Source organism: Uliginosibacterium sp. H1 (assembly GCF_036017065.1).
Lineage (GTDB): Bacteria > Pseudomonadota > Gammaproteobacteria > Burkholderiales > Rhodocyclaceae > Uliginosibacterium.
On record NZ_JAYXHR010000001.1, the window covers coordinates 1,196,565 to 1,254,235 of the forward strand.

General features: G+C 65.3%; 46 protein-coding genes (2 of these 46 cut by a window edge). 31 read left to right on the plus strand and 15 right to left on the minus strand.

What is annotated here, in order from left to right; genetic code table 11:
- The 10 genes from VVD47_RS05495 to VVD47_RS05540 all read left to right on the plus strand — a co-directional run.
- Window positions 1-672, plus strand: the 3' portion of a protein-coding gene (locus tag VVD47_RS05495; RefSeq protein ID WP_327602389.1) for a cytochrome C assembly family protein. Its footprint begins 66 nt before the window's first position; the window shows 672 of its 738 coding nt (coding positions 67-738); the start codon falls outside the window, past its left edge; it ends in the stop codon at window positions 670-672.
- Between the two features lie 215 nt (window positions 673-887).
- A complete protein-coding gene (gene pilB / locus VVD47_RS05500) occupies window positions 888-2,606 on the plus strand; it encodes a type IV-A pilus assembly ATPase PilB (RefSeq protein ID WP_327602390.1) in 1,719 nt (572 codons plus the stop codon).
- 17 nt (window positions 2,607-2,623) lie between these two features.
- The gene (locus VVD47_RS05505) at window positions 2,624-3,874 is read left to right on the plus strand and encodes a type II secretion system F family protein (RefSeq protein WP_327602391.1); all 1,251 of its coding nucleotides are present in this window, start codon (window positions 2,624-2,626) and stop codon (window positions 3,872-3,874) included.
- A gap of 6 nt (window positions 3,875-3,880) precedes the next feature.
- A complete protein-coding gene (locus VVD47_RS05510) occupies window positions 3,881-4,729 on the plus strand; it encodes a prepilin peptidase (RefSeq protein WP_327602392.1) in 849 nt (282 codons plus the stop codon).
- 137 nt (window positions 4,730-4,866) lie between these two features.
- Window positions 4,867-5,163 (plus strand): FmdB family zinc ribbon protein, encoded by a 297-nt coding sequence (locus VVD47_RS05515; protein WP_327602393.1) that lies wholly within the window; start codon window positions 4,867-4,869, stop codon window positions 5,161-5,163.
- Between the two features lie 8 nt (window positions 5,164-5,171).
- The gene (locus VVD47_RS05520; RefSeq protein ID WP_327602394.1) at window positions 5,172-5,783 is read left to right on the plus strand and encodes a DUF502 domain-containing protein; all 612 of its coding nucleotides are present in this window, start codon (window positions 5,172-5,174) and stop codon (window positions 5,781-5,783) included.
- A gap of 27 nt (window positions 5,784-5,810) precedes the next feature.
- Window positions 5,811-7,595 (plus strand): aspartate--tRNA ligase, encoded by a 1,785-nt coding sequence (gene aspS / locus VVD47_RS05525; protein WP_327602395.1) that lies wholly within the window; start codon window positions 5,811-5,813, stop codon window positions 7,593-7,595.
- 156 nt (window positions 7,596-7,751) lie between these two features.
- Window positions 7,752-8,636, plus strand: coding sequence for a pirin family protein (locus tag VVD47_RS05530; protein ID WP_327602396.1), 885 nt, complete (start codon window positions 7,752-7,754; stop codon window positions 8,634-8,636).
- Between the two features lie 79 nt (window positions 8,637-8,715).
- A complete protein-coding gene (locus tag VVD47_RS05535) occupies window positions 8,716-10,803 on the plus strand; it encodes a S9 family peptidase (RefSeq protein ID WP_327602397.1) in 2,088 nt (695 codons plus the stop codon).
- 345 nt (window positions 10,804-11,148) lie between these two features.
- Window positions 11,149-12,777 (plus strand): tetratricopeptide repeat protein, encoded by a 1,629-nt coding sequence (locus tag VVD47_RS05540; protein WP_327602398.1) that lies wholly within the window; start codon window positions 11,149-11,151, stop codon window positions 12,775-12,777.
- Window positions 12,778-12,792: 15 nt separating this feature from the next.
- On the opposite strand, the gene VVD47_RS05545 is transcribed toward VVD47_RS05540, so the two are convergent.
- A complete protein-coding gene (locus VVD47_RS05545; protein WP_327602399.1) occupies window positions 12,793-13,266 on the minus strand; it encodes a Fur family transcriptional regulator in 474 nt (157 codons plus the stop codon).
- 350 nt (window positions 13,267-13,616) lie between these two features.
- Between VVD47_RS05545 and VVD47_RS05550 the strand changes: the two genes are divergently transcribed.
- Window positions 13,617-14,192: a response regulator gene (locus tag VVD47_RS05550; RefSeq protein ID WP_327602400.1), complete on the plus strand. Its 576-nt coding sequence runs from the start codon at window positions 13,617-13,619 to the stop codon at window positions 14,190-14,192.
- Between the two features lie 126 nt (window positions 14,193-14,318).
- Here VVD47_RS05550 and VVD47_RS05555 read toward each other — a convergent pair whose 3' ends face one another.
- The gene (locus tag VVD47_RS05555) at window positions 14,319-16,313 is read right to left on the minus strand and encodes an ATP-dependent DNA helicase (protein ID WP_327602401.1); all 1,995 of its coding nucleotides are present in this window, start codon (window positions 16,311-16,313) and stop codon (window positions 14,319-14,321) included.
- 312 nt (window positions 16,314-16,625) lie between these two features.
- On the opposite strand from VVD47_RS05555, the gene VVD47_RS05560 reads away from it, so the two are divergent.
- From VVD47_RS05560 to VVD47_RS05580, 5 genes are all read left to right on the plus strand, one after another.
- Window positions 16,626-18,047, plus strand: a complete 1,422-nt coding sequence (locus VVD47_RS05560) for a pectate lyase family protein (protein ID WP_327602402.1) — start codon at window positions 16,626-16,628, stop codon at window positions 18,045-18,047.
- 218 nt (window positions 18,048-18,265) lie between these two features.
- Window positions 18,266-19,924, plus strand: a complete 1,659-nt coding sequence (locus VVD47_RS05565; protein WP_327602403.1) for a pectate lyase family protein — start codon at window positions 18,266-18,268, stop codon at window positions 19,922-19,924.
- A gap of 103 nt (window positions 19,925-20,027) precedes the next feature.
- A complete protein-coding gene (locus VVD47_RS05570) occupies window positions 20,028-21,446 on the plus strand; it encodes a pectate lyase family protein (protein ID WP_327602404.1) in 1,419 nt (472 codons plus the stop codon).
- 115 nt (window positions 21,447-21,561) lie between these two features.
- Window positions 21,562-22,989: a pectate lyase family protein gene (locus VVD47_RS05575; RefSeq protein ID WP_327602405.1), complete on the plus strand. Its 1,428-nt coding sequence runs from the start codon at window positions 21,562-21,564 to the stop codon at window positions 22,987-22,989.
- 171 nt (window positions 22,990-23,160) lie between these two features.
- Window positions 23,161-23,742 (plus strand): hypothetical protein, encoded by a 582-nt coding sequence (locus VVD47_RS05580; RefSeq protein WP_327602406.1) that lies wholly within the window; start codon window positions 23,161-23,163, stop codon window positions 23,740-23,742.
- A gap of 519 nt (window positions 23,743-24,261) precedes the next feature.
- Here the strand turns inward: VVD47_RS05580 and VVD47_RS05585 are convergent.
- The 3 genes from VVD47_RS05585 to VVD47_RS05595 all read right to left on the minus strand — a co-directional run bounded on the left by VVD47_RS05585 (window position 24,262) and on the right by VVD47_RS05595 (window position 26,001).
- Window positions 24,262-25,200, minus strand: a complete 939-nt coding sequence (locus VVD47_RS05585) for a YihY/virulence factor BrkB family protein (protein WP_327602407.1) — start codon at window positions 25,198-25,200, stop codon at window positions 24,262-24,264.
- Between the two features lie 22 nt (window positions 25,201-25,222).
- Window positions 25,223-25,393 carry a hypothetical protein gene (locus tag VVD47_RS05590; protein WP_327602408.1) on the minus strand — a complete coding sequence of 57 codons (171 nt, stop codon included), beginning with the start codon at window positions 25,391-25,393 and terminating at the stop codon, window positions 25,223-25,225.
- 101 nt (window positions 25,394-25,494) lie between these two features.
- Window positions 25,495-26,001, minus strand: coding sequence for a pyridoxamine 5'-phosphate oxidase family protein (locus VVD47_RS05595; RefSeq protein WP_327602409.1), 507 nt, complete (start codon window positions 25,999-26,001; stop codon window positions 25,495-25,497).
- Window positions 26,002-26,324: 323 nt separating this feature from the next.
- Here VVD47_RS05595 and VVD47_RS05600 point away from each other — a divergent pair, with 323 nt between their 5' ends.
- From VVD47_RS05600 to VVD47_RS05610, 3 genes are read left to right on the plus strand one after another with little or no spacing between them, the layout of a single operon-like run.
- Window positions 26,325-26,771, plus strand: a complete 447-nt coding sequence (locus tag VVD47_RS05600; RefSeq protein WP_327602410.1) for a host attachment protein — start codon at window positions 26,325-26,327, stop codon at window positions 26,769-26,771.
- A 9-nt stretch (window positions 26,772-26,780) separates the two neighbouring features.
- Complete coding sequence (locus VVD47_RS05605) at window positions 26,781-27,479, plus strand: hypothetical protein (protein ID WP_327602411.1); 699 nt, start codon at window positions 26,781-26,783, stop codon at window positions 27,477-27,479.
- A 33-nt stretch (window positions 27,480-27,512) separates the two neighbouring features.
- Window positions 27,513-28,226, plus strand: a complete 714-nt coding sequence (locus VVD47_RS05610) for an HAD family hydrolase (protein ID WP_327602412.1) — start codon at window positions 27,513-27,515, stop codon at window positions 28,224-28,226.
- Window positions 28,227-28,232: 6 nt separating this feature from the next.
- On the opposite strand, the gene VVD47_RS05615 is transcribed toward VVD47_RS05610, so the two are convergent.
- The 6 genes from VVD47_RS05615 to katG form a co-directional block, all read right to left on the minus strand.
- The gene (locus VVD47_RS05615; protein ID WP_443080941.1) at window positions 28,233-28,430 is read right to left on the minus strand and encodes a hypothetical protein; all 198 of its coding nucleotides are present in this window, start codon (window positions 28,428-28,430) and stop codon (window positions 28,233-28,235) included.
- Window positions 28,393-29,238 (minus strand): DUF72 domain-containing protein, encoded by an 846-nt coding sequence (locus tag VVD47_RS05620; protein ID WP_327602414.1) that lies wholly within the window; start codon window positions 29,236-29,238, stop codon window positions 28,393-28,395. Before VVD47_RS05620 ends, VVD47_RS05615 begins: the two co-directional genes overlap by 38 nt.
- A 106-nt stretch (window positions 29,239-29,344) precedes the next feature.
- A complete protein-coding gene (locus VVD47_RS05625) occupies window positions 29,345-30,898 on the minus strand; it encodes a DHA2 family efflux MFS transporter permease subunit (protein ID WP_327602415.1) in 1,554 nt (517 codons plus the stop codon).
- Window positions 30,899-30,906: 8 nt separating this feature from the next.
- Window positions 30,907-31,980: an HlyD family secretion protein gene (locus VVD47_RS05630; RefSeq protein ID WP_327602416.1), complete on the minus strand. Its 1,074-nt coding sequence runs from the start codon at window positions 31,978-31,980 to the stop codon at window positions 30,907-30,909.
- A gap of 42 nt (window positions 31,981-32,022) precedes the next feature.
- Entirely contained in the window at window positions 32,023-32,460 is a 438-nt protein-coding gene (locus tag VVD47_RS05635) for a MarR family winged helix-turn-helix transcriptional regulator (RefSeq protein ID WP_327602417.1), read from the minus strand.
- A 198-nt stretch (window positions 32,461-32,658) separates the two neighbouring features.
- A complete protein-coding gene (gene katG / locus VVD47_RS05640) occupies window positions 32,659-34,911 on the minus strand; it encodes a catalase/peroxidase HPI (RefSeq protein WP_327602418.1) in 2,253 nt (750 codons plus the stop codon).
- Window positions 34,912-35,213: 302 nt separating this feature from the next.
- Between katG and VVD47_RS05645 the strand changes: the two genes are divergently transcribed.
- Complete coding sequence (locus VVD47_RS05645) at window positions 35,214-35,630, plus strand: GNAT family N-acetyltransferase (RefSeq protein ID WP_327602419.1); 417 nt, start codon at window positions 35,214-35,216, stop codon at window positions 35,628-35,630.
- 116 nt (window positions 35,631-35,746) lie between these two features.
- Here the strand turns inward: VVD47_RS05645 and VVD47_RS05650 are convergent, their stop codons facing one another.
- Window positions 35,747-36,853, minus strand: coding sequence for a sigma 54-interacting transcriptional regulator (locus VVD47_RS05650; RefSeq protein ID WP_327602420.1), 1,107 nt, complete (start codon window positions 36,851-36,853; stop codon window positions 35,747-35,749).
- Window positions 36,854-37,383: 530 nt separating this feature from the next.
- On the opposite strand from VVD47_RS05650, the gene VVD47_RS05655 reads away from it, so the two are divergent.
- The 5 genes from VVD47_RS05655 (at window position 37,384) to VVD47_RS05675 (ending at window position 43,092) form a co-directional block, all read left to right on the plus strand.
- Window positions 37,384-38,220 (plus strand): ABC transporter ATP-binding protein, encoded by an 837-nt coding sequence (locus tag VVD47_RS05655; protein WP_327602421.1) that lies wholly within the window; start codon window positions 37,384-37,386, stop codon window positions 38,218-38,220.
- Between the two features lie 203 nt (window positions 38,221-38,423).
- Window positions 38,424-39,293 (plus strand): ABC transporter permease, encoded by an 870-nt coding sequence (locus VVD47_RS05660; RefSeq protein ID WP_327602422.1) that lies wholly within the window; start codon window positions 38,424-38,426, stop codon window positions 39,291-39,293.
- 204 nt (window positions 39,294-39,497) lie between these two features.
- Complete coding sequence (locus VVD47_RS05665) at window positions 39,498-40,511, plus strand: aliphatic sulfonate ABC transporter substrate-binding protein (RefSeq protein WP_327602423.1); 1,014 nt, start codon at window positions 39,498-39,500, stop codon at window positions 40,509-40,511.
- A 197-nt stretch (window positions 40,512-40,708) separates the two neighbouring features.
- Window positions 40,709-41,626, plus strand: coding sequence for a sulfurtransferase (locus tag VVD47_RS05670; protein WP_327602424.1), 918 nt, complete (start codon window positions 40,709-40,711; stop codon window positions 41,624-41,626).
- Between the two features lie 293 nt (window positions 41,627-41,919).
- Entirely contained in the window at window positions 41,920-43,092 is a 1,173-nt protein-coding gene (locus VVD47_RS05675; protein WP_327602425.1) for a YeeE/YedE family protein, read from the plus strand.
- A gap of 52 nt (window positions 43,093-43,144) precedes the next feature.
- Here the strand turns inward: VVD47_RS05675 and VVD47_RS05680 are convergent, their stop codons facing one another.
- The gene (locus VVD47_RS05680; protein WP_327602426.1) at window positions 43,145-44,875 is read right to left on the minus strand and encodes a sensor histidine kinase; all 1,731 of its coding nucleotides are present in this window, start codon (window positions 44,873-44,875) and stop codon (window positions 43,145-43,147) included.
- 251 nt (window positions 44,876-45,126) lie between these two features.
- The gene (locus VVD47_RS05685) at window positions 45,127-45,729 is read right to left on the minus strand and encodes a thioredoxin family protein (protein WP_327602427.1); all 603 of its coding nucleotides are present in this window, start codon (window positions 45,727-45,729) and stop codon (window positions 45,127-45,129) included.
- Between the two features lie 434 nt (window positions 45,730-46,163).
- Here VVD47_RS05685 and VVD47_RS05690 point away from each other — a divergent pair, with 434 nt between their 5' ends.
- The 6 genes from VVD47_RS05690 to VVD47_RS05715 all read left to right on the plus strand — a co-directional run bounded on the left by VVD47_RS05690 (window position 46,164) and on the right by VVD47_RS05715 (window position 57,220).
- Window positions 46,164-47,498, plus strand: a complete 1,335-nt coding sequence (locus tag VVD47_RS05690) for an MFS transporter (RefSeq protein WP_327602428.1) — start codon at window positions 46,164-46,166, stop codon at window positions 47,496-47,498.
- Window positions 47,499-48,171: 673 nt separating this feature from the next.
- The gene (locus VVD47_RS05695) at window positions 48,172-48,810 is read left to right on the plus strand and encodes a nitroreductase family protein (RefSeq protein WP_327602429.1); all 639 of its coding nucleotides are present in this window, start codon (window positions 48,172-48,174) and stop codon (window positions 48,808-48,810) included.
- A 50-nt stretch (window positions 48,811-48,860) separates the two neighbouring features.
- Complete coding sequence (locus VVD47_RS05700) at window positions 48,861-50,540, plus strand: FAD-binding protein (RefSeq protein WP_327602430.1); 1,680 nt, start codon at window positions 48,861-48,863, stop codon at window positions 50,538-50,540.
- Window positions 50,537-50,914, plus strand: coding sequence for a ferredoxin family protein (locus VVD47_RS05705; RefSeq protein WP_327602431.1), 378 nt, complete (start codon window positions 50,537-50,539; stop codon window positions 50,912-50,914). The genes VVD47_RS05700 and VVD47_RS05705 overlap by 4 nt, the downstream gene beginning before the upstream one ends.
- Window positions 50,915-51,709: 795 nt before the next feature.
- Window positions 51,710-53,179 (plus strand): DHA2 family efflux MFS transporter permease subunit, encoded by a 1,470-nt coding sequence (locus VVD47_RS05710; RefSeq protein ID WP_327602432.1) that lies wholly within the window; start codon window positions 51,710-51,712, stop codon window positions 53,177-53,179.
- Window positions 53,180-53,353: 174 nt separating this feature from the next.
- The gene (locus tag VVD47_RS05715) at window positions 53,354-57,220 is read left to right on the plus strand and encodes a hypothetical protein (protein ID WP_327602433.1); all 3,867 of its coding nucleotides are present in this window, start codon (window positions 53,354-53,356) and stop codon (window positions 57,218-57,220) included.
- A 12-nt stretch (window positions 57,221-57,232) separates the two neighbouring features.
- Here VVD47_RS05715 and VVD47_RS05720 read toward each other — a convergent pair whose 3' ends face one another.
- Window positions 57,233-57,671: the end of a succinylglutamate desuccinylase/aspartoacylase domain-containing protein gene (locus VVD47_RS05720; protein WP_327602434.1), read on the minus strand. It continues 587 nt past the right edge of the window; 439 of the gene's 1,026 nt are visible here — the last part of the coding sequence; its start codon lies off the right edge, out of view; the stop codon is at window positions 57,233-57,235.

The following is a 57,671-nucleotide window of genomic DNA, read 5'->3' on the forward strand; positions in this document are numbered from 1 at the left end:
CATGGCGCGAGCCTGAGCAGCGCGCTGTTCGACGGCGGCGGCCTGCGATTCGGTTTCGGCGCAGCCTTGTCGCTGACGCTGTGGCTGGCGATGCTGTTCTACTTTCTTGAGAGCTTCATCGCCCGGCTCGACGGCCTGCCCGCCATTGCCGCACCCATCGCTGCATTGTGCTGCCTGCTTCCCTGGCTGCTTCCCGGTCACTCGCTGCCGGACGGTGACACCCGCAACTGGGCGTTTCGTGCCCATGTCGTCGTCGCCATGCTGGCTTACAGCCTTTTTACGCTGGCGGCCCTGCATGCTTTGCTGATGGCACTGGCAGAGCGGCAGCTGCATCACGCCCGGCTGTCGCGCGGTCTGGCCGGCCTGCCACCACTGCTGGTTCTTGAGAACCTGCTGTTCCGCCTGATCGGCGTCGCCTTCCTGCTGCTGACACTGACAGTGTTGTCTGGCGTGTTCTTCTCCGAGCAGTTGTTCGGCAAGTCGCTGGTCTGGAGCCACAAGACGATTTTCACGATCGCAGCCTGGTTGCTCTTCGGCGCCCTGCTGGCAGGCCGCCGTGCGTGGGGCTGGCGCGGCCGCACCGCGCAGCGCTATACGCTGGCCGGCTTCGTCTGCCTGCTGCTGGCCTACGCCGGCACCCGCTTTGTTCTGGAGGTGATTCTCGGGCGCTGATGGCGGGAGCACCGAAGCTCTTGCCACGTAACAGATCAGCCTCAACTTGGCGCAGCCCGCGCCGACAATGTCGTCAGGAGCAGGAGCGCTTAGCGCCCGGCCGTTGAGCAATACCCCACGACTGTCGCCGCGCAGCTTTACAAACTGTGAAATTACGGTGCAACATCAAAATATTGCGCTAAGCATATGATTAGCAGGAAAGATTAGCCCTCGACATGGCTGCAAACCCACAATCTGCCTTGAGCGGACTGGCCCGGACGCTGGTTCAGCAGGGACGCATCAAGGAAACCGATGCGCTGACCTGCTCGCAACCCACGGCCAATCCCGGCGGGTTTGTTGGAGAAGTGGTCGCACGCGGCATCATGAACGCGGTGTCTATTGCGCAGTTCAGTGCCGATGCTTTTGGCTTCCCCCTTCTTGATCTGGCAGCGCTGGACGACGCGCAACTGCCGCGGGACATCGTCGACAGCAAGCTGATGAGCAAGCATCAGGTTGTCGGCCTCACCAAGAAGAACAACCGCATCTGCGTCGCACTGGCAGATCCGACCAATCTGCGCGCGCTGGACGAAATCCGCTTCCAGACCGGCATGGCGGTCGACCCGGTGGTCGTCGAGATCGACAAACTGACGCCACTGATCGCCAAGCTGACCGAGTCGACCAATACAGCGCTACGCAATTTGTCCGCCTCTGACGAGTTCGATCTGGATTCGCTCGGGGACATGAATACGGATTCCGAGGAACAGGCCGACACCAACACGGCAGATGTCGACGATGCGCCGGTAGTTCGATTCATCCAGAAAATGCTGGTAGACGCCATCAACGAAGGCGCCTCCGACATTCACTTCGAGCCCTACGAGAAGTTCTATCGCATCCGCTTCCGCACTGACGGCGTCCTGCGAGAGATCGCCCAGCCGCCGCTGATGCTGCGCGAGAAGATCGCGGCCCGCATCAAGGTCATCTCCCGGCTCGACATCGCGGAAAAGCGGGTTCCTCAGGACGGCCGTACCAAGCTCGTGCTGTCCAAGACCAAGGCCATCGATTTCCGCGTCTCGACCTTGCCCACCATGCACGGCGAGAAGATCGTGATGCGGATTCTCGACCCGTCCAGCGCCATGCTGGGTGTCGACGCGCTGGGCTATGAACCGGATCAAAAGGAAGCTCTGCTGGAGGCTGTGCAGCGCCCTTACGGAATGGTGCTCGTGACCGGCCCGACCGGTAGCGGCAAGACAGTGTCGCTGTACACGTGCCTGAACATCCTCAATAAGCCAGGCGTCAATATCTCGACGGCTGAAGACCCTGCGGAAATCAACCTTCCCGGCATCAACCAAGTGTCGATGAACGACAAGTCAGGGCTGACCTTTGCAGTTTCTCTGAAAGCCTTCCTTCGCCAGGACCCTGACGTGATCATGGTCGGCGAAATCCGCGACCTGGAAACTGCGGAAATATCCATCAAGGCCGCCCAGACCGGCCATATGGTGCTGTCCACGCTGCACACGAATGACGCCCCAACGACCCTGGAGCGGCTGCGCAACATGGGCGTGGCACCGTTCAACATCGCCTCTTCGGTCATCATGATCACCGCGCAGCGGTTGGCGCGGCGTCTCTGCACCTGCAAGAAACCAATCGACATACCCCTTGAGGCACTCATGCAGGCGGGCTTCACGGACGCGGATCTCGATGGGTCCTGGCAACCCTATGGCCCGGTCGGCTGCGACCGCTGCAAGGGCAGCGGTTACAAGGGCCGCGTCGGCATCTATCAGGTGATGCCGATCAGTGAAGAAATCCAGCAAATCATCATGACGGGCGGCAATTCCATGGATATTGCCGCCCAGGCACAGGTCGAGGGCATTCGCGACCTGCGACAATCCGGCCTGCTCAAGGTCAAGCAAGGCATGACTTCCCTGACCGAAGTCTTGGCCACCACCAACGATTAGCCTGACGGATTCACGACATGGCCACTGCTGCTCGTACAGCCCCGAATCGACGTGCCACCTCCAAGGACCCCAAGGAAATCCTGTGGACCTGGGAGGGCAAGGACAAAACGGGGAAGATCATTCGCGGCGAAATGCGGGCACACAGCAAGACTGTCGTGCAGGCGTCCTTGCGGCGCCAGGGCATTTCGACCGCAGAGAACAAGATCAAGAAGCGGCAGCTTGGACGCGCATCCAAGGTCAAGGACAAGGACTTGGCACTATTCACCCGCCAGCTTGCAACAATGATGCGCGCGGGGGTGCCGCTGCTGCAGGCCTTCGATATCGCCATTAAGGGCTCGTCCAATCCTGGCGTCGCCCGCCTTTTGAACGAAATCCGCAACGACATCGAAACCGGTACCAGCCTGTCCAATGCGCTGCGGAAGTTTCCGCTCTATTTCAACGCACTGTACTGCAACCTGGTTGATGCTGGCGAACAATCTGGCGCGCTTGAAAACTTGCTGGATAGACTTGCTATCTATCAGGAGAAGATCCTCGCTATCAAAAGCAAAATTAAGGCTGCTTTGTTCTACCCTATCTCGGTAATGGTTGTCGCGGCCGCGGTGGTATCAGTAATGATGCTGTTCGTCATTCCTGAATTCAAGAAAGTATTCACAAGTTTTGGCGCTGATTTGCCAGCCCCAACACTGCTGGTTATTGCGATTTCCGATTTTATGACCGAATACTGGTGGATCGTGTTTGGCGCCTTTATTGGCGCCGTTATCTTGATTGCCGCCGCCTATAAGCGATCACCCGCTGCTCAGGCAGCCGTTGACCGCTGGGTTCTCCAAATACCGGTCATTGGGGAGATTATCCGCAAAGCAACGATCGCGCGTTGGACGCGGACGTTGTCAACCATGTTCGCCGCTGGCGTCCCGCTGGTGGAAGCGCTTGACTCTGTAGCAGGGGCCTCAGGGAACAAGGTTTATGCAGATGCCACCAAGAAAATCCAGGCAGAAGTTGCCACCGGCACAGCGCTGACGAACGCCATGCAAGGAACGAATGTGTTTCCCGCCATGGTCGTACAGATGATTTCCATCGGCGAGGAATCCGGTCAACTCGACGGCATGTGCGCCAAAGTGGCCGACTTCTTCGAGCGCGAGGTCGACGACATGGTGGCCGGCCTATCGCAGCTGATCGAACCGCTGATCATTGTCTTCCTGGGGACGATCATCGGTGGCCTGGTCGTTGCGATGTATCTCCCGATCTTCAAGCTCGGCCAGGTGGTCTGACCCGCGATGCTGGAATTGCTGCAGCAGCCTACCGGGCTGGTAATCGCCTGCGCGTTGCTCGGACTGTGCGTGGGCAGCTTTCTCAACGTGGTGATCCACCGCGTGCCGAAGATGCTCGAACAGCGTTGGCTGGCAGAGGCTGCCTATGTCCGTGGCGAGCCCGAGCCGGAAGCGCCTGCCTTCAATCTGGTCAAGCCGCGCTCGCGGTGCCCGCATTGTGGTCACCTCATCGGGGCGATCGAGAACATTCCGGTCGTCAGCTACCTGTTTCTGCGGGGGCGTTGCAAGGCTTGCAAGGCAAGGATCAGCCCACGCTACCCCTTGGTCGAGATACTTACGGCCTTGCTGTCCGTTGCGGTCGCCTGGCAGTTCGGCGCCACGCTGGCGACGGCGGCTGCACTGGCCTTCGTCTGGGCCCTGGTCGCGCTGACCTTCATCGATCTGGATACCCAGCTATTGCCGGACGACATCACCTTGCCGCTTTTGTGGCTGGGTTTGCTGGTAAATATCTGGACGACCTTCACCCCCCTGGAGAGCGCCGTCGTTGGTGCCGTTGCGGGCTATCTGGTGCTGTGGTCAGTCTATTGGCTGTTCAAGCTCACGACCGGCAAGGAAGGCATGGGCTACGGCGACTTCAAGCTGCTGGCCGCCATCGGCGCCTGGCTGGGCTGGCAAGTCCTGCCAATAGTGGTGCTGTTGTCGTCGGTCGTCGGCGCCGTGGTCGGCATCTGCCTGATCCTGTTCGCACGACACGGCCGGGAAACGCCGATTCCTTTTGGCCCTTACCTGGCTGCGGCTGGACTGATTGCACTGTTTTTCGGTGCCGATCTGTCGCGCCAGTTCTTCATGCTCTGACGCGGGCGTTGGCTCCGGCGGTTGGTCCGAGCCCGTCTCGACGCTGCTCCGTGCAGTAAGCAAGCACCTCTACTTGCCGCCGTTTCCCGCGCTGACACAATGAGTTAGACTCATGGGCTTGCCCGGCGGAGAAGCATATGCCCATCTACGAATACCGTTGTGGTGACTGTGGTCACCACAAGGAACACCTCCAGAAGTTCAGCGACGCGCCCATCGCTGCGTGTCCTGCCTGCGGCGGTAGCGCCTACCAGAAGCTGCTGTCTGCGGCCGGCTTCCAGCTGAAGGGCAGCGGCTGGTATGCCACCGACTTCAAAGGCGCGAGCAGTGGTGGCAAGACCACGCCCGCATCGACAGAGGCGCCCAAGAGCGAAGCAGCGAAGAGCGACGCGAGTGGCGGTAGCACTCCTTGCGGAGGCGGCTGCGCCTGCCACTGATCCGCTGCATGAAAAAGTACCTCATTACCGGCCTGCTGGTCTGGGTGCCCCTAGTCATCACCCTGTGGGTGTTGCACCTCGTCGTGACGACCCTGGACCAGTCGCTGTTCCTCTTGCCGGAATCCTGGCGCCCCCAGCTTTTCGGCTATTCCTGGGGATTTGGCGCCGTCCTCACCTTGCTGGTGTTGCTGGTCACCGGCGTCATCGTGTCGAACCTGTTCGGCGCGCGACTGCTGACGGTGTGGGAGAGCCTGCTCAACCGCATTCCGGTGGTGAAGTCGATCTACTCCAGCGTCAAACAGGTATCCGATACGCTGCTGGGGCCGAACGGCCAGGCTTTTCGCAAAGCCCTGTTGGTACAGTACCCGCGCCCCGGGAGCTGGACGGTCGCCTTCCAGACCGGCACGCCGGGCGGTGAATTGCTCGATCACCTGCCGGGCGCGCGCAGCAACGAATTCGTCAGCGTATACGTCCCCACCACTCCGAACCCCACTTCGGGCTTCTTCCTGATGATGCCGCGTCAGGACGTGGTGGAGCTCGACATGTCGGTCGACGCAGCACTCAAGTACATCATTTCGATGGGCGTGGTGGGGCCGGAAACGCCCCGCAACCTCCGTTGAACACAAGAGATTTTCCCGGAGACATCCATGCGTACCACCTACAGCGGCCTCGTGTCCGCCGCTCACCTCGACCAGACCGTCACGCTGTTCGGCTGGGCCCATCGTCGTCGCGACCATGGCGGCGTCATCTTCATCGACCTGCGCGACCGTGAAGGCCTGGTGCAGGTCGTGTGCGACCCGGATCGCGCCGAAACTTTCGCCGTTGCCGAAGGCGTGCGCAGCGAGTTCTGCCTGCGCGTCACCGGCAAGGTACGTCGTCGCCCGGAAGGCACGACCAACAGCAACCTCATCTCCGGCGAGATCGAGGTGCTGGCCCATGAACTCGAAGTGCTGAACCCGTCCGTCACGCCCCCGTTCCAGATCGACGACGAGAACCTGTCGGAAACCGTTCGCCTGACGAACCGCGTCATCGACCTGCGCCGCCCGGCGATGCAGAAGAACATGCTGCTGCGCTACAAGACCGCGCGCGCATTCCGCCGCTTCCTGGACGACGCCGGCTTCATCGACATCGAAACGCCGATGCTCACCAAGAGCACGCCGGAAGGTGCGCGCGACTACCTCGTGCCTTCGCGCGTGCACGACGGCATGTTCTTCGCGCTGCCGCAGTCGCCGCAGCTCTTCAAGCAGCTGCTGATGGTGGCCGGCTACGACCGTTACTACCAGATCACCAAGTGCTTCCGCGACGAAGACCTGCGCGCCGACCGCCAGCCGGAATTCACCCAGGTCGATATCGAGACCTCGTTCCTGACCGAGAACGAGATCACCGGGATCATGGAGAACCTGATCCGCTACGTGTTCAAGGACGCCATCGACGTCGAGCTGCCGAACCCCTTCCCGCGCATCACCTACACCGAGGCGATGGCGCGCTACGGTTCCGACAAGCCCGACCTGCGCGTGACGCTGGAGCTGGTCGACGTCGCCGACGCCATGAAGGATGTGGCCTTCAAGGTGTTCGCGGGTGCCGCCAACGACCCGGCCTGCCGCGTCACCGCGCTGCGCATTCCCGGCGGTGCGTCGCTGTCGCGCGGCGAGATCGATGGTTACACCGAGTTCGTGAAGATCTACGGCGCCAAGGGCCTTGCCTACATCAAGGTCAATGACGTCAGCAAGCTGAACGAAGAAGGCCTGCAGTCACCTATCGTCAAGAACCTGTCCGAAGCCTCGCTGAAGACGGTTATCGAACGCACCGGCGCACAGTCGGGCGACCTCATCTTCTTCGGCGCCGACAAGGCCAAGATCGTGTCCGACGCGCTGGGCGCGTTGCGCAGCAAGATCGGCCACGAGAAGGGCCACGTCGATGGTCGCAAGTGGGCGCCGGCCTGGGTGGTCGACTTCCCGATGTTCGACTACGACGAGGAAGACAAGCGCTGGGTCGCCTGTCACCACCCCTTCACGTCGCCGAAGGACGAGCACCTGGAGTACCTCGAGACCGATCCGGGCAAGTGCCTGGCCAAGGCCTACGACCTGGCGCTGAACGGCTGGGAACTGGGCGGTGGCTCGGTGCGTATCCACCGCTCCGACGTGCAGGAAAAAGTGTTCAAGGCCCTGGGCATCGGCGACGAGGAGGCCCAGCTGAAGTTCGGCTTCCTGCTCGACGCGCTGAAGTACGGTGCCCCGCCGCACGGTGGCCTTGCGTTCGGCCTGGACCGCATCGTCACGATGATGACCGGCGCCGAGTCGATCCGCGACGTGATCGCCTTCCCGAAGACGCAACGGGCGCAGTGCCTGCTCACCCAGGCACCGAGCCCAGTCGACGAGAAGCAATTGCGCGAACTGCACATCAAGCTGCGCAACCCGGTGAAGGCCGAGTAAGACACGCAGTCCGGCAAGCAAGGAAAGAGCGAACCCGCAACGGTTCGCTCTTTCTGTTTCCGGCGCCTGCGAATGGAACACTCTATCCCGTCAGGGAGAGTTACGATGCCGCCTTCGGGCGCTTACACTCGGCGCATCAACCCGCCGGAGCCCCGCATGAGTACCGCCATCCAGATCCTGCACGGCCAGGCCCGTGACATCGGCTTCACCGTACGCCGCCTGCTGCCGCAGGCCAGCCAGCGCGCCGTCGGCCCCTTCGTGTTCCTCGACCACATGGGGCCCGCGCACTTCGCGTCCGGCACCACCGAGAACGACGTACGCCCTCACCCGCACATCGGCCTGGCCACGGTGACCTACCTGTTCTCGGGCGCGATCATCCATCGCGACAGCATCGGTGTCGTACAACGCATCGAGCCCGGCGCGGTGAACTGGATGCGGGCCGGGCGCGGCGTCGTGCATTCGGAGCGCATCCCGGCCGACATCCGCGACAACGACCTCGACGTGGAAGGCATCCAGATGTGGGTCGCGCTGCCGGAATCCCAGCAGGAAGAAGAACCGGTGTTCTACCACTACCCCGCCACCGACCTGCCGGAATGGGAGGAGGAAGGTGCGCGCTTCCACCTGCTGGTCGGCACCTGGGGCGCGCGCAGTTCGCCGGTCGAGCAACCCTCCGAGACCTTCTACGCCGCGGGTGAACTGCAGGCAGGCGCACGCTTCAGCTTCCCGGCGCATGTGGAAGAACGCGCGCTGTACGTCGCCCAGGGCGAGATCGAAGTGGAAGGCCAGCGCATCGGCGTGGGCGAGTTGATCGTGCTGGCGCCCGGCGAGCCCGTCGACGTCCACGCCACCCAGGCGGGCCGCGTCATGCTGCTGGGCGGGGCACCGCTCGACCAACCACGCCACATGTGGTGGAACTTCGTCTCGACGTCGCGCGAGCGCATCGAACAGGCCGCCGCCGACTGGGAGGCGGACCGCTTCCCGAAGGTGCCCGGCGAACACGAACGCATACCCGCCCCGCCCTTGCTGAAGTCCCGCGCCTGAGCCTGCGCCGTAAAGGCATAAAATGCGTGACCGCGATGCCCGCAGCCTGCGGGCATCGTGCTTTCTGCACCCGGAATTCATGACCCGTCGCACATTCCCCGGCTTCGACCTCTCTCCCGCCGCTCCGCTCGCGCCACGCAAGCCCGCCATCCTCACCCAGCACAGCCACGCGCGTAGCGATGCCTACCACTGGATGCGCCAGCGCGACACAGAAGCCTTGCTGGCGCACCTGCGCGACGAGAATGCCTACGCCGATGCCGTTCTGGCACCGCTGGCCGCGTTGCAGGATGAGCTGTACGCCGAGATGCTCGCGCGCATCCAGGAAGACGACAGTTCGGTACCGGTGAAGCTCGGCAAGTGGATGTACTACAGCCGCACCGAGACCGGCAAACCCTATGGCATCCATGCGCGCAAGCGCATCGCCGAGGATGGCGCCTGGCAGGCGGCACCCGAGGAAATCCTGCTCGACGAGAACGCCGAGGCGGAAGGCAAGTCCTTCTACGAAGTGGGCGACTTCGCCGTCAGCCCCAGTGGTCGCTACGTCGCCTGGGCCGAGGACACGAAGGGCAACCGCCAGTACCGCCTGCGCGTGCGCGACCTGGACTCGGGAAAGATGCTGCGTCTGAAGCGCGAGCGCATCACCACCATCGTGTGGGCGCAGGATGACCGCACCCTGTTCTACACCGTCGAAGAGCCGCGCACCGAACGCTCCTGGCAGCTATGGCGCCACACCATCGGCGACACGGAAGACACCCTGCTTCATACCGAGCGCGACGAACGCTTCTCGCTGTCGGTGATGAAGACGCGCAGCGACGGCTTCATCGTGCTGACCAGCGGCAGCCACACCACCAACGAGTTGCGCCTGCTGCCGGCCGACCGACCGACCGCGCGCTGGAAGCTCTTCGCGCGGCGGCGCCAGAACGTCGAATACGAGCTGGACCACCATTCCGACCGGTTGCTGGTGCGCGTGAACGACACCGGCCCCAACTTCCGCCTGGTCGAGATGCCGGTAAACGACTGGCATCGCGACGGCTGGCGCGAACTGATGGCGCACGATGACGATGTCGTGCTGGAGGGTGTCGACCTGTGGCAGGACTGGATGGTCGCCAGCCTGCGCGTACGCGGCCAGCAACGCCTGCGCGTCACCGTGCTGGCGAGCGGCGAATCTCATGACATAGCTTTCGACGAACCGGCCTATTCGGTCGAGCTGGAAGACCTGCCGGAATGGGCGTCGCCGGTACTGCGCTACGAGTTCGAATCGCTGACCATGCCGGACTCGACCTTCGACTACGATCCGCTGAAGCGCAGCGCCACGCTGTTGAAACGCCAGCAGGTGCCCGGCGGCTTCGACGCCACGCACTACGCCAGCGAGCGTATCGAAGCAATCGCCACGGACGGCACACGCATTCCCGTCTCGCTGGTGCGCCATCGCGACACGCCGCGCGACGGCAGCGCCCCGGTCTGGCTGGAGGGATACGGCGCCTATGGCATTCCTACCGACCCGTGGTTCTCGCCTACCCGCCTGTCGCTGCTGGACCGCGGCTGGGTGTTCGCCATTGCGCACGTGCGCGGCGGTGGCGAGATGGGCCAGCGCTGGCATGACGGCGGCCGCCTCGCCCACAAGCCCAACAGCTTCACCGACTTCATCGCCTGCGCCGAAGCATTGGTGAGGGAGCGCTACACCACGCAAGGGAAGATCCTCGCCAGCGGCGGCAGTGCCGGCGGCCTGCTCATCGCCGCCAGCCTCAACCTGCGCCCGGAACTCTTCGGCGCGGCGCTGCTGGAAGTGCCTTTCGTGGATGTCGTCACCACCATGCTGGACCCCGACCTGCCGCTGACCATCGGCGAATACGAGGAATGGGGCAACCCGCAGCGACCGGCCGACTACCGCCGTCTGCTCGGCTGGTCGCCCTACGACAACCTCGCCTCCCGGGACTACCCGCCGATGCTGGTGGAAACCGGGCTGCACGACAGCCAGGTGATGGTGTGGGAACCCGCCAAGTATGTGGCTCGCATGCGTGAGCTCGGCGTCGGCACGGCCACCAGCCGTGGCCCCTTGCTGCTGCGGGTGAACATGGACGCAGGCCATGGCGGTGCCTCCGGTCGCTACGACGCACTGCGCGAGCGCGCCCGACAGCTCGCCTTCGCCCTGGCCGCGCTCGGCTGAGACGGCATCCTCCGGCCCCCGGGCAAGCCTGACCCGGCCCGCGGCCAGGGCAAATCCGTTACCCACTCGGGCCGGATTGTTACGTCATGTGGCAAGGCGCCGAAGCAGCACGGCAGGGCCTCAAAAGACGCGCCCCGGCGCCTGCGAAAGAGGATACTCCCGCTCAAGAAACGCCCCTGTCCTGCCGTTCCTTGCCATGTAACGCGCCCACACGGGACGCGCCCGATCGGGCCGCGGTCCCACGATAACGACGACACGCGCCAACATGCTTCGCACCGCTGCAAGGTTCAGCAAGACCGCCCGGGCTGCCCGCCTCTTCCGTCCCGCCCAGGATACCGTCGCGCCATGAACCGCTCTCTTGCCGACCTGTCCGTCCTGATCATCGAAGCCCATTCCGGCATGCGCACGCAGGTGCGCAACATGCTGTCGATCTGCGGGATCACCAAGGTGACGATGGCCGTCACCGCCGGCGTCGCCATCCGAAAGCTGCGTGAGCACAATTTCGACGTCATTCTCTGCGAGTACCACCTGGGCGAAGGCCAGGACGGCCAGCACCTGCTGGAAGACCTGCGCAGCAACCACCTCATCCCGCTGGCCACGCTCTACATCATGCTCACCGGCGAGAGCCTGTACGACAAGGTGGTGAGCACCGCCGAGCTGGCGCCGAACGACTACATCCTCAAGCCCTTCTCCTCCGACAAACTGCTGGAGCGCCTGCTGAAGGCACTGGCCAAGCGTGATGCCCTGCTGCCCACCTACACGCTCATCGAGGCCGGCAACACGCTGGATGCCATCGAGGCCACCAAAGAAGGCGAGCAGAAGCACCCCGAATACCTCATCGACTTCCTGCGCCTGCGTGCGGAGCTGCTGCTGGCCGCGGGGCTGGCGGAAGAGTCGCAGCGCATCTACCAGCAGGTCATGGACATGAAGGCCGTGCCCTGGGCCAAGCTGGGGCTGGCGAAAACGCTGTTCATGCTCAAGCAGTTCGACGAAGCCGAGGCCCAGCTCACCGCGCTGATCGCCGAGAACGAGAACTTCATGGACGCCTACGACTGGCTGGCGCGCGCACGCGAGTCGGTGGGCAAGCTCGCCGAGGCGAAGGAAGCCCTGGAGTCCGCCGTGCGCGTCTCGCCCCATGTCACCAACCGCCTGCGCCGCCTCGGGCAGGTGGCAGCCGAGCTCGGTGACATGGAGACTGCCGAGAAGCACATGAGCGAAGTCGTCCGCAAGGGCAAGTACTCGGACTTCCGCGACCCGGAGGACCACGTCCTGCTGGTCAAGGCACAACTGGGCAAGGGCGACATCGACGCCGCCAACAACACCCTGCGCGACCTGGACCGCAGCATGGGCGGCCTGCCCAAGACGGCGCTATGCAAGGCGGTTTCCACCGCCATGGTCGCCACTCAGGCGGGCGACACCGTGAAGGCCAGCGCCGCCATCGACGAAGCACTGGCCTACAACGACCCCCACCTGGGTGCCTCGCTGGACCTGAAGAAGAACCTCGCCCGCATCTGCCTGGAGAACAAGCAGGACGACAAGGCCGCCGAGATCATCATGGACGTGATGCGCAACGCGGCCGACGACGACGCGGTGGAGCAGATCAAGCGCATGCTGACCGAACTGGGGCGTGCCGACCTCGGCGAAGACCTCGCCACCCGCGTACGCACGGAAGTCCGCGACATCATGAGCGAAGGCGCCCGCCTGGCGCAGAGCGGGGACTTCGACGGCTCGGTGCGGGCAATGATGCAGGCGGTGCAGAAGCTGCCGGGCAACACGCACGTGCTCTTCAACGCCGCGCTGGCGCTGCTCAAGCACATCGAGCACCAGGGCTGGAACCCGAAGTTCGCGGCCAATGCGCGCGACTACATCGAGCGCGTGCGCAAGCAGGACCCCGGCAACCAGCGGCTGGCCGCGATGGTCAATTACTTCCACGCGCTGAAGAAAAAGTACAACGTGCGCGGCGACTCCTACTGAGCCACCGCCCCTGCCTCAGGACGGCCGGGCGTTGCACTCCGCGCAGGCGCCACTCACCGACACCTGCACTGCCTTCGAGGTAAAACCGGCCGGCAACACCGGCGTCGACACCCGCACGTCTTCCAGACAGAACACCCGGCCGCAATCGTCACAGCGGAAATGCGCATGTCTTGCGTGCTCCGGCGATCGCGACGCCGCCAGGCTGAAGCGGAACACCCGGTCGCTGTCGGCCACGCGGTGCGCCAGCCCCGACTCCACCAGCCAGTCGAGCACGCGGTAAAGGGTGACGCGATCGAAACCGCTGTCCGCCAGCGCATGCTCCACGTCAGCATGGCTGAGCGCACGGCTGGCCGTCTGCAGCATGCGCAGCACGGCGATGCGCGCGGGCGTCGCGCGGGCGCCCTGGGCGCGGATGCGTGCCGAGACGTCTTCCAGCGGCATCTGGGGCGCCGTGGGCGCGGGGGTACTGAGGGAGCGATAGACAGGCATGCAGCGATTCAAGCACAAGCTCCGCTTACCCGCAATCCAGTTGCAGGTGCAATTCGGCGGGCCGGCGACGGGTCGGCCACGGTCCGGCTCTCGTTCCGGCTGACGGACCTGCATTCCGATACGCATCAAACTATTGATTTATATCGACTTCACACCTCTTCGCCCTCGCACCTTGGTCATAGGCCTTTTAGACTTTAGTGATAATTTTTGCATTTCATGGCGGTAAGTACTGATCGACACGCACGGCCACAAAACCTGAAATGCAATCAGCCATAACGAAGAAATGGCAGGCCATTTCCGCGCATCGGAAACGGCACGAAACCAATAGAGAGAGCAAGAAGGAGGCAGTCATGTTCAAGGAATGGGATCCGCTGGATCAGGCCGGGGTGGAAACCCTGGTGGTGCCCCTGCGTCTGTCCGATCACGGCCTGTTCGTCAGCAGTGGCGACAGCGACCTGATCTTCGCCGAAGACGAGGAGCCCGCCGACGACGAAGCGCTCGCGGCGGTACAGCCCTGGGTCGTACTGGTGGTCGATGACGATCCGAGCGTGCACGAGGTGACTTCACTGTCGCTGCGCACCGCCCGCATCGGCGGCCGGCCGGTCGAATTGCTCCACGCCTACAGCGCGAGCGAAGCGCTGGAGATGATCCGTGGCCGCGACAAGCTGCACATGTTGTTGCTCGACGTGGTGATGGAGACCCAGACCGCCGGCCTCAACCTGGTGCGTAACCTGCGCGACGAAGCCCGCCGGCGCGACCTCAAGATCGTCCTGCGCACGGGCCAGCCCGGCCGCTTCAGCGAGCAACGGGTGCGCGAGAACTACGAGATCGACGGCTATATCCAGAAGAGCCTGCAGACCCGCGGCATGCTCATCGGCATCATGGAGCAGGTGCTGCTCGGCAACGATCCGGACAAACTGAGCTGAGCCAAGCGTGCGGAAGCACAGGCAACAGCGACACGAATGGAAACGGCCCGCAATGCGGGCCGTTCTTCTTTGCCACCCTGGTCGCTGCGTGGCTGGTGGCCTTGGTCGCCTTGTCCCGCCGGCGTATCACACGCCGGAGAACGACAGCCCGCCGGGGTCCTTCGGCGGCGGCAGCTTTTCCAGGAAGGTCACGACCTCCTCTTCCACGCGCGACCGGCTCATGGGCGGCAGGCTGCGCCACACCATCTTGCCGTAGGGCTTGGTGATCATGCGCGGGTCGCACACCATCAGCACGCCGCGGTCGCGCTCGGTGCGGATGAGCCGTCCCGCGCCCTGCTTCATGTTGATGACTGCGCGCGGCAACTGGTATTCCATGAAGGGGTTGCGCCCCTGCTTCTCCATCCAGGCCACGCGCGCCTTCAGCACCGGATCGTCCGGTGGCGAGAACGGCAGCTTGTCGATGACCACCACCGACAGCGCATCGCCCGGCACGTCCACGCCCTCCCAGAAGCTCTGGCTGGCCACCAGCACGGCGTTGCCGAGGTCACGGAAGCGCGCCAGCAGTTCGCTGCGCGAGCCCTGCCCCTGCAACAGCAGCGGGAAGTCCAGTCCCTCGCGGAACAGCTTGCGGTCGATGCCTTCGTGGATGCGCTGCATCGCGCGCAGCGAGGTGCACAGCACGAAGGTGCGGCCCCGCGCCGCGCGGATCAGCGGGAAGGCCTTCTCCACCACCGCATCGGCGTAGTCCATGCTGTTCGGGTCCGGCATGTCGCTGGGCGCGTACAGCAGGCCCTGCGCACCGTAGTCGAAGGGGCTGCCCCACACCTCCGTCTGCGGCGGCGGCTCCAGCCAGGCGAGGCCGAGGTCGCGGTTGTAGTGGCCGAAGTCCTTGCCGACCGCCAGCGTCGCGGAAGTAAACACCCAGGCCTTGGCGTTGCCCTCCACCTGCTTGCGGAAGATGTCGCCCACCTTCAACGGCGTGAGGTTGAGGGACGCCGACTGGCTGAACACTTCCACCCAGCGGATGACATCCGGCTCATCGACGCGGCGCCAGCGGGTGACGCGCTCGTGCATCTCGGTGGCGCGTTGCCAGCAGCGTTGCAGCGCTTCGTCGCGCTCGGCCTGGCTCTCGGTCAGGGTCACGAAATGCGCGAGCTGTTCCTCCAGTTCGTCCAGCGCAGCGTGGAAATCCTTGTTGGGTTCGAGCTGGTCCCAGCCCAGGCGCGCGTTCTCGCCGGGGATGGCCAGGCGCAGGTCCCTCGCGGCCTTTTCCAGCGCACGCGTGGCGTCCTGCAGCGGCGTGAAGTCGCGCGCATGCGCCAGGCCCTCGTGCCGCGTGTCGCGCGCCAACTCCAGCAGTTGCGCGGTGGACGCACTCTCGCCGAAAAACAGGCTGGCGGTCTCCGGCAACTGGTGGGCCTCGTCGAAGATCACCGTGTTGCAGGCCGGCAGCAATTCGGCCATGCCGGTGTCGCGCAGCATGACGTCGGCAAAGAACAGGTGATGGTTCACCACCACCACGTCGGCTTCCTGCGCGGCGCGGCGTGCGCCCATCACGAAGCATTCCTTGGCGTTCGGGCAATCCTGCCCCAGGCAGTTCTCGCGCGTGGAGGTGGCGGACAGCCACACCGTGGCGTCTTCCGGCACGCCGGTGCACTCCGCCTTGTCGCCGGTGCTGCTGGTCTCCATCCACTTGATGACCTGGCGGATGTACCCGGCGTCCTCGCGGGTGATGAAGCGGCCTTCCGACACCGCGCGCTGCGCATGGTAGTGGCAGGCGTAATTGGCGCGGCCCTTCAGCAGCGCGGTGGTCACCGGCACCTTCAGCGCCTTGCGCACTTCCGGCAGGTCGCGGTGGAACAGCTGGTCCTGCAGGGTCTTGGTGCCGGTGGAGATGATGACCTTGCCGCCGGACACCAGCGCCGGCACCAGGTAGGCGAAGGTCTTGCCGGTGCCGGTGCCGGCCTCCGCCACCAGCACGCGGTTGCCCTGGATCGCCCCGGCAATCGCGTTGGCCATCTCCAGTTGCTGGGGCCGGGCGCGGAAGCCGGGAATCACCCGCGCGAGCGGGCCATCGTCGGCGAAGTAGCGGGATACGTCGGGAGCAGCGGACACAGACATAGGGGGGCGATGTTAGCGGGGAGCGCCGGGCGGGTCACGCCTTGCAGGACACAGCGTTGAGCGCGCTCCGAAAAAAATATATTTCCCTGCAGACGCCGCTTGCGGCCGCCCCCTGCCGCCGCGCTGCACCGGCCTCCTGTCGCCATCGGGCGTCACGCCTGGTTTTCGCATCCGCAGCTTGACGCTGTCGCTTCCGTCATCCACCTTAAAGCCTGACAAGTTCCTGTATTTGTCGGGCAAACGACAAAAATATCAGGCACTTAGTCCAGGCCGGCAAAAAGGCCAAATTTATAAAAACTTCGGAGACATTTCATGCAAGCAAAGCACCTGGCGCTCGTCGCGCTGGCGGCGGGGTTCGCCTCGACCGTCCACGCGGCCAACCGCCCAGCCGGTTACGTCACCATCTGTACCGAAAACAAGACCTGCAACGTGGCCACGACGACCAACGTCGCCTTCGGCCGTGCGGACCAGTTCTTCTTCAAGCAACTCACCGGCAGCTTCGTCTGCAACCAGGCAACCTTCGGTGGTCGCATCGGTGGTGGCACCAATGAGTGCTCGGTGCCGGGCACGCCGAACAGCTCCTCGTCGAGCAGTTCCAGCAGCTCGTCCAGTTCTTCATCGAGCTCCAGTTCGTCTTCCTCCTCGTCGAGCTCGTCCAGCTCCAGTTCAAGCAGCTCGTCGAGTTCCGGCACGGGCAGCAGCTCGTCGTCGTCCTCCTCTTCCTCCTCCTCGTCCACATCCTCCAGCGGCGGCATCACCCCGCCGGGCCTGGTGGGCTTCGGCTCGGTGCCCGGCTACGGCGTCAACACCACTACCGGCGGCGTCGGCGGTCCCACGGTCATCGTCACCAACTTCACCGACTTCGTGGCCGCAGTGACCGACCACCAGCCGCGCATCGTCAAGGTGTCCGGCACGATCACCAACGGCGGCAGCGCCGAGATGATCGCGGTGGGCTCCAACAAGACCATCGTCGGTCTGGGCGCCAATGCCACGCTGAGCGGCTTCGGCCTCAACATCAGCGGCTGGCGTGCCGAGCAGGTCGCGCAGTTCAAGGACCAGCAGTGCGAAGTGGCCTACGAGAACAGGTTCGAGTACACGAAGAACGTCATCGTGCGCAACCTGACCATCGTGAACGCCGGTGACGACAGCATCAACGTGCAGTGCTGGTCGCATCACATCTGGATCGACCACAACACCTTCCACAAGCCGGGCGACGGCACGGTGGACATCAAGCGTGGTTCGGACTGGATCACGGTGTCCTGGAACAAGTTCATCGACACCGACAAGACCATGCTGCTGTCGCACGACAACGATGCCCAGCAACAGGACACCGGCAAGCTGCGCGTGAGCTACCACCACAACTGGTTCAGCGGCTCGCGCCAGCGCATCCCGCGCGTCCGCTTCGCCCAGGCCCACTTCTTCAACAACTGGTGCGACAACCCGACGTCGAGCAACAACTACATGATCGGTGTGGGCATGGCGGCCAACATCTATGCCGACGGCAACTACGTGAACTGCGGCGGCGAGACCACGCAGGACATGGGAGACGCCGGCCCCAACGCCAAGCTGACCTGGGACGCGAGCAACCTCATCGTCTTCGGCGACGGCGTGGAGTTCGTCACCGGCAATGCCTTCAATCCGCGCAGCTACTACAACTACACGCTGGATCCTGCAGCGAACATCCCGACCATCCTTCAACAGGGTGCGGGCGCCGGCAGGATCATCGTCGACTGACGAAGCGTGAGCCGCCCGGCCGCAAGGCCGGGCCTTGCCTGCCGCCCCGCTTTCGAGGGGCGGCCTGATGTCGCGTTCATCCTGCATTCCGTAGCACCGGGGCCGCCATGCGGCGGCCCCGCTTCGTGTCTTCGGCTTCTCGTCTCTACGTATCAACACCGTTGCACGCGGCAGCGCCGTCGCGCGCCTGCGTGCATCACCTCCAAGGAGTGTGATCCATGCGTCACATGCAGCTATCCGTTGCAGCAACCCTGTTGCTTGCCACCATCGGCAGCGCCGCGGCAGCCAATCGCCCCGCCGGCTACGTCACCATCTGTACCGAGAACAAGACCTGCAACGTCGCCACGACGACCAACGTCGCCTTCGGCCGCGCCGACCAGTTCTTCTACAAGCAGCTCACCGGCAGCTTCACCTGCAACCAGGCAACCTTCGGTGGCCGCGTCGGGGGTGGCACGAACGAGTGTTCGGTGCCGGGCAGCTCCGGCGGCGGCTCGTCGTCGAGCAGCAGCTCCAGCTCATCCAGTTCGTCATCGAGCTCTTCGTCGAGCTCCAGCACTTCGTCCAGTTCTTCCAGCTCGTCGAGCTCCTCCTCGAGCACCGGCAGTTCGAGTACCTCTACCAGCAGCTCTTCGGGCGGACCGCTCAATGAGTACATCGGCCCGCCGCGGCCCGGCCTGACCGAGTGCGCGAAGAAAGGCGAGTTCTGTGGATTCTCCGGGGCACGACAAGTCGTCGCCGGCGGTGTGATCCGCTACAACCACAGCAGCAACGGTGGTTACGTCAACATGACATTCGCGAGCGAGCCCGTGGAGTTCATCAATGGCGTGATGTGCGACGGCACGAACTTCCGGCTCTTCGATAGCAGCAGCCACGCCAGCGTCGCGCGCTGCTTCACGGTTGACGGCAGCTCGTCCAGCTCCAGCGGCGGCACCGGCGGCTTCGCCTCGGTGGCCGCAGATGGCCGTACCGGAACCTTCGGCGGCGCAGGCGGGCAGGAAGTCCTCGTCACCACCTTCGCAGCCCTGCGTGATGCCATTGCCGACAACACGCCGCGTGTCATCCGCGTGTCCGGCACGATTAACGCCGAAGGCGGCGTGAAGATGATCAACGTCGGCTCGCACAAGTCCATCCTCGGTGTCGGCAGCACTGCGAAGCTCGTGGGCTTCGGTCTGGACGTCAGCGGCTGGACGCCTGCGGTGCGTGCAGCCAACGGCGGCACCGAGTGCACGCCGGACAAGGCGAGCAGGTTCACCCACGTCACCAACGTGATCATCCGCAACCTGACCTTCCAGGCGCCGACGGACGATGGCGTGCAGGTGTCGTGCTACTCGCGCCATGTGTGGGTGGATCACAACACCTTCACCAAGGGCAGCGACGGCTCGGTGGACGTCAAGCGCGGTTCGGACTGGGTGACCATTTCGTGGAACCGTTTCGACAACACGGTGAAGACCATGCTGCTGGGCCACGACGACAGCAACGGCGCGCAGGACACCGGCAAGCTGCATGTCACCTATCACCACAACTTCATGAACACCACCGACCAGCGCAACCCGCGCGTGCGCTTCGGCCAGGCACACGTGTACAACAACTACGTGCTGAACACCGGTGACTACATGATCGGCAAGGGCGTCGGCAGCTCGATCCATGCCGATGGCAACTACGTGGATGGCGCCGACGCGGTGACGGACGAATACGGTGGCAGCGACCTGACCTGGGCGGCGGACAACATCGTCGTCAACGTCGGCCCCAGCGACCAGGCGGTGGCGAACGGCAAGGGCTTCAACCCGGCCAGCTACTACACCTACCAGAAGGACCCCGCCGCCAACATTCCGGTGATCGTTTCGCAAGGTGCGGGCGCCGGCAAGATCTCGCCCTGACAGACAGGGCCGGCAGACCCCACGGTCCGCTGGCCCTCCACCACGTTTGCATGACGGCGGGTAGCCATTCCGGGCTGCCCGCCCTCCCACACAAGGAGGCATCATGAACTTCGTCAGTTTCACGATCGGCATCGCCCTGCTGACACTGGCCGTCTCGGTCCAGGCAGCAAACCGCCCGGCCGGCTACGTCACCATCTGCAGCGAGAACAAGACCTGCAACGTGGCCACGACGACCAACGTCGCCTTCGGCCGCGCCAACCAGTTCTTCTTCAAGCAGCTCACCGGCAGCTTCACCTGCAACGATGCGACCTTCGGCGGTCGCATCGGTGGCGGCGTGAACGAATGCTCGGTACCGGGCTCGCCCGGCACGTCGTCGAGCAGCTCCAGCAGCTCCTCGTCCAGTTCTTCGTCCAGTTCCTCGAGCTCTTCCAGCTCCTCGTCGAGTTCCAGTTCGTCCAGCAGTTCGAGCAGCTCCAGTTCGTCGGGGACGGGCTCTTCCAGCTCGTCGAGCTCCAGCTCCAGTTCGTCCTCGGGGACCGGTTCGTCCAGTTCCTCCTCGGGAGGTGTGGTCGACAACAGCCTGGTCGGCTTTGCCACGCTGAACCGCGACGGCCGCAACGGCACGACCGGTGGCACCGGCGGCCAGACCGTGACGGTCACCAGCTTCGCGGCCCTGCGCGACGCGATTGCCGACAACACGCCACGCATCGTCTACGTGTCCGGCACGATTACCGCGGAAGGCGGCGTGAAGATGCTGAACGTGGGTTCCAACAAGTCCATCCTCGGCGTCGGTGCCACCGCCCGCATCGTGAACTTCGGCCTCGACGTCAGCGGCTGGACGCCCGCGGTGCGCGCTGCCAACGGCGGCACCGAGTGCACGCCGGACAAGGCTGGCAACTTCACGCACGTCACCAACGTCGTCATCCGCAACATCTCGTTCGAGACGCCGACGGACGACAGCGTGCAGGTATCCTGCTACTCGCGCCACGTGTGGGTGGACCACAACACCTTCACCAAGGGTTACGACGGCGCGCTGGACATCAAGCGCGGCTCGGACTGGGTGACCGTTTCCTGGAACCACTTCAAGGGCACCGACAAGACGATGCTGCTGGGTCATGACGACAACAACGCCGCGCAGGACACCGGCAAGCTGCACGTCACCTACCACCACAACTTCCTGGACCGCAGCACGCAGCGCAACCCGCGCGTGCGCTTCGGCCAGGCCCACGTCTACAACAACTACGGCAACCAGATCAGCAGCTACATGATCGGGCTCGGCGAAGGTTGCGACGTGTATGCGGATGGCAACTACCTGCAGTTCGCCGACAACGTGACCGACGACTTCGGTGGCGACAAGTTCACCTGGGCGCCGAGCAACATCGTCATCGAGACCGACAAGGCAGCGGTCAACCTGGCGCCGGCGTTCAACCCGTCCAGCTACTACAGCTACACGCTGGACCCGGCCGCCAACCTGCCGGTGATCGTTCCGCAGGGTGCGGGCGTGGGCAAGATCGTTCCCTGATGCCCGGACGCTGAAAGACCACTGAAGACTCACTGACGTCTCACTGACGTCCATAGCGGGGGTGGGGCATCGACGGGTGCCTCGCCCGTCGCACCTCACTTCTCAGGAGATTTCCATGCACGCAAGATTCCTTGCCGTGGCGCTGATGGGCGCCACGCTGGGCGGCGCAGCCCTGGCCGCCAACCGGCCCGCGGGCTACGTCACCATCTGCACCGAGAACAAGACCTGCAACGTGGCCGCGACGACCAATGTCGCCTTTGGTCGCGCCGACCAGTTCTTCTACAAGCAGCTCACCGGCAGCTTCGTCTGCAACCAGGCCACTTTCGGCGGGCGTATCGGTGGCGGCACCAATGAATGCTCGGTGCCCGGCTCGCCCAGTTCCTCGTCGAGCAGCTCCAGCAGTTCATCGTCCAGCAGCTCGTCCTCGAGTTCTTCTTCGAGCTCCTCCTCCAGCTCCTCCAGCAGCTCGAGTTCGTCCTCCGGTACCGGCTCCTCCAGCTCCAGTTCGTCGAGCTCCAGTTCCAGCTCGTCGTCCGGCACGGGTTCGTCGAGTTCCTCCAGCTCCTCGGGCAACGGCTCCAGCAGCGGCAACGCGCCGGGTGTGAACGGCTTCGCCTCACTCAACCGCGATGGCCGTAACGGCACCAACGGCGGCGCAGGCGGGCCGACCGTGACCGTCACCACCTTCGCCGCGCTGCGCGACGCCATCGCCGACAGCAGCCCGCGCATCGTCTACGTGTCCGGCACCATCAACGCGGAAGGTGGCGTGAAGATGCTGAACGTCGGCTCCAACAAATCCGTGCTCGGCGTCGGCAGTGCCGCCAGGCTGGTGGGCTTCGGGCTGGACGTGAGCGGCTGGACCCCGGCGGTGCGCGCCGCCAACGGCAACACGGAATGCACCCCCGACAAGGCCGCCAACTTCGCCCACGTGTCGAACGTCATCATCCGCAACCTGACCTTCGACAACTACGCGGACGACGGCGTGCAGGTGTCCTGCTACTCGCATCACGTGTGGATCGATCACAACACCTTCCTGCAGGGCACGGACGGTGCGGCGGACGTGAAGCGCGGCTCGGACTGGGTGACCATCTCGTGGAACCGCTTCGTCGGCACCGACAAGAGCATGCTGCTCGGCCACTCCGACGACAACGCCGCGCAGGACCGCGGCAAGCTGCACGTCACCTACCACCACAACTGGCTGGAGCGCAGCATCTCGCGCCACCCGCGGGTGCGCTTCGGCCAGGCGCACGTGTACAACAACTACGCCAACCAGGTGCAGAGCTACATCGTGGGCCTGGGCGACGAGTGCGACATCCACGCCGACGGCAACTACATCGACTACGTGAACGTGGTCGGCAAGGGTTTCGGCGGCAGCGTGTTCACCTGGGACGCGACCAACTACGCGGTGGAAGTGGATGATCCGATCCAGCAGACCGGTAGCGCGTTCAACCCGCGCAGCTACTACGACTACACGCTGGACCCGGCCATCAACATTCCTACCATCGTCGGACAGGGGGCAGGCGCCGGCCGGATCGTGCCCTGAGCGTTCTCCACGCATCCACGGAAAAGCCCTCCCCTCGCCGGGAGGGTTTTTTCATTCCAGGTGCCACTCGTGGACCAGGTCCGTTCCGTCAGCACTGACGGCCACGTCCTACAGACATGCCCTGGCGGCCTCCCTATGCTCAAGGCAGAAGGTTCTTCAACGGAGGCTTCCATGTCCCACATCATCGCAGCGCGATTCGCAACTTTCGACCAGGCGCACAGCGCTACCCGTGAGGCGATCCGTGCCGGCTTTTCCAGTCAGGACGTGTCCACGTTCTTCGTCAATCCTCCCGGCCAGAATCACGCCCGCGCCATGGGCGGCGACGAGTTCGCCGACCGCGGTGCGAAGGGCGCGTCGCGCACGGCGATGGCCGGGGCCGCGATCGGCGCCTGCGTCGGCAGCGCCGTGGGTGCCGCGCTGGCGGTCACCACCGAGGTCCCCGCTGCCGGTGCCGCCGTTACGGGCGCGATTGGGGCCTACGTCGGTTCGCTGATGGGCGCCATGAATGGCACCGGCGACGCACGTCGCCCGGCCGCGCCGGGGCGCAGCCTCGGTGTGCGTCATTCAGGCGTGCTGGTGGCGGTGCGGGTGGACGAGCAGAGCGACGACGAGGCCGCCAAGGTCCTCAGCCGCGCGGGCGGCGTCGATGTCGAGGAAGCCCAGGGCGTCTGGCGTGACGGCACCTGGTCGGATTTCGATCCGGTGCGGCCGCCTGTCCTCAGCGACAAGGTGCCGGCGCGCACCGCCCCCTGACTGACGGGCACGGGGCTTCGGCCCCTCACACGCTGGCGGCGCCGATCAGCATGCGCCATGCACTCCCACATGCCATGCCGATAGTGCGCTGCCACCGGCGTCCTGCCACCGCGGCGCCGTGACTCTCACGGCACGCGGCCGGCCACGCCAACTCACCGACTGCAACTGCAGCATTTTGCCGCCGCTACGCCGCGCTGTGGGCGTACTACCACCCTCGAAGCGTACGGGTAGTGGCTGGGCCGGGCACCATCGGCCGCTACCTCCGCGACGACCTTCATCGCCTCGCGGTCTGCCATTGCCTGCGCTGCGCTTGCGTCACACTCCACCCGAACGGAGAGGCTGGCCCGGACGGCACGTTGGCGATCAATGCATGCCTCTTGGGCCAGCGGTCATAGCGGGGCTGCGCGTCAAATCTGCTGGATGACATGGGGGAAGCTGGAAGGACGACGTCAAGTATTACGTCGACCGGGATTGACGTCGGCAGATCACGCCACAGCGCTGACGTCGCAGGTGCCGGAATCAGGGCGGCGGTGCCGTGAGCAGCGCGGCCGGCTTGTCCGAATGGGAGCCTTCGCGGTGGGCGTAGACGTAGGTGAACTCTGCGCCCAGCAGGAAGATCTGCGTCGAGTAATACACCCAGATCAACAGCACTGCGAACGCACCGGCCGCGCCGTAGGAGGACGACACGGCGCTCTTGCCGATGTACAGGCCGATGAGGAACTTGCCCAGCGAGAACAGCAGCGCATTGATGGCGGCGCCGACGGTCACGTCACGCCAGGCGATCCGCACGTTGGGCAGGATCTTGTAGATCATCGCGAACAGCACCGCGGTCACGATGAAGGAGACGGCGAAGTTCAGCACCTGCAACGCGATCTCCATGCCGACGAAGGCCTCGCTCCACACCTGCCCCAATGCCGCGACGGCACTGGTCACCACCAGCGAGATGATCATCAGGAAGCCGATGCCCAGCACCATGCTGAAGGTCAGCAGGCGTCCCACCAGGAAGTTCATGACGCCGCTTCCTGTGCGCTCCGGCGCCTTCCAGATGCGGTCCAGGTCGTTCTGCAATTCCACGAACACGGTGGTGGCCCCCACCAGCAGCATGCCGAAGCCGATCAGGGTGCCGACGAGGCCGCCGTCCTGGCGGTCGGCGTTCTGCAGCATGGCCTGGATCGCCTCGGCGGCGTGCGCGCCCACCAGCCCGCTGATCTGCCCGGCGATGGCGCCCTCGGCCGCATCGCGGCCGAACACCAATCCGGCGATCGTGGTGACGATCAGCAGCAGCGGTGCGATGGAGAAGGCGGTGTAGTAGGCCAGCGCTGCACCCATGCTGGGCGCGCGGTCGTCGGACCACTTGGTCACCGCCGCGACGACGAGCTCGCCGAAGATGCTCAGGCGTGACACGACACTGCGCGCCACCCGATGGCCGTGTGACGGACGCGACAGGCTCAGTTGCATGGGCGTCGTTCCCGTGCGGCGCTCAGGAATGGTCGCGGCCGCGCGTGCGGGTGACGCCGGTGAGGATGCCCAGGCCCAGCATGATCAGCGCGGCGATGCCCACGTACAGGCCGGGCACGCCTGCGACGGACAGGCCCCAGGCCACGCCGCCGATGAAGATCACGACGCCTACGAGATAGATGCCGAAGGACATGATCGACTCCAGATCAACTTATTGAATGAATTGCGGGTGAGGTGATGTGGCGTTATGCGCGGGATGGCGTTGCCGCAGCGACGCCATCCCTGCAGTCACGCTCAGTGGTTGCTGACGCGGACGTGTTCGCCCAGGCCGGAGGCCGGCTTGCCCGAGGTGATGGCACGCGCGGCGGCGTACAGCTGCACCACCCGCGACGGTCCCTCCCAGTACTCGGCGTCACTCAGTTCCACGCGGATCAGCACCACGTGCGGGTCGTTCTGTCCCTTCGGGAACCATGCATCGTCGGTATCACGCCAGTAGCGTTCGACACGCGCATGGTCCTGCTGCAGAGCGGCGATGCCGGACAGCGAGATGAAGCTCTTGTCGGCACCGTTGATGAAGCTGATGTTCACATGGTGCTCGTGGTTGATCTCCTGGGTCTTCGCCGAGTCGTCGGAGGTCATGAACCACAGCGTGCCATCGTCCTCCACCTCCTGGACGCGCATCGGTCGGCTGCGCAGTTGGCCACGTTCGTCGTCCACCGTGGTGAGCATGCAGAACTCGTGTTCACGCATTTTCTCCACCAGCGTATTGAGCTGTTCTTCGTGCGTTTGATGGTCTTCCATGATCGCCTCCTTGCGGCACCACTTCGATGAGGATTGCTGTGGAGACATGCTGCGCTCCGCTCGCCGACGACCCGGTAGGACATTTCGCCTCCCCCTGTGCGACAAGCGCGCACGCAACTGTCAGCAGATTCCCACAGTCCGCGCTGCACGCGGCGCGCATAGTTGCAGCAATGTTTGCAGCGACGTTTCGACGCGCTGCGCGGCCCCGCGGCGTTCCGCGACGACACCCGGGCGGCGTCGAATCCGACGACGGCCCTGATGACGAACCGGACGCCGGCCGCGCAGTCCCACATGAGGGAGGAACCTCAGTGAAAGGAGACACCATGCATACCACCTGGGTCATTGCAGCCGACGCAAGCCGCGCCCGCATCTTCGAACTGGAGGACCGCAAGATCAGCGCGGTGCACACGGTGAAGGAGTTCGAGCACAAGCAGGGGCGCGCCCACATCCGCGAGATCAATACCGACGCCGACGGGCGCTTCGGCGGCCGCGACGGCCAGTCACACGTGTCGCAGCCCGCCGTCGACGCCGCCCAGCACGAGATGGACGTGTTCAGCAAGATCGTCGGCGACTACCTCGACAAGGCCGCACAGGAGCGCCGCTACGAACGCCTGTGGGTACTCGCTCCGCCGAAGCTCCTGGGGCTGATCCGCCAGAACCTCGGCAAGAAGGCTGCCGGCCTGGTCGAGGAGGAAATCGCGAAGGACATTTCCTGGTTCGACGAGCGCGACATCCAGGACTACCTGCGTCGCCACGCGACGCGCCACTGATCGCCCGACATGGACGTTCTCGTCATAGACATCGGCGGTAGCTCGGTCAAGCTGTTCCAGTCCAGCACCCACGACGTGAGTCGTTTCGATTCCGGCCCCGAAATGAGGCCGGACGAATTCATCCGGCAGGTACAGGCGCACACCAGCGGCTGGTCTTATGACGTGGTGTCCATCGGCTACCCCGGTCGGGTCGGTCCAACCGGCCCGACCGAGGAGCCGGGCAATCTCGGGGACGGCTGGGTCGGCTTCGATTTCGAGGCCGCCCTGCAGCGCCCGATGCTGATGGTGAACGACGCCATCCTGCAGGCCCTCGGTGGCTACGCCGGCAACCGCATGCTGTTCCTGGGCCTGGGCACCGGGCTGGGCTCGGCGCTGGTCACCAGCTCGTTCGTGGTGCCGCTGGAACTCGGCGGCCTGCCCTACGACCGCGAGGAGATGCTGTGGGAACGGCTGGGCCGCGAGGGCCGCGAACGCTACGGGCACGAAGCCTGGATGGAGACGCTGACCGAAGCCGCCGTGCGCCTGCGCAACGCCTTGTGCGCCGACTACGTGCTGCTCGGCGGCGGTAACGCCGAACTGGTCGATCCACTGCCCGAGGGCGCCCACCGTGGTGGCAACGAAGATGCCTTCCTCGGCGGCGTGCGACTGTGGGAGGACGGCGTCAAGCATCACGAGGGCGACACGACACGCATGTGGTCCGTGCTCTGACGCGCACGGACTTCCGCCACACGGAGGAAAGCAATGAAGTACACGGTACTTGCCACCGACTACGACGGCACGCTGGCCAAGGACGGCGCGGTCGACGACACCACCCTGGACGCACTGCGCCGCCTGCGCGCATCCGGCCGCAGGCTGGTCATGGTGACCGGCCGCGAGCTGCGCGACCTGGCCCTGATCTTCAACCACTTCGAACTCTTCGACCATATCGTCGCGGAGAACGGCGCGGTGGTTTACACCCCCTCCACGCAGTCCACCCGCGGCCTTGCCGCCGCCCCGCCCCAGGCTTTCCTGGATCTGCTGTCGCAGCAGAACATCGGCGTGTCGGTCGGGCACTGCATCGTCGCCACCTTCGAGCCGAACGAGCACGCGGTGCTGGCCGCGATCCGCGACCTCGGCATGGAGTGGCACGTGATCTTCAACAAGGGCGCCGTGATGGCCCTGCCCGCCAACGTGACCAAGGCCACCGGCCTGGCCGCGGTGCTGCAGGAGATGGACGTCTCGCCCGAGAACGTCGTCGGGGTGGGCGATGCCGAGAACGACCACGCCTTTGTACGGCGCTGCGGCCTGTCGGTCGCCGTGTCCAATGCCCTGCCCTCGCTGAAGGCCAACGTCGACCTGATTACGCAGAACGCGCGCGGGGCCGGTGTCACCGAGTTGATCGAGCGCCTGCTCGCCAACGATCTCGCCGACGTGTCACCCAACCCGGTGGTGCATGACCCGCTGATCGAAGCCTGAGCGGCTTCACTCGGTCTTTGCCCGCGACGCCCGCGCCTTGCGCGCCGGTTTCGCAGGCTGCGTGTTCTCGTACGTGTTATGCCGCGGGATGCCCAGTTTCTCCAGCATCTGCATGGCGTTGTGCGGCGCCTGCTCCTTCTCCGTGTTGTCGAAGTAGCAGAACACGTCACGGTGCGCGCGGTGGCGCGGGCTCGTGTCCGTCATCACCGGCATGTCGGCAGGCTGCTCGCCGTCGTACCAGCTCAGGATGCGCACCGCCCAGGTGTCGAGGACCTTGTCCATGTAGTTGCTGTTGTACAGCTCGCTGTCGCCGTGGCAGGCGCAGGTACATGAAGTCCGTGCAGACGTCGCCGTACTCCGGCCAGCGACCACCGCTGTCGGCCACGACCAGCGCGACGCCATGCCTGCGCAGCATCTTCACGAAGTCCGCATCGACGAAGCTGTCGTGGCGGATCTCCACCGCATGACGCAGCACGCGCTTGGCGTCGTCCTCGCCGTCGTCCTGGCCGCCGTTCATCACGCCGGCTGTGGAGCGCGCAGACAGGTGCTTCTCTACGAAGGCGGAGGCAGCCTCCGCGTCATGCGGCAGGCAGGCCAGGAAGGCCTCGAAACGCTCCGCGTCGAAACGGAACCAGGGCGGGAACTGCCAGAGCACCGGCCCCAGTTTCTCCTTCAGTTCGAAGATGCCGGAGGCCAGGAAGCGTGCGATGGGCGCCTCGATGTCCTGCAGCCGGCTCTGGTGCGTGACGCGCTGCGGCGCCTTCACGCTGAAGACGAAATCCTCCGGCGTCTGCGCATACCAGGTGGCAAAGTTCTCCGGCTTCTTCGCGCCGTAGAAAGTGCTGTTGATCTCGATGGTGGGCAGCGCGCGCGACGCGTAGGCCAGTTCGTCCTTCTGCGTCAGCGCATCGGGATAGAAGCCGTTGCGCCAGGGCTCGTACTTCCAGCCGGAAATGCCGACGCGCACCGCGCGCCGCATGCTGTCCCGCGACTTGTCGTCTGCCTGGCTCATCGCAACCGCCTCTCTCGTCGTCGACCGCGTCGACCCTGTTGCCCGGTTCGACGCGACGGCGGCTGCTTGGTTCGGGGTGGCTCGATGGCGCGGGCGTGGTGCGCCGCTACTCCATGCTGGCGGCCAGCGCCGCCGACGACGCGCCGTTGCGCCTGGGCATGCGCAGCAACAGGACCAGCGGCACCGCGGCCAGCGTCACCCACATCATCAGGCGGAAGTCCTGCAGGTAGGCCAGCACGGCGGCCTGCCGGGCCACCAGGGCATCGACGGCCGCCAGCCCCTGCGGTGTCTGCAGGTCTACCAGCCCGTGCTGCACGGCATCCGCGAGCGACGGGTTGAACGGCGAGATGTACTGCGCGAACACGGCATGGTTGGCCTGCATACGCTGGGCCAGGTAGGTGATGACCACCGAGATGCCGATGCTGCTGCCGATGTTGCGCATCAGGCTGTAGAGCGCCGTCCCCTCGGTGCGGAACCGCGGCGCGAGCGTCGAGAAGGTGATGGTCGACAGCGGCACGAAGATGAAGCCCAGCCCCAGGCCCTGCGTGACGCCGGTACGCACCACGTCCCACGCGGTGATGTCGGTGGTGAACAGCGTCATCTCGTAGAGCGACAGGCTGGTGAGCCCCAGCCCGACGAGGATCTTGAGTCGCGCATCCACCTTGCCGACCAGCTTGCCGACCACCACCATCGCCACCATGGTGCCCAGGCCACGCGGGGCCAGCACCATGCCCACGTCGACGACCGGGTAGCCCATCAGGTTCTGCAGGAACGGGGGCAGCAGCGCCATGGTGGCGAGCAGGATCACCCCCACCACGAAGATGAACACCAGCCCCACGCTGAAGTTGCGGTCACGGAAGATCGCCGGCTCCACGAAGGGCTGCGGGTGCGTCAGGATGTGGGCGACGAAGAGGTACATGGCAAAGCCGGCAAGGAGCGCCTCCACCACGATCTCCGGGCTGGCGAACCAGTCCAGCGAGTGGCCGCGGTCCAGCATCATCTGCAGCGCCCCCACGGCCACCGCCAGCGCGGCGAAGCCGAACAGGTCGAAGCGACGGCTGTCGTCCTTCGGCGTCTCGCGCAGGTAGGCCACCAGCCCAAGCCAGGCCATCAGCCCGAAAGGCAGGTTGATGTAGAACACCCAGCGCCAGTTGTAGTACTCGGTCAGCCAGCCGCCGAGCGAAGGCCCGAGGATGGGGCCGACCATCACGCCCACGCCCCACATCGCCATGGCCGAGCCGTGCTGCTCGGGCGGGTAGGTGTCCAGCAGCACGGCCTGCGACAGGGGCACCAGGCTCGCGCCGAACACGCCCTGCAACAGGCGGAATGCGACGATCTGCTCCAGGTTCTGCGCCGCGCCGCACAGCATGGAGGTCAGCGTGAAACCGACGACCGACCACAGGAACACCCGCTTGCGCCCCAGGCGTGCCGACAGGAAACCGGTCAGCGGCATGCAGATGGCGGCCGCCACGATGTAGGAGGTCAGCACCCAGGAAATCTGGTCCTGGGTGGCGCCCATCGCGCCCTGCATGTGCGGCAGGGCCACGTTGGCGATGGTGGTGTCCAGCGCCTGCATGATGGTGGCCAGCATCACCGCCAGCGTGATCATGCTGCGATGGCCGGCATCCACCCCGCCCGCCGGTGCCTGCGTGCTGTGCATGGCGGAACTCAGATGCGCATGCCCAGCAGGCTGCGGCGGTGTCCGGTATCGATCTTCACCACGGCGCTGAGGCCGGCGCGCAGCGCGGGCATGTCGGCGGCATCATCCAGGCGGATGCGCACCGACACGCGCTGGGCCACCTTCACCCAGTTGCCGGTGGCGTTCTGCGCGGGAAGGATGGAGAACTCCGAACCGGTGGCCGGGCTCAGGCTGTCCACCTCGCCCAGCCATTCGCGGCCAGGGTAGGTATCGATCTCGATGCGCACCGGCTGGCCCGGCTGCACGTAGGTCAGGTCGGTCTCGGTGTAGTTGGCCTCGACCCACAGCGAGCCACCGGCCACCAGCGCCATTGCGGTGGTGCCGGCCGTGACGTACTGGCCGGGCTTGGGCGGCTTGCTGACGATGCCCGCCACGGCGGCATGCACTTCGGTGCGCGCGAGGTTCAGGCGCGCCTCGTTGAGCGAGGCCAGCGCCGCGCGGTAGCGCGGGTGCTGCTCCACCGGCGTGTCGACGCCGTTGAGGGACTCGGCGATCTGGCGCAGGTCCTGTTCCTGGGTGGATATCTCCAGCGCGGCGAGGTCGGCCCCCTGACGCGCTTCGTCGAACTTGGCGGCGGACACGAAGTTGCGTGCCACCAGGTCGGCCTGCCGCTTCTCCTCACGCATCGCGAAGTCGCGCTTGCTGCGGGCCACCGCCAGTTCCGCCTGCTTGGCGCGGTAGCTGGCCCTCACGGCCGCGAGATCGGTACGCACCTCCGCCAGTCCAGCCTCGGCACGGGCCACGGCAACCTGGAAGGGTGCGGGGTCGAGGCGGAACAGCACCTGGCCGGTCTTCACCGCCTGGTTCTCCTCCACCAGCACTTCTCGCACGGTGCCGGACACCTCGGCGCTGATCGGCACCTTGTCCGCCTTCACATAGGCGTTGTCGGTCTCGACGAAGCGTCCGCCGTGCAGGTACAGCGCCGTCCCGGCCGCTGCCGCGACCAGCGGCACGACCACCAGCAGCAGCAAGCGGCGGCTGCGGTTCTTCGGTGACACGGCGACTGCCGTCGACGTGGAGGAGTTGCCGTCTTGCGTTTCCATGCTTCCCTGCTCTTTCCTGCCTGCTATGTTGGTGTCCGCGGCTCAGCGGGCGGACAGGTTGCCGCGCATCGTTTCCAGCGCGTTCATCAGGGCGGCGGACTGTTCCGCGTCCAGGCAGCGCAATGCTTCCGAGCGCACCGCGCGCGCCACCCGTTCGATCAGCGCCAGCTTCTCCGCCGCCGCCACCCCGAGGTGGATCTGGTAGGCGCGCCGGTCATTCGGATCAGGCCGGCGCTCCACCAGCCTGTCGGCCTCCAGCGCGTCGATCAGCCTGGCGAGGGTGATGGGCTGCATTTCCAGCAGCTCGGCCACGTCGATCTGTCGCACACCCTGGTTGCGCGACACATGCAGCAGCACCCGCGCCTGTGCCAGCGTCAGCCCGCCCTGCTCGGCCTCCAGCTTCTGCATGAAGCGGCGGCGCATCAGCCGGGAGACATCGGTGAGGAGGAACCCCACGCTTTCGGTTCTGGTGGAAGCCATGTGCAGCCTATATCGTATATGTTGCTTATTATATTGCCGGTACACGACATTGCAAGCGGCACGCTGTAACGGATCGTGGCGGATTCCGGCAAAACGCCACCGCACCCCGACCTGCCACGCGGGAGCTGACTCACCACGAGCCCAGAAAAAAGCGCCGGGCATGCCCGGCGCTTTTTTAACCTTCAGGTCGGCGAAAAATCAGGCCAGGTCGAAGCGATCCAGCTCCATCACCTTCACCCACGCCGCCACGAAGTCCTCGACGAACTTCTGCTGCGCGTCCGCGCTGCCATACACCTCGGCCAGCGCGCGCAGCTGTGCGTTGGAGCCGAACACCAGGTCGACACGGCTGGCGGTCCACTTCGTCTCGCCGGTCTTGCGGTCACGTCCCTCGAAGACCTCGCGGTCCGCCGAGGCCGGCTTCCACTCGGTCGCCATGTCCAGCAGGTTCACGAAGAAGTCGTTGCTCAACGCGCCGATCTTCGACGTGAACACGCCCTGTGCGCTGCCGCCGGTGTTCGCCCCCAGCACGCGCAGGCCGCCGATCAGCACGGTCATCTCCGGGGCGGTCAGCGTCAGCAGTTGCGCCTTGTCGATCAGCAGCACTTCGGCCGGCACGCTGTAGCGGCCCTTCACGAAATTGCGGAAGCCATCGGCCACCGGCTCCAGGGGCGCAAAGGACTCGGCGTCGGTCTGCGCCTCGCTTGCATCGCTGCGGCCGGGACGGAACGGCACCGTGACCGGCGTGCCGGCCTTGCGCGCCGCTTCTTCCACACCGGCGGCGCCGGCCAGCACGATGAGATCGGCCAGCGAGACATTCCTGCCGCCCGCGTTGAAGCCGGACCGGATGTCTTCCAGCTTCGCCAGCACAGCCGCCAGTTGCTCCGGCTGGTTGGCGGCCCAGTCCTTCTGCGGCGCCAGGCGGATGCGCGCCCCGTTGGCACCACCGCGCTTGTCCGAGCCGCGGAAGCTGGAGGCCGACGCCCAGGCGGTGGACACCAGTTGCGGCACGGTGAGTCCGGAGGCCAGTACCTTCTGCTTCAGCGCGGCGATGTCCGCCTCGCTGAGCGTCGCGTCGCTGGCCGGCACCGGGTCCTGCCAGATGAAGTCTTCCGCCGGCACTTCCGGCCCGACGTAGCGGGACTTCGGGCCCATGTCGCGGTGGGTGAGCTTGAACCAGGCGCGTGCGAAAGCGTCGGCAAACTCGTCCGGGTGCTCCATGAAGCGGCGCGAGATCTTCTCGTAGGCCGGGTCGAAGCGCAGCGACAGATCGGTGGTGAGCATCGTCGGCAGCAGCTTCTTCGACGGATCGAAGGCATGCGGGATGGTGGCGCCCGCGCCCTTCGCCACCCACTGGTGCGCGCCGGCGGGACTCTTGCTCAACTCCCACTCGTAACCGAACAGGTTCCAGAAAAAGTTGCCGCTCCAGCGCGTCGGCGTGGTGGTCCATGTGACCTCCAGCCCGCTGGTGATGGCGTCCGCACCCTTGCCGCTGCCGTGGCTGTTGTGCCAGCCGAAGCCCTGCGCCTCCAGGTCGGCCGCTTCCGGCTCCTTGCCGACATGCGAGGCCGCGGCCGCGCCGTGGGTCTTGCCAAAGGTGTGGCCACCGGCGATCAGCGCGACGGTTTCCTCGTCGTTCATGGCCATGCGCGCAAAGGTGTCGCGGATATCGCGGGCGGCGGCGATCGGGTCCGGGTTGCCGTCCGGGCCTTCCGGGTTCACGTAGATCAGGCCCATCTGCACGGCGGCCAGCGGGTTCTCCAGGTCACGCGTGTGCGGCACCTTGCTGTCGTCGTCCTTCACCAACACGCCGTGGTCCTTCTCCACGCCGGGCGAGCCGCGCGAATAGCGCTCGTCGCCACCCAGCCAGTTGGTCTCGCGGCCCCAGTACACATCGAGGTCCGGCTCCCACACGTCGGCACGGCCACCGCCGAAGCCCAGCGTCTTGAAGCCCATCGATTCCAGCGCGACGTTGCCGGTCAGGATCATCAGGTCGGCCCAGGAAATGCTGCTGCCGTACTTCTGCTTGATCGGCCACAGCAACCGGCGCGCCTTGTCGAGACTCACGTTGTCCGGCCAGCTATTGAGCGGCGCGAAGCGTTGCTGCCCGCGCCCGCCACCGCCACGGCCGTCACCGGTCCGGTAGGTGCCGGCGCTATGCCATGCCATGCGGATGAACAGCGGGCCGTAGTGCCCGAAATCCGCCGGCCACCAGTCCTGCGAATCGGTCATCAGCGCCTTGAGGTCAGCCTTCAGCGCCGCGTAGTCGAGCCCCTTGAAGGCGGCTGCGTAATCGAAGTCCTGGCCCATCGGGTCGGACTTGCTGGAGTGCTGGTGCAGCAGGTCCAGCCGCAGCTGATTGGGCCACCAGTCCCTGTTCGTCGTACCGCCACCGGGGGTGGCGTGCGGGAACGGACATTTCTTCTCGTTATTTTCGTTCGTGTCGCTGCTCATGAGCTTCTCCTCTGAATCAGGGAAATCGGTCAGACTCGGCATGTCCCGTGAATGGCATCCGGGTATTACGCAGGTCGGCAGCTTTCGCGGCCATTTCCTGCGGCTCTTTCCTGCTGCCGGTACCCATCAGGATAGTTCTGCCCGCCTTTGGTTTCTGCCCATCGGGACGATAGTTGCCGAATCACAGGAAGGCTTGACGAGGGTCAAGCCAGCGCGCCGGATGAGGCCTCGCAGCATGGGGCGGCTGAATACGGACGATGCCCCGGGAAAATGCCCCGGGAGAATGACGTGAGGAAATGAGGATGATCGTCACCCGGCCCGCCATGCCGGCGGAATTCGCCGACGCGCAGCGCTTCTACGACGCCTGCGGCTACGGTGGCGCAGCCATCGTTCCGACCGACACGGTCATCCTCGCCAGGGAGCAGGAGCGCATCGTCGCCATCGGCCGCCTCTGCCACGAAGGCGGCCTGCTGTGCCTGCGTGGCATGCAGGTACACCAGGACTTCCAGCGACAGGGACTCGGGACACAGGTGCTGCGCGAGCTGGAACGCGCGATCGGCGATACGCCCTGCTACTGCCTGCCGTACGGTCACCTCGTGACGTTCTATGCGCAGGCCGGCTTCGCGCGTGTCGGCCCGGATGAACTGCCCGAGCTGCTACGGGAGCGGCTGGCGAACAACCTGCAGCGCGGGCTGGATGTGATCGCGATGGTTCGCTGAGCTCACTCCGCTCCGTAGCGGTGATCCGCAAAGCAACCCACCACGGCCTTCATGACCAATGGAACGGGTAAGTTACCGCTGCGCGCCGAACCCACCCTGAGCGACAGTCGCCTGCCTCAATCCTTCTCCAGCAACCCGAAGCGCTTCAACTGCGTGCGCACCACGTTGCGGGACACCGACAGGCACTTCGCGGTCTGCACCTGGTTGCCCTTGCAGTGGCGGAAGGCGCTGCTGACGAGTGAGCGTTCGACCAGTTCGTAGAGGTCAGGCTGGCCTTGCACGAAGAGGCGGCCGAAGAGGACTTCCAGCGCGCTGAGCACGAGGTCGGCGTCGGCTTGCGAGCCGGGTTCGCACACCGGGAAGGTGGGTTCGCCACTCGCCTGCAAGAGGCGCAGGTCGGCGGCGCCGATGCGGCCATCGCGGCTGACGATCATCGCGTAGTGCACGGTGTTCTCCAGCTCGCGGAGGTTGCCGTGCCAGGGGTGGGCGCGCAGCAGCGCTTCGGCCTCCGGCGTCACCTCCACCTCCTGGTGGCCGAGCTTGGGGCCGTAGAGCTGGGCGAAATACCGCACCAGGGCGATGACGTCGTCCGCCCGCCCGCGCAGCGGCAACAGGCGCACCGGTGCGACGTTGAGCTGGTAGTACAGATCCTCGCGGAACTCGCCGGACCTCACCACGCTGGCGAGATCGGTGCCGGCCGCGACGATAAGCCGCGTGTCGATGCCGACCGGAATGCTGGCACCGGTGCGCTGGATGCGTCGCTCCTGCAGCGCGTGCAACAGCTTGACCTGCAGTGCGGGCGACAGCGCCTCGATCTCGTCGAGGAACAGGCTGCCACCACGCGCGGCCTCGAAACAGCCCTCCACCTCTCTCGGGCTGCCGTCGGGGCCGGGCAGGTCTTCGTAGCCGAAGAGTTCCAGCTCGGCGCGCGCCGGGTCCAGCGCCTTGCAGTTCACGAAGACGTAGGGGCCGCGGCGCTGGCTGGCGTGGTGCAGGTACTCCGCCACCATGGCCTTGCCGGAACCGAGCTCGCCGAGGATCAGCGCGGGCGCATCGCTGCGCGCCAGCCGGTCGAGGAAGGCGCGTAGCGGCGCGTAGTAGGGACTGTCGAACAACAGTGCCTGGATGCGCGCCAGCAGCACGCTGCGTGAACGGCGCAGCCCCTCCTGGATGGCCGGGTGCTCGCGCAGGCGCGGGGTATGCGACTGGGTGGGTGGGGTCATGCGCCTGCCTCCTCGTCTGTATGGAACCGGCCGCGGGGCCGGATCACCGATCTGCCTGCAGGTGTGCAAAGAGCATGCCGGGCCGGTGCACACGGAAGAACCAGCGGCCTCGCGCCCCCGCAGGACCTGCCGGGCATAGGCATCAGCGGTCAGGGACGCGTGTGCGGCGGTGCCTGTGCCGGGACATCCGTTTGCTGCGCAGCACGCACCGGGCTGCGCCGCTGCTGCGTATTGGCCACCCGGCCGCAGCGACTGCTGGTTTTTCATCAGCACACCCGGTGCAACTGCTGCACAGCCAACACCGGCCAGCGCACAACCCGGCTCGTAAATCACCGCGCGAAATCGCGAGCGTCGCGCGCAAATACCGGCGCGGCCAGCTCCCCACGGGGTTTCCCGCCCCGGCCACGGGAATGACATACGGGTTTCGGCAGCAATGGCATGGAACCTGCTGACCACCCTGCATTCCGTGCGGCAACGCCAGCGCTGCACGGCCCACACAGACGCCCATCAAGGGCACGGAGCACAGCGCAATGGACAGGATCGTCGTCACCGACGTGAAGAAGACGTTTCAACTCAAGCCGGGACAGTACGTCACCGTCGATGGCCAGGACACCGACGAGCTGACCGTGCTCAACGGCGTAGACCTCACGATCCGCAAGGGCGAGTTCATCGTGCTGGTAGGCCCCAGCGGCAGCGGCAAGTCCGTGTTGCTGGACATCATCGGCGGCCTGACGCCGGCCTCGCAGGGCGTGGTGCACCTGAACGGCAACCGGATCAGCAAGCCGGACCCGAAGACCAGCTACGTCTTCCAGCAGTACGCGCTGTTCCCGTGGCGCACCGCGCGCGACAACGTGGAATACGCGCTGGAAGTGCGCGGCGTGCCGCAGAAGGAGCGCACCGAGACCGCCCGCCGCTTCCTTGCCCTGTTCGGCCTGCGTGATTTCGAGGACCGCTTCCCCAGCCAGTTGTCCGGCGGCATGCAGCAGCGCGTGGCGATCGCACGCGCACTCGCCGCCAACCCGGAAGTGTTGCTGATGGACGAGCCCTTCGCCGCGCTGGACGCGCAGACGCGCGAGATCCTGCAGAGCGAGTTGCTGAAGATCTGGGGCGAGATCAACACCACCGTCATCTTCGTCACCCACTCCATCGACGAGGCGATCTACCTCGCCGACCGCGTGGTGGTGATGACCGCCCGCCCCGGCACCGTAAAGCAGGTGATCGACATCGACCTGCCGCGCCCGCGCGACGGCGACATCCGCTCCAGCCCGGAATTCAACGCCTACCGCCACCAGGTGTGGGAGGCGCTGCGCGACGAGGTGAACAAGGCGCAGAAGGACTGGGCACTGTCGCCGGCCTTCGGGCATTGATGTAGCGCGAGAAGAGTCAGCAAGGACAACGACGCTGGATTCCCGCTCGGGCGCAGCCCGGTTGACCCTGAGCTTGCCGAAGGGCGGGAATGACGAGGGCGGAGGTTGATCCGTCGTTCCCGCGACAGCGGGAACCCAGCGACGTCAGGACGTTGCCTTCCAGGCGAAAACGCAAGAACAAAGCAAACCCACAGAGAACCCACATGGCATACCTGATCGACAAGCTCGGCCACATCGGCGGCTTCCAGTACCTCGGCCAGACCAGCTCGGTCCCCGGCCGCATCGAGAAGCGCAAGCGTCCGCGCAGCTTCGGCACTTTCGTCTATGGCCTGCCGCTGATCGCGCTGTTCCTGCTCGCCTGGGAAGTGGCGCCGCGCCTGGGCTGGATGAACCCGATCTTCTTTCCCGCCTTCAGCGACGTGCTGGTGGCGCTGCAGGCGCTGGCCGCGTCCGGCGAGCTAGGCACCCACGTCGGCGCCAGCCTGCAGCGCGCGGTCATCGGTTTCGTGCTGGCGGTGTTCACCGCCATCCCCCTCGGCTTCCTGATGGGCCGCTACGGCATCTTCGAGAAGGTGACCGACCTGCTGGTGCAGACGCTGCGCAACACCTCGCAGTTCGCGCTGCTGCCGGTGTTCATCCTGCTGCTGGGTATCGGCGAGGCCTCCAAGATCGCCATCACCTTCTACTCGTCGGTGTTCTTCCTGCTGATCAACACCATCAGCGGCGTGAAGTCGGTGGACCCGCTGCTGCTGAAGGCCGCGCGCTCCATGGGCACGACGGAGGCCGACCTGTTCCGCAAGGTCATCCTGCCGGCGAGCATCCCGTCCATCGTGGCCGGCGCGCGCCTCGCGGTGAAGTCCTCGGTGTTCGCCGTCATCGGCGCCGAGATGCTGGCCGCCAAGTCGGGTCTCGGTTACCTGATCCAGCACTCGCAACTGATGATGCAGACCGCCGACATGTACGCCGGCATCCTCGTGCTGACGCTGATCGGCCTGGCCATCAACTACCTGCTGGTGTGGTTCGAGCAACGCGCCACGGCGTGGAAGGCCACGTCGGAGAGCAGCGTGGCGTAAGCGCTGGAACAGACATTCGTTGACTCCGTCGTTCCTGCGGAAGCAGGAACCCAGTGACGTTCAAGGACGTGAAAGACGCTGGATTCCCGTACGGTCCCCGAGCCTGTCGAGGGGCGCGGGAATGACGGGAAAACGGCCGTTCCCGCACCCGACTCGGCTACTCCAACACACCTCACTCATCTGAACAGAAAGGCACCACCCATCATGTCCCGCATCACCCACACCCTGAAGGCCCTGGCCGTCGCTGCCATCGGCAGCCTGCTGGCATTCAACGCCGCTGCGCAGAGCGCCCCCTCCACCATCCGCATCGGCAGCACCGCGCCGGGCCACCTGAAGTTCATCCTGGCGCAGCACCACGGTTCGTTCGAGAAGGAATTCGCCAAGGAAGGCATCAAGTTCGACCTGCTGCCCTTCACCGGCGGTGGCTCTGAAGCCGTCACGGCACTCGCCACCGGCGCGGTGGAGATCGCCTACATCGGCAACAACCCTGCCCTGCGTGCCGCCGCGCAGAAGGCCAACATCAAGCTGGTGGGCACGTCGAGTTTCGTGCGCAACAGCGGCGCGTACATCATCGTGCCGGTCAATTCGCCCATCAAGACGCTGAAGGATCTCAAGGGCAAGAAGGTCGCCTACCTTGCCGGCACGGTTCGCCACTCCACGCTGACCAAGGCGCTGAAGTCGGTCGGCCTGACCAGCAAGGACATCGAGTCGCTGAACCTGCCCTTCGAGGCCAGCGGCCCGGCCCTGGCACGCGGCGACATCGACGCCATCGTGGAGAGCGACAACGTCGCCGCCACGCTGCTGGAAAAGAACGCCGCCCGCATCCTGCTGGACGCCGGCAACCATCCGGAATGGGCGGCGCCGAACGTCATCGTGGTGAATGGCGACTTCGCGAAGAAGTATCCGGAGGTGCTGAAGCGCGTGCTGAAGGTGGACCTGCAGCTCGCCACCTGGGCGGATGCCAACTACGAAGAGACGGTGAAGATCTTCACCACCCGCACCAAGTCGTCCGAGAAGGCCGTGCGCAACAACTTCAAGGACGGCCGCTTCCACCAGGAGCCGCGCCTGACCGACGAAGTCCTCGCCGCGCTGAAAGCCGAAGAGGAGTTCATGGAAGACGCCGGCCTGCTCAAAGGCTCGGTGGACTACTCGAAGTGGGTGGACAAGAGCTTCGTGGAGTCCGCCTACGCGGGCGCCGCAGCGGCGGCGAAGCAGTAAGCACAGCCCGCAGGTTGCCACGGCGCACCTCGCGCCAGACCTTGCAATGCACACAGGGCCGCCCACCGGGCGGCCCTGTTCCTTTCCGCACCCCGCTGCTTATTCCGCAACAGCGGGCTGGATATGCGAAACAAATCGTTCTGTGGCGGCGGGCTGCTAGCCAGAATCCAGTCGTCCATTTCACCGAGGCATTCGCCATGAGAATCCTGAAGAAACTGCTGCTGTCCCTGAGTGCCCTCGTGGCCACGGCGGCTTTTGCGAACCCCTCCGAATTCCTGGTCAGCACCGACTGGCTGGAGAAGAACCTGAGCGACCCGAAGCTGCGCATCATCGAGGTGAGCGTGAACCCGGGCGTGTATGAGCGCGGCCACATCCAGGGCGCGACCAACTTCTCCTGGCACACCGACCTGGTGGACCCGGTGCGCCGCGACATCGTGAGCCAGCAGAACTTCGAGAGCCTGCTGCGCAAGGCCGGCGTGAACAGCGACAGCACCGTCATCCTTTACGGCGACACGAACAACTGGTTTGCCGCCTGGGGTGCCTGGGTGTTCGACATCTACAACGTGAAGAACGTGAAGCTGCTGGACGGCGGCCGCGCCAAGTGGGAAGCCGAGAAGCGCCCGCTGACGCCGCTGGCCACGCAGCACGCCGCCGGCAACGTGAAGGTCAGCGCCGCCAACAACGCCCTGCGTGCCCGTCTGGTGGACGTGGTGGCAGTGGCCGACAAGAAGAGCAATGCCGCCCTGGTCGACATCCGCTCCGCCGACGAGTACAGCGGCAAGGTGTTCGCACCGGCCGGCGTGCAGGAACTGGCGGTCCGCGCCGGCCACGTGCCGGGTGCGGTCAACGTGCCCTGGGGCCAGGCGGTCGCCGCCGATGGCACCTTCAAGTCAGTGGAAGAGCTGAAGAAGATCTACGGCGCGGTCGGCATCGACGGCAGCAAGCCGGTCATCACCTACTGCCGCATTGGCGAGCGCTCCAGCCACACCTGGTTCGCGCTGAAGAAGCTGCTGGGCTACGACGTGCGCAACTACGACGGCTCCTGGACCGAGTACGGCAACACCGTCGGCGTGCCGGTGACCAACCTGGCCGGCACCGTGTGGGGCGGCAAGTAAGTCAGCCCACGCACGCAAGGATCACCTGCCGCGCCGGTCGGGAGCCCGGCGTGGCTTGTGAGTGAGGTCTCCAAGCCTTTCTCGGGGCGGTGCTTGCACCGCCCGTTTTTTCTTGCAGGGCGACACACCGTAGTCCGGCAGCCTCGTCCTTGCCGCGAAGGCAGGACTGACGACTCCGAAGACTGCCGTTCCTTCGATTCGCGAGGCCACGTGCGCCCCGCTTTTTCAGCCCGCGCCTGTCATGACCTGACAAGGCCAGCCCGACCAACTGAAACGCAGCACACCGCACCACCATGTCGAACACCGCGCTCTCGCCCTTCCCCACTCCACCGCTGAAGAACTGGCTGCCCGCCGTGGTGGTGCTGGTCCTCGCCTTCCTGCTCAGCCGCCATGTCGGTGCCGAACCTACCGGGCGCAACCTTGCGCTGTCGGTGTGGCTGGGCGTGTTCTTCGGCGCGCTGCTGCAGCGCTCGCGCTTCTGCTTCTACTGCGTGAGCCGCGACTTCATCGAGTCGCGCGACGCACGCGGCCTGCTCGGCATCGTCGCTGCGCTGGCGGTGGGCACGCTGGGTTACCACATCCTGTTCGGCGCCTTCCTGCCGGAACCCTCGGCGGGCCGCCTGCCACCGGGCGCGCACATCGGCCCGGTGAGCTGGGTGCTGGCGGTCGGCGCCTTCGCCTTCGGCATCGGCATGGCGATTGCCGGCTCCTGTATCAGCGCGCAGTTCTATCGCCTGGGTGAAGGCCTGCTGTCCGCACCGGTCGCCCTGCTGGGTGCCGCGCTGGGCTTCGTGCTCGGCTTCCTGAGCTGGAACTCGCTGTACCTCGGCAGCCTGCAGGCCGCGCCGGTGCTGTGGCTGCCGCATCACCTCGGCTACGAGGGCTCGGCCTTCGTGCAGTTGCTGCTGCTGGGCGTCGTCGCCTTCGTGCTGGCGAAGCTGCATCGCGCGCCGGCCACCACGACCGACGCGCCCTGGTGGCAGCGCCGCTGGCCCACCTATGTCGGCGGCATCCTCATCGGTGCGCTGGGGGTTGCAGCCTTCCTGCGCGTCGCGCCGCTGGGTGTGACGGCGGAACTGGGCAGCGTCGCCCGCACCACGGCGGACGGCTTCGGCTGGCTGCCCACCCGCCTGGAAGGACTGGACACCTTCCGCGGCTGCGCCACCGCCATCAAGGAAACCCTGTGGTCCAACAACGGCGCCTTCGTCGTCGGCCTGGTGCTGGGCGCCTTCGCCGCCGCACTGTCGGCAGGTGACTTCCGCCCGAAGCTGCCCACGGTGAACGAACTGCTGCGCGCCTTCGGTGGCGGCGTGCTGATGGGCTGGGGCGGCATGGTGGCGCTGGGCTGCACGGTCGGCACCCTGCTGTCCGGCATCATGGCCGCGGCGGTGTCCGGCTGGGTGTTCGCGGTGTTCGCCGCGCTGGGGCTGTATGGCGGCTGGTGGTTGCGCCAGCGCGTCGGCTGAAGCGCCTGCGCTACGCCCGCGCGCGTGGAGACGAGCTGCCGCGAGGGCGCGCCTACGGCAGGCGCGGCAGGGTGAGCACGAACTCGCTGCCCTTGCCCGGGCCTTCGCTGTGGGCCTGGATGCTGCCGCCATGCAGCTCGGCAATCTTCTGCACCAGCGCCAGGCCGATGCCCAGGCCCGCATGGCTGAGGCTGCGGGCGGCCGGTGTCTGCGAGAACATGTTGAAGATGGTGGGCAGCACGTCCGCTGCGATACCGATGCCGTTGTCGCGGACGTGCAGGTGGATATGGTCGTGCTCGATGGCGGCCGACGCGGTGATGAGCCCGCCCACCGGCGTGTAGCGCGCCGCGTTGTTCAGCAGGTTCATGATGGCCTGGGTGAGCCGCAGCGCATCGCCGTTGATCATCATCGGCAACTCCGGGATCTGTACGTGCAGCTGGTGCTGGCGGGCCTCGACCTGCGGTTGCGAGCCTTCCAGCGCCTGGCGGAACACTTCCTGGAAGCTGACTGGCCGGCACTGCAGCACCATCTTGCCGCTGCGGATGCTGGCGGCATCCATCAGGCTTTCGACCAGCAGCGACAGCTGCGTGGTCTGGCGGTCGATCACGTCCAGCGACTTGTGCATGCGCTCGTCCGACCCCTTGTCGAGCAGGCGCAGCACCTGTGCCGACAGGCGAATGGGAGCGATGGGGTTGCGCAGTTCATGCGCCAGCGTGGCGATGAAGTCGTCCTTTCGCTCGTCCGCCTCGCGCAGGCTGGACATGGCCTTGCAACGTTCGGTCACGTCGTAGCCGTGGTGCAGGATGGCGCGGGTGCGGCCCTCCTCGTCCAGCATCGGCTGGTAGATGAAATCCAGGAACACCTCGACCGGCGGCGCGCCCTTGCGGTGGAGCGAGATCGCCACGTCGCGCCCGACGTAGAGCTTGCCGCTGGCGTGCACTTCGTCCAGCAGGGAGATGAAGCCCTGGGGCACGACCTCCGGCAACACGTCCGCCACGGTCTTTCCCAGCACTTCGTCGCGACCGATCAGGGCGTCGTAGGCCTTGTTGGTCATCTCGTAGACATGGTCCGGCCCGCCGGTGAGCGCGACGAACGCCGGGGCGTGGTCGAACAGTTGCTGCAGGGTGTCCACCTGCTCGTGCATCTGCTTCAGCGCCCTGGCTTGCTCGATGTTGGAGCTCTGCAGGCTGTCCACCAGGCCCATGGTCTGCAGCGCGGCGGCTGCGAAGGTGCACAGGCTGCCGACCAGGCGGCGGTCTTCCGCGTCGAAACGCTTGCTGTCGTCGCGGCTCACCACCCACACCGTGCCGACCGGCACCCCTTTCTGGAAGAAGGGCACCAGCAGTACCTCGTGCGGCGCCATGTGCAGGCCATTGATGTAGGGGTAGTGCTCGACCATGCCACGCATCAGCAGCGTGGCGCTGCGATCCAGCACCACGCCGCAGGGGCTGAAAAACCGCGGCATGGTGCCGTTGCGGTAGCGCTCGTATTCACCGGTGGTGGCGATCCAGCGGAACACCTCGGACTCTTCGTCCAGCAGGCTGATGCCGGAGGCGTGCGCGCCGGTGAGTTCACGCGCCGCTTCGGCAAGACGCTGGGCAATCAGCGAAGGCGTGTCGGCCAGGGTCTGCGCAAGCTGCACCAGCGCCGCGCTTTCCGCCTGGTAGTTGGCGGGACGGCCGGGGCGCTCGTCGAGCAGGCCGGTGACGATCACCTGGGAAAGCGGCGTGTCGCCAGGGCAGAACGCTGGTGAGACGGGCGCGGAAGGGTCGGGTGCAGTCATCGGGCAATAACGCGGGCGGAGGGTCGGGCAAACGCCACTCGCCACCCTGCGTGGCGATGCGGCACCGCAAACGCCGTGGATTGTCCCACGCCGCCGCGTGGCTTCGAAACATGTTTTGACACGGTGGCGTGCCGTCGTCACGCCCTGAAGGAGCGCCAAAAACGGACAAGCCGCTCCGGAGAGCGGCTTGTCTGCTGCGGCTGCCGGCGGCCGGCAGCGATGCCGGCGCGCCGCCAACCCGGTGGGGCCGTTCAGGCTGCCACGGCCTGCGAGGCCTGGCGCACGCCGTGGTCGTCGCCATCGCGCCACTTGATGTTGCAGCCGATGGACTGGGTCTGCTTCGCGGGCGCGGACTGGCCGGCCAGCAGCGCATCGACGGCGGCGCGCAGCGAGGCGCCGGTCGGGGCGATGCCGTTCTTCGGGCGGGCGTCGTCGAACTGGCCGTGGTAGTACAGCTTGCCTTCGGCGTCGTACAGGAAGAAGTCCGGCGTGCAGGTGGCGTCATAGGCCTCGGCCACCTTCTGGCTCTCGTCGCGCAGGTACGGGAAGGCATAGCCCAGGCTGCGGGCGGTCTCGGCCACGGCGGCAGCGCCCTCGCCTTCCTTGATCTCTTCCGCGTTGGAGTTGATGGCGACGATCTTCAGGCCACGCTCGGCGTACTCCCTGGCGAACTGGTTGAAGGCTTCGTCGATCAGCTTCACGAACGGGCAGACGTTGGAGATGAAGGCCACCAGCACGGCCTTGGCGCCGGCGAAGTCTTCCAGCGCCACCTCCTTGCCGGTCAGCGGCTCGGGCAGGCGGAAGGGGATGGCGGATGCGCCGAGGACGATGGGGTTCGATAGGGTCTGGGGCATGGTGTGCTCTCCGTGATGTGGGCGGCGGTGTTGGATTGCGGATTTCGTTGCGGTTTTGTTGCGGTGTTGTTGCGTATTTCACTGCGTACTTCACTGCGTATTTCCTTGCGGACGCACGGCGGATGCCACGGCATGCAATGCCGGATGCCGTGCGAACCGTGGTCCCCTGTCGCAGCTTCCGTGCCACCACGCACGGCCGCGCCACAAGCCGCACGGCGCGGCGCTCCCGGCCACCGGCGGCAATCGGGTGGGCCCCGCGACCTGTTGCGCATCCAACACCCGCCATTTGCGGCTGCTGTTTTTTCACCACCCCTGCGTGCGCCTCAACAGACAGTGCAGGCATCGCGAACGACCGGACTGCATGCACGAACGCCCCTGCACGGCGGGTCCGCGCCGGGGCGCCCTGCGCGACAGCGCCGCCACACCACCGTGGCATGAAGGCTGCTAAAGCCTTGCTTCCGTTCCGCCGCGCACCTGCATCCGCCGCCAGCCTGCATCACCACCACGTGACGATGACCCACGCCGCCGCCAACACCACCCGTACCGCCAACACCCCGCCCGCCCGCATCCGCAACTTCGTCGTGTTCAGCACGGGCCAGGGCATCTCGTCCATCGGCACCTGGGCGCAGAAGACCGCCGTCGGCTGGCTGGTGTGGGAGCTGACGCATTCGCCCGCGTGGGTGGGTGCCATCGCGCTGTCCGACCTCATCGCCGCGCTGTGGGTCGCGCCGCTGGCTGGCGTGGTCACCGACCGCAGCAACCCGTATCGCCTGCTGCTCACCACGCAGACGCTGATGATCGTGCTGGCGCTGCTGCTGTGGGGCGTCGTGGCCGCGGGCCTGGCCACTCCCTGGTTGCTGCTCGGCTGGGCCATCCTCGACGCCACGCTGCAGGGCTTCAACCAGCCGGTGCGCATGGTGGCCATCGGGTCTCTGGCGCCGCCGGAGCGTATGTCGCAGGCCATCGCCACCAACTCCATCGCCGCCAACCTGGCGCGCAGCATCGGCCCGGCCATCGCGGGCGTCGTCATGCTGAAGGGCGATGTGGCCGACGTGTTCCTCATCAACGCCGCGTCCTTCGGCGCGATGCTGGGCGCCGTGCACTACGTGCGCCGCTGGCTGGACCGCCCCGGCCTGGTGGATGCCTCCGCCTCGGTGTTCAGCGACATGGCCTCCGGCTTCGCCTACGTGCGCCGCACGCCGGAAATCGCCACCCTGTTCTTCCTCACCCTCGCCTTCGCGCTGCTCGCACGGCCCTTCACCGAACTCTTCCCCGCGCTGGCCGGCGAGGTGTTCAAGGGCGGCCCGCACACCCTGGCCATGCTGATGAGCGCACAAGGCATCGGCGCACTGGTGGGCGCCAGCTGGATGCTGAAGAAGCGCAGCCGCGACGCACTGGTGCGCATCACCTTCTCCGCCGCGCTGGGCATCGCGCTGGCCCTCATCGCCTTCGCCAGCACACGCTGGATCGCGCTCGGCGTCGCCACCATGGCACTGGCCGGCCTCTTCCACGTCGTGTGCAACATCGGCATGCAGTCGATGGCGCAGACCATGAGCGCGCCTAACCTGCGCGGCCGCGTCATGGCGCTGTACGGCCTCCTCTTCCGCGCCGGTCCCGCGCTCGGCGCCTTCCTCATCGGCGTGCTGGCGCACTGGATCAGCCTGCAATGGCTGGTCGGCGCCGCCGCCGCCCTGTTCGGCCTGCTGGTGCTGCGCTTCATTCCCACGGTGCGGCGCGTGTATGCGCTGGTGCCTGCGGGGGTGCGCTGATGCCTCCGCCCTCTCCCGTCGCTGCGCGCCACCCTCTCCCGCACACGGGAGAGGGGACACACACCGCCCTCCTCGACTCCCCTCGCCCCTCTGCGGGACGAGGGAGGGTTTCGCAGAGCACTGCTCAGTGCTGCCGCAGCCGGCTGGCTGTGCAAGACCAGCCGTGGGGCGCGGAGCGGAGGCTGGGCGATAGGGATGTAGTGCGTAGGGTGGGCACGGTGTGCCCACGCGATGCCGTGGCGGTCAATCCCGACGCGTGGGCTCGCCGAGTCCACCCTACGCAGCTGGGTTCCCGCCTTCTCGGAAATGACGAGCGTTGCGCAGGAACGACAAAAGCGTGGCGCGAGATCCGAAGCAGGGAGAGTTCGCGCAGCAACCCACCGCCAAGCCTCGTCCACACCGCGACGCGACATGTGGCAAGGCCACCAGCCAATAGTGGGTTGTCGCTTCGCGCCGAACCCACCCTACACGGACCGGATTCCAGAATCCCGTCATTCCCGCGGAAGCGGGAATCCAGCGTCGTTAACGGTCGCCGGAAAGTCACTGGGTTCCTGTTCGGTCCCCGAGCTTGTCGAGGGGCGCGGGAACGACGAGCCTCTGGAATACCGTCCGAAAGCCGACGAACAGTGATGAGTTCTGCCTCCACCACCTCCGCCACTTACAGAGACATGCCATGAGCACCCACTCCACCAACCCCACCGCCACCAACACCCGCCAGGCCACCCACCCCGTCGCCCCGCAATTCCTCTCCCGCTGGTCCGCCCGCGCACTGAGCGCCGAGACGATCCCCGACGAAGTGTTGTTCACCGCCTTCGAAGCCGCGCGCTGGGCGCCGTCCGGGGGCAATGCGCAAGCCTCGCGCTTCGTCTACGCCAAGCGCGACAGCGCACGCTGGCAGGACTTCCTGGGCCTGCTGAACGAGCGCAACCAGAGCTGGGCGAAGAATGCCTCGGCGCTGGTGGTCGTCATCTCCGCCAAGACGCGCAAGACCGACGACGGCCAGCGCCCGCACCGCTCGCACTCCTTCGATGCCGGCGCCGCGTGGTCGGCCTTCGCGCACCAGGCGCACCTGCTGGGCTGGAGCACGCGCGCGATGGGCGGCTTCGACATCGCCCGCGCCCACACGGTGCTGGGCGTGCCGGAAGACCACAACGTGGAAGTCGTGATTGCCATCGGCAAGCCGGCCGACAAGTCCGTGCTGCCGGAACACTTCCAGGCACAGGAGCAAGCCAACGGCCGCCTGCCGCTGTCGCAACTGGTGGCCGAAGGCAGCTTCGCACCGCTGCAACCCGCCGTGCCGGCCGCGGCCTGACGCCCGTCTTCGTGACCATCGCTCGTGAGCCACACTGCAGACACCACCGCATGAACACGCTCCACGCTCCAACAGGTAGCGACGCCGCCGACGCCCTGCACTGCGATGTGCTCGTCATCGGCGGCGGCCCCGCCGGCTGCTGGGCCGCGCTCACGGCCAGCGAGGCCGGCGCACGCGTCATCCTCGCGGACAAGGGTTACGTCGGCACCAGCGGCGCCACCGCGCCCACCAACTCCACGGTGCACTACATCGTGCCGGACGACCCGGTGCAGCGCGCCGGCATGGTCCGCTCGCGCCTCAAGGAGGGCCAGCCCTTCATCGACCTCGCGTGGGTGGAGCGCGTGTACGACCAGACCGGCGCCAACCTGCAGCGCCTGACCGACTGGGGCTACAAGTGGCCGCGCAACGAGCTGGGCGCGGAGTTCCGCGGCAACCTGCGCGGTGCGGACTACCTGCACTTCCTGCGCCGCCAGTTGCGCGCACACGGCGTGCAGATCCTCGACCACAGCCCGGCGCTGGAACTGCTGCAGGCCGACGACGGCGTGGCCGGTGCGCGCGGCCTGCGGCGTGACACCGGCGCGGCGTGGGAAGTACGCGCCGCATCCGTCGTGCTGGCCACCGGTGGCTGCGCATTTCGCTCCGGCGCCACGGGCACCTTCAACCTTACGGGCGACGGCTACCTGATGGCCGGTGAGGCCGGCGCGCATTTCTCCGGCCTGGAGTTCACCGGCAACTACGCCTTCGCGCCCGCCGACGGTACGCTCACCAAGGGCATCATCTACCGCAGCGCCAGCTTCAGCGACGCGGACGGCAACCCGGTGGAACGACCCAAGGTATTCCGCCTGCTCGCGCAGGGCGCAAAGGCCTACGCGGTGCTCGACAAGGCCGGCGACTACCTGGCCGACGGCTACCGCCACGGCCAGCCCAACATCTTCGTGTACTTCGACCGCCAGGGCAGCGACCCCTTCCGCGACCGCTATCCACTGCGCCTGTACTACGAAGGCACGGTGCGCGGGTCCGGCGGCCTGCTGACCGCGGACGATGGCCACACCACCGTCGCAGGCCTCTTCGCCGCCGGCGACGTCACCAGCCGCGAGCGCGTGGTCGGTCCTGCGTCCTCCGGCGGTGGTCCCGCCTCGTCCTGGGCCAACGCCTCCGGCGTATGGGCGGGCAAGGCTGCCGCCGCGCATGCCAAGCAGATCGGCGCGCTGGCGCACCAACGCGTGCTGCGCGACAGCCATTCGCTCGGCCGCACCTCACCCGCACATGAACAGCAGGCACCCAGCTACGAAGCCCTGCTCGCCCGCGTGCAGGAATACGTGCTGCCACTGCAACGCAACTTCTTCCGCACCGGCGACGGCATGCGCGAAAGCCTCGCCGTGCTCGACACGCTGTGGGCCCAACTCAAGTCCACCGGTGCCACGCCCGCGCTGGATACCACGCCGGTGGAGCGCGCACGCCAGCACATCCGCCTGCGTGAGCTGCAGGCCATGGTCGCCAGCGCCCGCCTGTTCTTCACCAGCGCACTCGCCCGCGAGGAATCGCGCGGCATGCACAAGCGCGAGGACTTTCCGCAGGCAGACGCCGATGCACCGGTCACACACGTGCGCGTCGCCGGCACGCCGGACAACACCGCGCACCCGCTCGACCACATCCGCCAGTGGCGCGCGCCGCTCGCCTGGCAAGCCACCCGTCCTGCGCCCGCCGCCGCCGAAGGAGTACCCGCATGATCGAGTTCATCGACGCCGAGGCCTGCACGCAATGCGACCGCTGCGTGCCGATCTGCCCGGATCTGGTCTTCGACGCCGTGCCCGGCGGCATCCCCGCCCTGGCCCGCCGCGAGGACTGCCAGACCTGCTACCTGTGCGAGCTGTACTGCCCGGTCGACGCCATCTACGTGTCGCCCCGCCGTGAGCCCGAAACGCAACTCGACCGCCAGCACATCATCGACACCGGCCTGCTCGGCAGCTACCGCCGCGCCATGGGCTGGAAACCCGGCAAGCCCGGCAGCATGGACAGCGACCTGTCGTATCGCATGCACGAGGACTTTCCGGGTGGGCTGGGGGATACGTGGAAGCGCAGCGGCGTGGCGGGGAAGTCGTGATCGAGTACGCCGGCACCGACAAGCGCCGCAGCACTCACCACAAGGGCGTAGATTGGGTTGAGCGCAGCGAAGCCCAACACCTCCGCAACGAACATCCGTATGCGGTAACCAGTGTGTTGGGCTTCGCGTTGCTCAACCCAACCTACGATCCACATCCACCGCCCGCCTCCGTCATTTCCGCGCCCGTCGACCCATTCGACAAACTAAGTGACCGAAGCCCGGGGACCGTGCGGGAATCCAGTGTCGTTGAAGTCCGACCATCAACAACAAACCGAACCAACAGAACAAAGTCGCTGGGTTCCCGCACGGTCCCCGAGCCTGTCGAGGGGCGCGGGAACGACGGTGCGCAGTGCGTAGGGTGGGCACGGTGTGCCGACGCGAAGCCAACTCGACGCGTGGGCTCACCGAGCCCACCCTACGAACACCCAGTGTCATCCGCAGGAGCCGCGCCACGTTGATACAGATGACCCGACCCAGATGAAGCATCACCTGTCCGGACAACCGACCGATCCACCACCCAACTCCGTCATTCCCGCGCCCTTCGCCCCCTTCGACAAGCTACCTATACGCGACAACCTTCCACTCACCGTCATTCCCGCGGAAGCGGGAATCCAGTGTCGTTAAAGCTGTACCGCTGAAAGAACAAAGTCACTGGGCTCCCGCACGGTCCCTGAGCTTCGGTCCCTGAGCTTGTCGAAGGGGTCGAAGGGCGCGGGAACGACGATCGAATAGCCAAGCTCGCCCGAAGACTGCGCCTCGCCCTCACAAGAACACCGCACACAACCACACCCCAAGATGTCCACCACCGCCCCCTCCGCCACAACCCCGCCCTCCACCCGCCTCAACCGCGACTCCCGCATCGTCGCGCTCATCGTCGCCAGCGCCTTCTTCATGAACATGCTGGACGGCGCCATCATCACCACGTCCCTGCCGCAGATGGCCGCGAGCTTCGGGGTGGTGCCGCTGGAGATGAGCGTCGGGGTCACCATCTACATGCTGACCGTGGCCGCCTTCGTACCGCTGGCCGGCTGGCTTGCGGACCGTTTCGGGGCGCGCAACATCTTCATGCTGGCGATCCTGGTGTTCACGCTGGCCTCACTCGCTTGCGGGCTAGCGCAGGAGCTGTGGCAGTTCGTGGTGGCGCGTGCGGTGCAGGGCCTGGGCGGTGCGCTGATGACGCCAGTGGGGCGCATGGTGGTGCTGCGCAACGCGCAGAAGTCGGAGCTGCTGCACGCCACCGCCCTCATCTCCTGGCCCGCGCTGTTCGCGCCAGTCATCGGCCCCATGCTCGGCGGCTTCATCACCACCTACGCGTCCTGGCAGTGGAATTTCTACATCAACATTCCCATCGGCCTCGTCGGCCTGTACCTCACCGCGCGCTACATCCCGAAGCAGGGTGACGAGAGCCCGCGCCGGCTGGACCTCATCGGCTTCGTGCTGTCGGCCGGCGGGCTCATGTGCCTGCTCTACGGCATGGAGTCCTTCGCCTACTCGCACGGCAGCCCGGCCATCTCCGCCGCGCTAGTCGCCGGTGGCCTGTTGTTGGGCATCTTCGCGGTGCGCCACCTGCACCGCGCGCCGGTGCCGCTGCTGGACCTGCGTGCCTTCAAGGTGCGCACTTTCTCGCTGTGCACACTGTGGGCCGGCAGCTACTTCCGCACCGCCATCAACGCCACGCCCTTCCTGCTGCCGCTGTTCTATCAGATCGGTTTCGGCCTCAACGCACTGCAGGCCGGCCTCTACGTGCTGGCCTACTTCGCCGGCAACCTCGGCATGAAGACCGTCACCACGCCCACGCTCAAGCGCTACGGCTTCCGCACCGTGCTCGCCATCAACGGCGTGCTCGCCGGCCTGTCCATCGCCGCGTGTGCGTTCTTCACCCCGCAGACTTCGCAGGTGTTGATGCTCGTCGTGCTGTTCATCGCCGGCCTCACGCGCTCCATGCAATTCACCGCGCTCAACACCCTGGCTTTCGCCGACATCCACGCCAGCCAGCGCAGCTCCGCCTCCACGCTCTCCAGCATGCTGCAGCAGGTATCGATGGTGCTCGGCGTCGCCGTCGCCGCCCTGCTGCTCGCGCTGTCGCAGCACCTGCACGGCAACCCCAGCCTGCAGCTCGCCGACTTCCGCATCGCCTTCATCGCCTTCGGCGCGCTGGCCTTCGTGTCCTCGCTGATGTTCCTGACGCTGCCGGAGGACGCGGGGACGGAGGTGAGTGGGCATCAGCCGGCGCGTGATGGCGCGGCAGCATCGCAACGCACGTAGGGCAACCGTCAGATAAGAGTCCTGCTGGCTATCGACTAGGCTCCAATCATCGCCAGCCGGCAGGAGCATCATTGGGTTGACGCTCGATACTTGAGCCTGCGCGACTATTCGAGCAGCAGGAAAGATCCGGCGAAAGCCATATGTGATACTTGGCCACCACTATAGGGGCCAAGAATGGCGCTACCGACCGATACTGCGGGACCGTTTGATGTTAGGACGGACGACCTACTCCAGATTGATGCGAACCAAGCCGTCGACTTATTGCGGCAGTTGCTTGTCATTGAAGCAGCGAGGGTCGGGATTCCGGTTACCGGGATCGACGTGCCAGCGGCAATCAACGTGGCCGACGGTGGCATTGATGCCGAAGTCGTCGGCGTGTCAGGAAAGCAGCTACCGGGCGGGCTGATAGCTGAGGGCGTCACCCGCTATCAAGTCAAAACAGGGCGCTTCTCGGCCTCGCAGCCCTCCGAGATCAGGTCACTACTGGTTCAGCCGAAGTTTGTCGCGGGTGACTATCAACGCACAAAGGAGCAACTACAGCCGCGCGTCCTTAGTTGCTTTGAGAAGGGCGGATCCTTTGTAGTTGTACTCTTTGGATCGGACCTTGTTGGTCCCGAAGATGACCACGGTGCAACCCAGATCAAGGAATTCATGGCTGGCATCGATCCCGAATTCGCCAAGGTTCCGGTTCGGGTAGTTCGAGCCAACCAGATTTGTTCCGCAATCAAGATACTGGCACCTGGAATAGCGTTGCGCTTAAACCGCGTGCAAGGCTACGACGACGCGGTCTTCCATGACCTGTCATTCATGGCTGACTCATGCGAGCTCGCAATTGATGCCTATAGGCAAACGGACGAGCTTGACATTGCCGCTGGGGAAATCACACAAGCTGCCAACAACATCAACGGGTTTCAGCATGTGCGTGTGCTGGGCGATGCGGGCGCCGGCAAAACGCACCTTATGTACCGCGCGCTCAGTGCATCGCACCTCAGTGGTTGCGTCCTTTATTGCCGTGATCCGGAGCAAGCCTTGGGGAGCGGTCCAATGATGGCGTTGAGACAGATGTCGCAGAGTACGACCATCATCTTGGTCGCGGATGAATGCGATCTAGACACGGCTGAAGGATTGACAGCGCTGTTCAAGAGGCTGGCAACAAGAATGCTGCTCGTAACTGCCCACAACGTAGCGGAGGCTACTAGTGCGCACGTGAACACTCAGGTTATAGATGTGCCGCGACTGGAACAGCCTGCAGTTGCCGATATTTTCAAGGGTTACGGCATCCCCCAGAACGATGCGAGCTGGCTGGCAACCTTATGCGAGGGCTCCCCGCGAGCAGCGCACCAACTCGGCCAGTACATTCAGAGCAATCCTGAGCAGCAGGCCGCTCAGCAACTGGCTCACCTGGACGGTCGCTGGGATCATATCGTGTGCGCACCGCACAGTATTGACTCCCATGAGGGGCAAGAAAGGCTGGCAGTCATCAGGACGTTAGCGCTGTTCCAGCAGATTGCTTGGGAAACCGCGGATGGCCCTGAAGTGCAGGCCGCGATACTGGGGGCACTAAAACGTCTGGACCCGAGCTTTTCCCCACTGCGGTTGTCCAGCTCTGTTGAAGCGTTGAGAAGACGTCGTGTGCTACAGGGACCAAGAACGCTGCTGATTTCTCCGAAGCTGCTACACGTAGCGATGTGGAAGGGATGGTTCGAGAAGTACTCGAACACGGTCAACGTTCAGGAACTGCGGGATGGGCTCGGCGAGCGCATGCAGCAGCACTTTGACGCCATGCTCATGTTCGTTCGAGAGTCCAAAGCCGCAACTTCTTGGGCGGATCGGCTAATGGGGGACGGAGGAATGTTTTCGTCCCTAGCGGGCTACAACAAGGCCGGCAACGCCAGCCTTTTTTTCGCGGTAGCGCAGGCTAATCCCAAGGCTGCCCTGCGTCGTTTTGCCGCTGCCTTGGGAAACGAAAGTGTCGAAACGCGACAGCAATTTTCGAGTGATGCACGCCGAGAGGCCGTGCATCGGCTCGAACAACTTGCAATCCCTGCCGAGACGTTCTTCCAGGCCGCAGATTGTCTTCTCCTGCTTGCGGAAGCGGAGAACGAGGGTTGGTCAAACAACTCCACGGGGACTTTTATCTCGCTGTTTAGCCTTGGTCACGGCCCCCTTGCTGCCTCTGAGCTCTCGCCAATCGAGAAGCTCGACTACCTGCGGAGTCTTTTGCGCAGTAGCGTGCCGTTTTACAGACAGATCGCCATCCAAGCCTTGAGTAAGAGCCTAGACCCATACTTAAGCCGAATGGTGATCGAGGAAGTCATCGGACTCCGCCGCCTGCCAAACCGCTGGATGCCGGCCACCTATGAGCAGCTCCACGGAGCTTATGCGGCTCACGTGAGCCTGTTAGAGCAGGCTGTCGACTACTTGCCTTCCGCGGAGGGTATTGAGGCGGCTAGAGGAATTCTCAGCCATTTGCGCAGCCTCATCCTCATCCCTTCGATTGCGAAGATTGTCTTGCCTTTCGTGCGCCGCGTTTCCGCAATATCTGAACTGCAAGAGCAGTGCATCGAAACCGTTGTCGCCACGCTTCACTACGAAGGCAAAGCACTAAGCGAAGAGATTAAATCGGAACTTCACGGCATTCGCGCTGAACTGACCGAGTCTTCGTTCTCGAAAAAGCTGCGCCGCCACGCAGGTATGAAGCTGCTTGAAGACCACTTCAATGCAGAGGGGCAATATCAGGATGGAGCGGGACCGGAGTTGATTCAGCTCGCTGGCGCAGCAGCTACCGACCCGATGTTGTTAGCGCCGGAGCTAGCCTGGCTTGTGACGGAAGAGGCCAAGAACGGGTTTCAGTTCGGTCAGCTTCTCGGCCAAGCGGATGATTTGAAGTTATGGAACCCTATCGTTTCTGAATGGATTGGTGCTGGTGAGAAGCGTTCCGACTATTTCATTGGCGGCTATCTCTCTGCTCTGCACACTAAACGACCTGACTTGTGGGAGCAGCTAGTCGAGACATTAATTGCGAACATTGATATCCGCAGTGCAGTGTTGAGCGTCATATGGCGTTCAGGCATGAGCGATCGCGTTGCCAGTACGTTGCTCGGCATGGCTCAGGACGGGAGCGTTGACCCGAAAGCATTTAGGCTGTTTGCCTACGGCAGTGTCGTCAGCAAGTTGCCACTGGATGTACTCGGAGGCATCGTCGACTTGTTGCTGGAGACAGACGACTTGGATGCCCCAAATGCCGCAATGGATGTGCTCCACTCGCGGTTGCGTGCCCGTCCCGACGAGATGGGCGCCCTGGTCAGCCGCATCGAACGCTTACTGAATTCGCCAGTGTTCGTCGTGGGCAGTGCCAACCACAACTCGAACGATATGTTGCTGTTCCGCTGGAACGAGGTCGCGAAGCAGTTGCTCGACTTTGATCCTGAAGCGGGAGCCAAACTGGCGGTAAGGTGTATCGAGAACTTCGGGAACACCAACAGCGTTACTGACGGATTTCGCCCAGAGCCTCTCAAATTCCTCTCCGATGCCGCGCGCACCAAGCCAACAACTCTATGGCCAGCCGTTGCACATCGCCTAGAAACGCAACGATCAGAAATCGGGACTTGGCGCCTATTGAACTGGCTTCGAGGCGATCAATCAGTAGGTGATAAGGAGGAGGCTGGTCTCGACGCAATCCCAGCATCGCTGGTCTTTGAATGGATTGACTTAGACGCCACTAACCGTGCTTGGATATTGGCTAGGCACTGTCCACCCATAATCTCCCATCCTGCTGAGTCACCAACCTTTGCCCGCCAGTTGCTCGAACGATACGCAACGCTCGAACCAGTGCGACGCAATTTGCACGCAAACAGTTTTTCGGAAGCATGGGGCGGACCGGCTAGCGAGCATTACCGCAGAAAGCTCACCGCTCTAGAGACTCAAGTCGCAGCCGAAACCAATGACAACGTCCGTATGTGGTTGAAGGAACATAGACAGCAGCTTGAGCAAAGCATCGAGAGGGAACTGGAACGGGAACTCCGCGAAAAGGAATATTGAATCCTGCTACGCCTAGTCTGCGAACCGCCCACTAACCCTTGCTAAATAAAACCACTCCTGCCCCGCCAGCGCGCCGGGGTTCGGGAACACCACATACCCTGCCTCCTCTGCAACCACCGGCGTGCCGTCGTGGCGGGTGCCGATGCGTTCCCCGGCAGCTACCTTGTCGAAGCTTTTCCACTCACGAACAAAGCTGTCGCCGGGGTGCAGGCGGTCGATGACTTCGTGCAGGCGCAGGACTTCGGGCTGGGCGACGGGTGCGGGGTCCGGTGCGTCGATGAGGCGGAAGTGGGCGAGTGTGTTGCGGATGGCGCGCCAGGCGAGGTCGGGGGCGGCGGGGTCTTCGTGCTGGCCGCATTCCAGGGTGATGGCGCAGCCGCCGCGGCTGCGCATGTATTCGGTGGTGCCGACGCCGTAGGCGGGGTCGGTGTTGAGTTGTTGCTGGCGGGCG

Coding starts and splice junctions, on each gene's coding strand:
- VVD47_RS05555 (WP_327602401.1), bottom strand. CDS start 16,313: ATGTCTGTGTCCGCTGCTCCCGACGTATCCCGCTACTTCGCCGACGAT.
- VVD47_RS05595 (WP_327602409.1), bottom strand. CDS start 26,001: ATGGAAGACCATCAAACGCACGAAGAACAGCTCAATACGCTGGTGGAG.
- VVD47_RS05550 (WP_327602400.1), top strand. CDS start 13,617: ATGTTCAAGGAATGGGATCCGCTGGATCAGGCCGGGGTGGAAACCCTG.
- VVD47_RS05665 (WP_327602423.1), top strand. CDS start 39,498: ATGTCCCGCATCACCCACACCCTGAAGGCCCTGGCCGTCGCTGCCATC.
- aspS (WP_327602395.1), top strand. CDS start 5,811: ATGCGTACCACCTACAGCGGCCTCGTGTCCGCCGCTCACCTCGACCAG.
- VVD47_RS05715 (WP_327602433.1), top strand. CDS start 53,354: ATGGCGCTACCGACCGATACTGCGGGACCGTTTGATGTTAGGACGGAC.
- VVD47_RS05710 (WP_327602432.1), top strand. CDS start 51,710: ATGTCCACCACCGCCCCCTCCGCCACAACCCCGCCCTCCACCCGCCTC.
- VVD47_RS05700 (WP_327602430.1), top strand. CDS start 48,861: ATGAACACGCTCCACGCTCCAACAGGTAGCGACGCCGCCGACGCCCTG.
- VVD47_RS05625 (WP_327602415.1), bottom strand. CDS start 30,898: ATGCACAGCACGCAGGCACCGGCGGGCGGGGTGGATGCCGGCCATCGC.
- VVD47_RS05660 (WP_327602422.1), top strand. CDS start 38,424: ATGGCATACCTGATCGACAAGCTCGGCCACATCGGCGGCTTCCAGTAC.
- VVD47_RS05565 (WP_327602403.1), top strand. CDS start 18,266: ATGCGTCACATGCAGCTATCCGTTGCAGCAACCCTGTTGCTTGCCACC.
- VVD47_RS05590 (WP_327602408.1), bottom strand. CDS start 25,393: ATGTCCTTCGGCATCTATCTCGTAGGCGTCGTGATCTTCATCGGCGGC.
- VVD47_RS05535 (WP_327602397.1), top strand. CDS start 8,716: ATGACCCGTCGCACATTCCCCGGCTTCGACCTCTCTCCCGCCGCTCCG.
- VVD47_RS05615 (WP_443080941.1), bottom strand. CDS start 28,430: ATGACGGACACGAGCCCGCGCCACCGCGCGCACCGTGACGTGTTCTGC.
- VVD47_RS05605 (WP_327602411.1), top strand. CDS start 26,781: ATGGACGTTCTCGTCATAGACATCGGCGGTAGCTCGGTCAAGCTGTTC.
- VVD47_RS05570 (WP_327602404.1), top strand. CDS start 20,028: ATGAACTTCGTCAGTTTCACGATCGGCATCGCCCTGCTGACACTGGCC.
- VVD47_RS05540 (WP_327602398.1), top strand. CDS start 11,149: ATGAACCGCTCTCTTGCCGACCTGTCCGTCCTGATCATCGAAGCCCAT.
- VVD47_RS05675 (WP_327602425.1), top strand. CDS start 41,920: ATGTCGAACACCGCGCTCTCGCCCTTCCCCACTCCACCGCTGAAGAAC.
- VVD47_RS05505 (WP_327602391.1), top strand. CDS start 2,624: ATGGCCACTGCTGCTCGTACAGCCCCGAATCGACGTGCCACCTCCAAG.
- VVD47_RS05680 (WP_327602426.1), bottom strand. CDS start 44,875: ATGACTGCACCCGACCCTTCCGCGCCCGTCTCACCAGCGTTCTGCCCT.
- VVD47_RS05705 (WP_327602431.1), top strand. CDS start 50,537: ATGATCGAGTTCATCGACGCCGAGGCCTGCACGCAATGCGACCGCTGC.
- VVD47_RS05695 (WP_327602429.1), top strand. CDS start 48,172: ATGAGCACCCACTCCACCAACCCCACCGCCACCAACACCCGCCAGGCC.
- VVD47_RS05610 (WP_327602412.1), top strand. CDS start 27,513: ATGAAGTACACGGTACTTGCCACCGACTACGACGGCACGCTGGCCAAG.
- VVD47_RS05575 (WP_327602405.1), top strand. CDS start 21,562: ATGCACGCAAGATTCCTTGCCGTGGCGCTGATGGGCGCCACGCTGGGC.
- VVD47_RS05635 (WP_327602417.1), bottom strand. CDS start 32,460: ATGGCTTCCACCAGAACCGAAAGCGTGGGGTTCCTCCTCACCGATGTC.
- VVD47_RS05545 (WP_327602399.1), bottom strand. CDS start 13,266: ATGCCTGTCTATCGCTCCCTCAGTACCCCCGCGCCCACGGCGCCCCAG.
- VVD47_RS05650 (WP_327602420.1), bottom strand. CDS start 36,853: ATGACCCCACCCACCCAGTCGCATACCCCGCGCCTGCGCGAGCACCCG.
- VVD47_RS05630 (WP_327602416.1), bottom strand. CDS start 31,980: ATGGAAACGCAAGACGGCAACTCCTCCACGTCGACGGCAGTCGCCGTG.
- VVD47_RS05530 (WP_327602396.1), top strand. CDS start 7,752: ATGAGTACCGCCATCCAGATCCTGCACGGCCAGGCCCGTGACATCGGC.
- VVD47_RS05580 (WP_327602406.1), top strand. CDS start 23,161: ATGTCCCACATCATCGCAGCGCGATTCGCAACTTTCGACCAGGCGCAC.
- VVD47_RS05560 (WP_327602402.1), top strand. CDS start 16,626: ATGCAAGCAAAGCACCTGGCGCTCGTCGCGCTGGCGGCGGGGTTCGCC.
- VVD47_RS05585 (WP_327602407.1), bottom strand. CDS start 25,200: ATGCAACTGAGCCTGTCGCGTCCGTCACACGGCCATCGGGTGGCGCGC.
- VVD47_RS05655 (WP_327602421.1), top strand. CDS start 37,384: ATGGACAGGATCGTCGTCACCGACGTGAAGAAGACGTTTCAACTCAAG.
- VVD47_RS05515 (WP_327602393.1), top strand. CDS start 4,867: ATGCCCATCTACGAATACCGTTGTGGTGACTGTGGTCACCACAAGGAA.
- VVD47_RS05685 (WP_327602427.1), bottom strand. CDS start 45,729: ATGCCCCAGACCCTATCGAACCCCATCGTCCTCGGCGCATCCGCCATC.
- pilB (WP_327602390.1), top strand. CDS start 888: ATGGCTGCAAACCCACAATCTGCCTTGAGCGGACTGGCCCGGACGCTG.
- VVD47_RS05600 (WP_327602410.1), top strand. CDS start 26,325: ATGCATACCACCTGGGTCATTGCAGCCGACGCAAGCCGCGCCCGCATC.
- VVD47_RS05520 (WP_327602394.1), top strand. CDS start 5,172: ATGAAAAAGTACCTCATTACCGGCCTGCTGGTCTGGGTGCCCCTAGTC.
- katG (WP_327602418.1), bottom strand. CDS start 34,911: ATGAGCAGCGACACGAACGAAAATAACGAGAAGAAATGTCCGTTCCCG.
- VVD47_RS05645 (WP_327602419.1), top strand. CDS start 35,214: ATGATCGTCACCCGGCCCGCCATGCCGGCGGAATTCGCCGACGCGCAG.
- VVD47_RS05670 (WP_327602424.1), top strand. CDS start 40,709: ATGAGAATCCTGAAGAAACTGCTGCTGTCCCTGAGTGCCCTCGTGGCC.
- VVD47_RS05690 (WP_327602428.1), top strand. CDS start 46,164: ATGAAGGCTGCTAAAGCCTTGCTTCCGTTCCGCCGCGCACCTGCATCC.
- VVD47_RS05620 (WP_327602414.1), bottom strand. CDS start 29,238: ATGAGCCAGGCAGACGACAAGTCGCGGGACAGCATGCGGCGCGCGGTG.
- VVD47_RS05510 (WP_327602392.1), top strand. CDS start 3,881: ATGCTGGAATTGCTGCAGCAGCCTACCGGGCTGGTAATCGCCTGCGCG.